The sequence below is a fragment of the Sphingomonas sp. EU05-FHT14C10 genome (assembly GCF_058790595.1).
Map to the genome: position 1 here is coordinate 57,256 of NZ_JBYTEN010000013.1, position 52,828 is coordinate 110,083.

Sequence of the window (52,828 nt, forward strand, 5' to 3'; positions counted from 1 at the left end):
TCCGGCCATCCGGCAAGCAGGAGGTCCCGCTTGCCGACGAGTTTTCCCTGTCGTTCGGCCAGGGCGAGAAGCACGTCCATTCCTCGCCCGCCGATATGGACCTCCTCGCCCCTACAGAGCAGCTTGCGATGCATCTTGTAGAGGCTGAACGGACCGAATCCGACGATCTGATCCTGATCGTCCGCCATCCTGTTACGAACTCCCCATGCGCCGAGGCGGAAATTCCTCTCCCTATTACACGATCCGCGCCGGTCATGCGGAAGGCTATGTGGTTTAAGCGATGCTGTCACATATGTCGCGGCATCGGCGGCCTGATATGATTTACCTGTTTCGGCGGGCAGGGGGTTACCGATCGTACCGAGCAGGCGGGGGTGATTGGGCCAATCCGCCGACAGACCGGCTCCATCGTCCCCGCCGGGTCGGCCCGCACCCGCGATGCGCACTAACCGGCGGATCGGGCGAGTGCGGCAACCAGCTCCCTGCCCACCGATGTCGCGGAAGCGGGATTCTGACCGGTGATGAGCCGGCCATCGACCACGACATGCGGCTGCCAGTTGGCTACGGACGAGTATTCGGCACCTTCGGCCGTCAGCGCGTCTTCGAGCTCGTAGGGCACATCCTCGCGCGCATAGTCATATTCCTCGCTCCTCGAAAAGGAGGTGAGTTTCTTGCCACGCACGAATGGGGTGCCGTCGCCGAGATCGACGCCGAGAAGCGCGCAGGGACCGTGGCAGACGGCTATAACGAGCTTGTCCGTGGTCCAGGCGCGAACGATCGCCTTCTGGACATCGGCATTGCGCTGGATGTCGGCCATCGGCCCGAGCCCGCCGGGCACCAGGATGGCGTCATAGTCCGCCGCATCGACTTCCGACAGCTTGCGACTGCGATTCAGACGGCGAAAGGCCTTGCTTTCGAAGAATGCCTTCTGGGCGGCATCGCTCTCATCATAGGCGTCGAAAGGCGTCCACCCGCCGGCAGGCGAAGCGAACTCCACCGCGATTCCCGCCTTGTCCAGCTCTTCGAAGGGATGTGCGACTTCGGGGAAGAAGAATCCGGTCTTGCGATTGTGCGGACCGATAACGGCCGCGTTGGTGACGATGAACAAGACATGTTTGGTCATGGTCTTCTCCTGCACGAATTGACCTTCGCTGTTGCCGGGACATTGCGAACGAGCGCCTGAAGCAGCGGAAGGCTGATGCGGTCGACGCCCTCCTGCTCGGGAACTGCAGTTTCGCTCTTCGCGGCCGCGGCAAGGCACTCCCGGGCGGCAGCGGCTCCGCAAACGGCTAATCCCGGGGAACCTGCTCCGATCGGCCCGAACCGCAGATGGCTCGCGGCTCAGCGGCTTTATAGCATCGCGACCGGCCATTTCAGGTTAAACGAGGTAAAATATCGACTGCACTCTCTTCGTCTCGCCCTGGTCTCCGAACCTGCTCGCGACGCTGTCGGGCGACCCAAGGTCTTTACCCCATTTAACCCGCGCACGTCCTTCAGGGGGGTTACGCAGGTGTCGCCGCGATGGAGCCGGTGTTTTGAGTCGTCCTCGCCAACAAGCCCGCACCCGTGTCAACCAAAGGGAGGAAGGACAATGGCCAAGGGCAAGGTGCTCGTGGTCGGATCGAACGCCACCCGGATCGAGATTCAAGGGGGCGGTACGGGACCGACGGGTCAATATCTGAACGAACTGGTCGTGCCGGTGATGGCCCTGATCGAGGCGGGCTACGCTATCGTGTTCGCGACGCCGGACGGCAGCAAGCCGTTTATCGACCCCGTCTCGGATCAGGCTGCGCATTTCGACAATGACCAAGCTGCGCACAGACGCGGGCAGGATTTTTTCGCCAACGATCCGGCGATGAACGATGTTTCCACGCTGCGCGACATCATCGATGGCGGCCTCGATCAGTATCTCGCCTTCTTCACGCCCGGCGGCCAGGCGCCGGTGGTCGATCTGATGCAGGACGGCGAGCTGGGCGAAATATTGCGCCACTTCCATGATCGGCGGAAAACCACGGCCTATCTCTGCCACGGTCCGATGGCATCACTCTCGGCTATGCCGCGCGCCCGGGAGTTTCGCAGCGCGCTGATCACCGGCGATTATGCGAAGGCAACCGAGCTCGCCAAAGGGTGGCAATATGCCGGCTACAGGATGACGGTTTACTCGGCGAGCGAGGAGCGGCCGATCGAGGACAATATCCTTCATGGCAAACTCTACTTTCATATGCCCGAGGCGCTGAATATCGCCGGGGCCGAGGTCGATACCGGTCCGGATTTCCAGCCGCACGTTATCGAGGATCGCGAGCTGATCACCGGCCAGAATCCGCGTTCAGACCATCCAATCGCCAAGGCGCTGATCGCCGCGCTCGAGCGTCGCAGCACCGCCTGACAGCCATCGAGATCTGGAGGTTATCGAATGAAACGTCTTTTTGCGGGATTGCTCATGGCGCTCACGCCCTCTTCCATGGTGGCTGCGGAGACCATGTCTCCGTCCAGGCCGGTCTCGATCGTGCTGGTTCATGGCGCGTTCGTCGACGCTTCGGGCTGGAAGGGCGTCTACGACATCCTGACGCGCGATGGCTATGAAGTGCTCGTCGTCCAGAACCCGACGATCACCCTTGCGGGCGATGTCGAGGCGACGAAGCGTGTCATCGCCACGGCGACGAAGCCGGTGCTGCTTGTCGGCCATTCCTATGGCGGTGCGGTGATTACGGAGGCCGGCAGCGACCCGAAGGTCAAGGGTCTGGCCTATATCGCCGCGTTCGCGCCCGATGTCGGCGAGTCAGTGTTCGAGCTCGCTACGCGTCCCGTGCCCGGTGAGAGCGGGCCGCCGCTGTTGCCCCCTCGCGACGGTTTCATCATCGTGGAGCCGGCCAAATTCCCAACGGCCTTCGCCGCCGATGTCGACCCGATGATCACGCGCTTCCTGGCCGTGGCCCAGGTGCCCTGGGGGCTCGGCGCGGTGCAGCCCAAGCTCTCCGTCGCGGCGTGGAAGAACAAGCCGGTCAGCTTCATGCTGACCACGGAGGACCACATGGTCTCGCCCACCACCCAGCGCTTCATGGCGACCCGAGCGAAGGCGAAGCTGGTCGAGATCAAGAGCAGTCACGCAGCGATGCTCTCACACCCGCAGGAAGTCGCCGCCTTCATCGAAAACGCCGCCGACGGGGTGCGATAGCGTCGACGGCAAGCAGGGAGATTGTCATGAAGAGAATTATGCTGGGGGCAGCGTCCGCCATTCTTGCCCTGTCCATCGCGATCCCGTCGACTGCCCAACCTGCCGCGCCGGCGACCGCCGCAGGCCTTGCCGCCGCGACGATCCATTATCGCTATGAAACGATCGACGGCGTGAAGGTCTTTTATCGCGAAGCGGGGCCGGCGAACGGACCAGTCGTCCTGCTGCTGCACGGCTTTCCAACCTCGTCGCACATGTTCCGCAATCTGATCCCGCTGCTGGCCGACAAATACCGGGTGATCGCGCCTGATTATCCAGGTTACGGGCAAAGCGACGCGCCCGATCACAGCCGGTTCACCTATTCGTTTGCGCATTATGCCGACATCGTCGACGCGCTCGTGCAGCAGCTGGGCGCGACGAGCTATGCGATGTATCTCATGGATTATGGCGCGCCGGTCGGCTACCGCCTTGCGCTGAAGCATCCCGAACGGGTTAGCGGCCTGATCATCCAGAACGGTAATGCCTACGAAGAAGGGCTGCGCGACTTCTGGGATCCGATCAAGGCCTATTGGGCCGATGGAAGCGCCGAGCATCGCAAGGCGCTGCTCAAGCTGGTCACGCCCGAGATCACCAAATTCCAATATACCGACGGCATGGGCGACCTGACGCGGATCAGCCCGGACAATTGGGTGATCGATCAGGCGTTGCTCGATCGACCGGGCAATAGCGAAATCCAGATGGATCTCTTCTACGACTATCGCACCAATGTACCTCTCTATCCGCAGTTCCAGCAATTCTTCCGGGATCGAAAACCGCCCGCGATCATCGTCTGGGGCAAGAACGACAAGATATTTCCGGCAGAAGGCGCATATCCCTATCGCCACGACCTGCCCGACGTCGAATTCCACCTGCTCGACAGCGGCCATTTCGCGCTCGAGGACCGGCTGGCGGAGATGGGGCCGCTGATCCGCGATTTCCTTGACCGCAAGGTGGCGGTGGAGCCGGCACGATGAAGCCGGACTATTCGGCCCGCTCCGCTGCGCTCTATGCCGACACGGCCACGCCCATGCTGCCGGCCACGCCTATGGCGCTGGACCTGAAGCGCACGGCGCTTGTCGTCATCGATCCGCAGGTCGACGCGATGAGTCCCACCGGGCGCGCATGGCCGGCGGTCGGGGAAAGCGTGACCGAGAACAACCTGGTGCCCAATCTCGTCGCGCTGTTTACCGCGGCAAAACAGGCGGGCATCGTCGTCGCGGTATCGCCACATTATTATTACCACTGGGACCATCTTTGGCAGTGGCAGGCGCCGCTGGAGAAGTTCCAGCACGATATCGGCGCCTTCGATCGCCGCGGCCCCTATGTAATCGATGGCTTTCGCGGCTCGGGCGCGGATTTCATGGACGAGTTCAAGCCGTTCATCGAGGACGGCAGGACCATCATCTGCGCCCCGCACAAGATTTATGGTCCGCAGACCAACGACCTGAAGCTCCAGCTCGGCAAGCAGGACGTAAGACAAGTGATCCTTGCGGGCATGTTGGCGAATATGTGCGTAGAATCGCACATGCGCGACCTGCTCGAGACCGGCTTTGAGGTCGCCGTGGTTCGCGACGCCGTCGCCGCGCCGAAGCTGCCGGACGGAGACGGATATCTCGCCGCGCTGATCAACTATCGCTTTATGGCCAACGCGATCTGGAGCACCGACGAGACGGTGGAGAAACTCCTCGCGGCCGGACAATAGGGCGCGATCGCCATGGTGATGCGTTTGAGCTTCCCCATCGTGCCGGCCGCCTTCTTCGGTATCGTGCTCGGTCTCGCCGGGCTCGCCAGCGCTTGGCGCGCCGCACATGCCGCCTGGGGCCTTCCAGGGGCGGTCGGAGAGATCATGATGGCGGCCGCACTGATCATATGGTTGGTCGTGGCGACGCTCTATGCGCTCAAATGGTCGTTCGCGCGCGAAGCCGCCCGCGCAGAGGTCGCGCATCCGATACAGTGCTGCTTCGTCGGGCTTGCCGGCGTCGCGACGATGCTTGTGGCGGGCGGTTTGGCGCCATGGTCGTCGACGCTCGCGCTTGTGCTCTATCTGCCCGGTGCGGCTTTCACGATCGGGTTCGCCGTGTGGCGGACAGGCGGGCTGTGGCGGGGCGGACGGGACCCCGCGCAGACGACCGCCGTGCTTTACTTGCCCAGCGTCGCGGGGAGTTTCGTCGCCGCCGCGGCGGGCAGCGCGCTCGGCTTTGCTGATGCCGGCACGTTTCTGTTCGGCATGGGCTTTTTCGGATGGCTGGCGATCGAGTCAGTATTGCTCCATCGCCTTCTGACCGCTCCCGCGCTTGCTGCCGTACTGCGGCCGACTTTGGGTATCCAGTTGGCCCCGCCGGTCGTCGGCGCGGTCGCGCTGATCGCGGTTGCGCCCACTTCGCCAGCCGTCCTTGTCCACGCCATGATCGGCTATGGCCTGCTTCAGGCGCTCATCCTGTTGAGGTTGTTGCCGTGGCTCATAGAGGAGCCGTTCGCGCCGTCCTGGTGGGCCTTCACGTTCGGCGCGACGGCGCTGGCGATAGCGCCGGTGCGCCTGGTCGTACTCGGCGACGCCGGGGTCGTGCGCTATCTTGCGCCGGTGCTGTTCGGCTTTGCGAATTTGGTCGTGCTGGGCGTTGCCGCAGGTTCGATCGTCCGCATCGTTCAAGGTCAATTCCTTCCGGCGCCGATTGTTGCGCCGGCGATGCGATAGCCGCAGAGGGAGGATGCCGCCGATGACAGGCGCAGTGAAGACCATCGCGGTTCTCAGTGCTCACCCGGGCAGGGTCGACGCATTGCGCCTGCTGCTCGAGGATCTGGTCGGGCCAAGCAGGGCGGAACCTGGCAATCTGCGCTATGATTTATGGGCCGATCCAACGGTGCCTGGGCGCTTCGTACTTGACGAGCTTTATGTCGACCAGGCTGCGGTCGCGGCGCATCGAGCCACCCGCCACTTCCAAAACTATCTCGTCCATATCGGCGACCTGGGGGAGCGCGTCGCCTGGACGCTCGATCCAATCGACGTCGGCTGATCGCAGCCGCCTCGCATGACTCTCAAGCTATTCCGCAGGGCGGCCTAGGGTTTCCGCCCGCCACCGCTCGGCAGTATGTGTCGCGCAATCCCCGACGAGAAACCGCAGGCCATAGGTAAGCGGCTCGGATCAAGCCGTTCACTTAGGTGGAGTCCGCACCCGGCGAGGGTCATGGTGCAATCTTGCGCAAATCGCTCCGGCTATGGACGAGGAGCAGTGATCGCAATCATCGTGATAGAATCGGCAAAGGAATCTATTTAATCCAATGTGGATCGTTTTAACATGCGCATCCAACAAATTTACAATTGGGAAATATGTGAGGGGTAATTTCGCAATAATATATAGTTCCTCTTACGTGTGAAATTAAAACGGGAGATGATATGTTTCGTCTTTCTGGAATCGCCCTTCTGATGTTGTCTTCTGCGATACCGCAGGCAATATCCGCGCAGATCACCGGTTCGATCGACGCAACGATCAATTTAACGACCGGATGCATCATCAACGGGCAGTCTGCCGATGACGGCGCTACGGGCGTCGACTTCGGGACCATCGATTTCGGTACACACAATACTTTGTTCGCGACCGCAGACGGCGAAGTATCCGGTGGGACGACCGGCATCGCGGTCCAATGCAGCCCGGGCGTGGTTCCGACGCTCAGCTTCGGCGCGGGGCAGCATGACGGGCAGGGCAGCGGCGCTGGAAATCGCGCCATGGCCCACACGAGCAGCGCGGGCCAATATGTCAATTACGGCCTCTATTCGGACGCCGGGCGCAATACGTTGATCGCCATCAACGGCAGCCTCGGTCTCGCCAGCGACGGGAGCGCGCAGACGGTGCGGGTCTATGGCCGCGCATTCGGCGCGACGGGGCTCGTCTCCGGCACTTATACCGACAGCGTCCTGGTGACGCTCGCCTTTTGAGGGGCAGGCGCGATGGGCCGCATTGGAGCGATCGGAATTCGGTTGGTGGCGGCAGGCGCGCTTGGCCTCGCGAATGTCGGAGCCAGGGCGGAGACGAGCGCCAATTTCCAGGTCGGCGCGACGGTGGAATCGGGATGCCTGATCGAGGGACCCGGCGCTTCCGGAGGCAATTTCGGTACGCTCGACTTCGGATCCGCATCGGCACTGTCCACCGAGACGCGGACGGCGACGCTGGCGAACGCCGCGACGCTCACCTTGCGCTGCACGCCGCAGACCATGCTGTCGATGACGATCGACGCCGGCCAGCACGTCGGCGGCGGCCTCCGCCATCTGCAGCGCGGCAGCGATGTGGCCAGCCGCATCGTCTATGCGCTGTGCAGCGACGCCGCATGCGTCCAGCCGATTCTGATTGCCCAGCCCGTCGCCATCGCCGTGACCACCGCGAATGCCGATGACGTGAGGCTGCCGATTTTCGGCCGTCTCACATTGCCCGGCAACCTCCCGGCGGGTCTCTACGCGGATACGCTTACGCTGGTCTTGAGCTGGTAGATGCGATGGCGCGCCTACGCATAATCTGCGCATTGTCCATCGCCGCGGCGATCGGCGACATGTCGGCAGCCCTTGGGCAATCGGGGCCGGTGCTCATCTGGCCGATCGATCCGCTGATCCCAAGCCAGGAGCGGGCGGCAGCCCTGTGGCTTGAAAACCCTGGAACCTCGCCGATCCAGTTCCAGATTCGTATCTTCTCGTGGACGCAGGCGGGATTTGACGAGCATCTGGCGACCCAGTCCGAAATCATCGCCACGCCGCCGGTCGTTCGGATCGCGCCGGGGCAGAGGCAGCTTGTCCGGCTGACCAAGGCATCCGGATTTTCGCCGCAGGGCGAGCGTGCCTACCGGGTGATCATCGACGAGCTCCCGCCAGCGACTGAGCAGGCCCAGGCGGGTCCCCGCATCCGGTTCCGCATGCGTTACGCCGTTCCGCTGTTCAGCTACGGGCCGGGGCTGTCGCCCCCGGGCGCGCCGGCCCCGGCCGCCGCAGCTCCCAGGCTCAGTTGCGCGATCGTCGCGAGCGATGGCCAGCGTTTCATTGAAATCCGTAACGATGGGACGGGGCATGCGCGCCTCGTCGACGCCGGCTTTTCAAATGACCGCGAAGCGATGGCGAGAGGATTGCTGGGTTATGTCCTCGCCGGCTCGTCGATGCGCTGGCCGCTGGCGCCGGCCGGTGGAGCGGGCGTCCTGCATTTTGCCGTGAACGGAGGGGCGCAACGGTCATGCGTGTCCCCGTCGGGGCGTGTGCCGTGACGCCCATGGTGAGGGGTGTCACGGGCGCAATCGGGTGCCGGAAGCGGTGATCGGGGATGCGGGGGATCAGGCTAGGGCAAGCGGCTGGCGCCTATCTGGCGCGGATCGTTCTGCTCGCGGGTGCGGCATGGTGCCCGGCGCATGCCGCACCCAATTGTCTCGCGGACATTGCGGTTCCCGATGTTTCGGACCGGGTCGCCCGGCATCTCGCGCTTCAACTCGAGCTCGTTGTCAACGGCGTAACCTCGGGCCAGGTGATCGCCGCAGAATTGGATGGCGGGCATTTTTCGGTCATGCGCTCAGACCTTGAAGCGGCAGGCATCGCGCTGCCGGCTGGCGTGAGCGACAGGGTCCCGCTCGATATGCTGGACGGGGTGCGGGTCGACTATGACGAGCCGGGCCAGCGGCTCAATGTCGATGTCCCGCCCGCCTGGCTTCCGCACCGCGCCATCAACGCAGCCGGCCTCGATCGCGGGCGCGCCGTCAGCAGCTTCGGGCTGCTGCTGAACTATGACGCAAACATCGTCGTCGAAAATGGCGATGCGCACGAATCGGCCTGGGGGGAGGCCCGCCTGTTCGGTGGCTTCGGCCGGATCTCGCTGACCGGGGCCGCACAGCGCGGGCGGCTGACGCGCTACGACCTGAGCTGGCTCCGTTCGGACGACGAGCATATGATCACCTATGAGGCGGGAGACTTCGTGACCCGCAGCCTCGTCGGCAACCGTGCCATCCGCATGGCCGGCGTTCAGATTTCGCGCGATTTTTCGGTTCGTCCGGATGTCGTCACCTATCCCTTGCCGGCTTTTGCCGGTCAGGCCGCCCTGCCTTCGGCCGTCGACCTGTTTATCGACGGCTATCGGGCGGTGGCCGGCAATGTCGGGCCGGGCAATTTCAGCGTCGGCGCGATTCCGGGGCTGAACGGGTCGGGGGAGGCGACGCTCGCGGTTACCGATATGCTCGGTCGCCGGCTGACGACGACCATGCCATTTTATGTCGCCAACGATCTGCTTCGACCCGGCCTTGCCGACTATTCGTTCGCCCTGGGGGCATTGCGGCGCGGCTATGGCCTGCGCAGCTTTTCCTATGGCGCGGCGGCGGGCATGGCGGCGGCCCGCTATGGCCTTACCTCCTACCTTACCGCAGAAGGCTCGCTGGAAGCTGGCGACGGGCGGGTGAATGCGAGCCTGGGCGGGCAGGTCCAGCTCGGCCTCCTCGGGGTCGCGAACACCAATCTCGCCGTCAGCAGCGCTCACGGGACTATGGGATGGCGACTTACCCTGGGATATCAATATCGCACGCGCCGCCTCGGGGTGGCGGCGTCTCATGTTCGCGAGAGCCGCGATTTTGCCGATCTTGCGGATTATCCGCTCGGGTAGAATGGGCGTCGCGTCACGACGGTGGCCGCGAGCCTTTCGACCGATGCGTTCGGATCTTTCGGGGCCAGCTATGTGGAAAGCCGCCGCTGGCGTGGCGAAAAGGATTCGCTCGCCAGCGCATCCTGGTCGCTGCCCGTCAAGCGCGGCGTGGCGCTCTATGGGTCGGGGACCTACGATGTGCGCCGATCGGGATGGACCGCCGCGCTCAACCTGGTCCTGCCCTTCGGCGGCCGGCGCGGGACCGCCGCCGTCGGCATCTCGCGCGACGCGGGCGGTGGGTATGTTGAGCGGCTTGACTATGGTCGCGCCGTTCCCGGCGAGGGCGGGCTGGGCGGTAGCCTGTCGCTTGCCCGATCGTCGACGGCGGGAATGTCCGGCTCCGGGGAAATCGACTGGCGGACGCGCTCGTTCGACGTGCGCAGCGGCATTTTCGGAGAGCGCGGACGCGTCACGCCATGGGGCGGGGTCAGCGGCGCGCTGGTGCTGATGGACGGCGCCTTCGTCGCCGCCAACCGGATCGCCGACGCCTTCGTGCTAGTCAGCACCGACGGACAGGAGGGCATTCCGGTCACCTATGAAAATCAGCGCGTGGGGAAGACCGATCGCAGCGGTCATCTCCTCATTCCGTGGGTGCCGTCCTATTATGCGGCGCGCTATGCGATCAATCCGCTGGTGCTTCCGGCGGAGGTCGTCGCGCCCAAGGTCGAGGACCGGCTGTCCGTGGCCCGGGGTAGCGGCGCAATTCTTCGCTTTCCCGTGAGCGCGCCGCGCACGGCGCGCGTGACGCTGGTCGATCGCACCGGCGCCTATGTGCCGGTGGGGGCGCTCGCCTCCATGAATGGCGGCGAACCGCAAGTGGTCGGCTGGGATGGGCTGCTGTTCCTCACCGACATGCAGGACCGCAACCTCCTATCCGTCAGCCTGCCCGACGGCGGGCATTGCACCGCGCCGGTGGCGGCGCCCCCGCAGGCCGGCGGGGCGGGCCTGATCGGACCGGTGACATGCCAATGACCCGCGCGCTCGGCCTGGCGCTTGCCGCATTGATCTGGCTGTTCGCCCCGTCAGCCAGGGCGCAGACCTATGGTTCGTGCACGATTGCGGCCGCGAGCCCCAATCTCGGCTCCATAACCTCTTTCGCCGCCGCGCAGACTCTGCAGCAAGGCAGCGGGTCGAGTGGGCTCGGGTGCAGCGCGCTCTCGATCGCCACCGTGTCCTATCTCAAGGTCAGGCTCGAAAGCTCGACCTTCACCATGACCGGGCCGAGCGGAAAAACCATTCCATTCACCGTTTCCTCGACCGCAGGCGGAGCTGCGATCAACGCCGGCGCCGAAGTGGACTTTTCGAGCTTCGATCTGCTCAACCTTTTCGTCGGGCCGGGCGGGACGGTTCCGCTCTATTTCCGCACGACGCCGACGGCCGGCCTTGTCGCCGGCACCTACACCGGCACGGTTTCGCTGCGCTGGTATTTCTCCATCTGCTCGATCGGGGTCGGCGTCTGCCTCGCCTATTCGCAAAGCCCGGGGTTTGTCCGGCCCATCGCCTTCACGCCGATAAACTGGGGGGCAGGCGTTCCGGTCACCATCACGGTCACGCTCAATATCGAGAATGACTGCATGATCACCGCGCCCGATGTCGACTTCGGAACCGCGCCACTGGCGTCACGATTCAATCCTGTCACTCGCACGGTATCGGTGCGCTGCAGCGCCGGCGCCAGCTATACGGTCGGTCTGGGCAATGGCGAAAATTATGGCGGCGGCGCGCGCCGTCTGCGGCTGGGCAGCAATTTTATGCGTTACGAACTCTACAAGGGCGCGAGCGGCGTCGATCGATGGGGTGCCACCGGCGGCGAGCGGCGCAGCAGCGCTTCGGCCGACGTCAATCCGGGGACATATGACGGCAGCACGACCCAGGGCTTCGTCTATCGCGCCAGGATCGATCCGGCTCAGCCCACGCCCCCGGCCGGTCGCTATGTCGATACCATCCTCGTGGACGTCGCCTTCTAGGCCGCCAGGCATCAAGGCCGGGGCGCTAGACGCGCTTTCCGCCCGCCATGCCCATCTGGTCCTGCGCCAGCTTGCGGACCCACGACGCGACCTCGGGCATCGCGGCGAGCGCGGCGATTTCCTCGATCGTCGCTTCGCTTCGGTGGATGATGGCAACCAGCCTTGAGAAACGGAACGCAGGCTGCGGGCGATCGACCAGCTGGATATCGTCTCCTGCACCAAAGGCGCCCGATTCGATTACACGATAATACCACCCCGCGCGCCCTGATCGCACCATCGCTTTGGGCAAGCGCCTGTCGCCGAAATGCAGCGCGAATTTATAGCAAGGCTGCCTTGGCTGGCAGATCTGCAGCAGCGCGCTTCCGATGCGGTGCATATCGCCGACGAAGATATCGTCCTCGGTCAGCCCGTCGATCGTCAGATTCTCGCCGAATGCACCGGGGATAAGTTTGTCGACATGTTCAGGATATTCGGATCGCCAGACGGGATAGTGGCGTAGCGCATAGCCGTAGACCGCTTTTTCCGGTCCGCCATGGACGGTGAGGTCGGCCTGTTCGTCTCCCGTCAGGCCGAGCGGCGCAACGTCGATGCGCTCCAGCACCGAATGTTTGACGAAGCCGCTCGGCACCCCGTCCGGCCCGAGCGGTGCGATCCTGCCGACCTGCAGCGAATGGAGCGTGATCGTCATCCCGCCACTTTAGGATCGGCTTCGCTGCGCATCCAGAACCAATATGGCCGGGGATCGCATTGCGCAGCGAAGCCGCTCCACCGCTTGCGCCTCAATCCTCCGCGGGTGGGGGGATGGCGGGCGGTTCCTTGGCAAGGGGCGCGCGGGCCGCCTGCGCGGCCTGCGCCGCCTGGACGGCTTCGGTCGCCTTGGTGCCGATCTGCTTGGCGGCGGTGCCCACCGACTGGCCGATCTTCGCAAACTGCGCGCGCAATATCTGGCCATCGTCGGTCGTGAACTGCGCCGACTGGTCGAGCCCCGCCTCGTCGGTCGAGAAATAGGCGGCTTCGGGGAAGCCGAGCTGGCCTGCGATCAGGACGGCGGGGAACTGGCCGCGATATTTGTTATAGGCCTCGACCTCGACATTCAGCTTCTCGCGCTTCGTCTGCAGCGATTCCTCGATCGCGTAGAGCTGCCCCATAAGCTGCTTGTAGGTTTCGTTGGCCTTCAGCTCCGGAAAGCGATCGGCGATCAGATTGACGCCGGTCATCACGTTGTTGGTCGCGCGGGCGAGACCCGCTGCGTCGGTATCGCTCTGCGTCGCGGCGGAGACCGTCAGATGTGTCAGCTTTTCATGGTCGCCATAGCCTTTGCAGACGTCGATGAGCTGATTGACCAGCGTCGCACGCTTGCGCAACTCGCCGACGAGGTTGGATTGCGCGCGCTTCACGGCCTCGGCATATTGGCGAAGGCCGTTGTAGAGGCGGATCATGAAAAAGCCTGCGACGAGCAGGATGAAAATCAGAAGATAGAGCATGTGCGTTACTCCCCAATGTGCCGGGAAGGCCGACCGGCCTATGGCGCGCCCACGACTTCAACAGTGGCGATCTTGGCGCCGTTGCCGTTGGGCATGATGTCGTAGCTCTGGACATCGGCCTCGATAACGCCGTTGCCCGAGCTTGGCCGTGCGGAGACGATCTTGAGCCGCGCGACGACGCTGGCCCCGCCGAAATTATAGCTGCCGCGCATCAGCGCCTCGGCGCGGTCGGCCGGCAGCTTCCAGATCGCAGCAGCCTCGGCGTTGCGGATCCGCAGCCGGACATCCTCGCCAAAGTCGCGGAACGGATAATAGGCGTCCGGGCTGAAGCTGCCGACGATCAGGCCGCCGCGCGCCGGATCATAGGCCCGAATACCGGCATCGGTGCGCAGTGTGATGCAGCGCGTCTGTGCGACGGCCGCATATTGCGCCTGGATCTGCTCATTCGCCTTCTTCCATGCGCCTTCGGGATCGATGCTGCGATCGAATTTGTAGAGGATCGATTCCGCCCATTTGTCGAAAGCGGGAGTGATGCCCGACACGGCGTGATAGATCATCACCATGTCGCCATTCTCGACATCGGACTGGTAGTCGCTGCATTTGACGTCGGGCGTGGCGGCAGTGGGCGCAGCGCCCTGCGCCGCAGCAGACGGAATCGCCTCCGCAGCCGCAGCGGACGCCCCGCCGGTCTGCGCGCCTTCGACAGCATTGCCGGATTCAGCGTTCTTTGAGGAGCATGCGGCGAGTGCAACGGCGAGAGCGGTCGCCGCGCAAAGGGAGTGCGTGCGCATCAGAAATCTCCTCCCTTCGCGTTCTTCGCAGCTTCCGATGTCTGCCCGGCAAGGACGGCGTCGCGTTCCTGCTCGAAGCGATGCTGCTGATAGTCCCAGAGCTTCGCTGGATCGAAGATCGCGACGGTGACGGAGCGCGCGAGCTGAAGGCTTTGCGTCGGGCTGATCGCGGCGACGATCGTTCGTCCGCAATCAGGCCCCCAGTTGAGGCTCTCGTTGGTGGCGCTGATCGCATATTTGCAGCGATTGATGCGGTCGCGGTCGAATGGCTGGACCGGTTTGCCGTCGGGGGTCTGCAGCCAATAGAGGTTCCGTCCGTCGCCATCGGTGGTGGTCGGCTGGCCATATTTGGCGGTCAGCGCCTCGACCTGGCTCTGGATCGTGGGCTGCTCGCCTTCCTTGAAAGGTTGCGTCCGCCACATGCCATAGACGATCTCCTTTCCCGGCATGCCGTCGGCGACGAATTTCCAGATCGACTGGACGTCGTCGAGGCCCTTCGAGGGATCGAAATCGAGCGGGTTGCGGTCGTAACGCGGCTTTTCCGGATGCGTGCCGATCGCAACCAGCGCCGAGGTCCTGATCTTCAGCCCGCGGACGTCGCGCGAGAAGCTGGGTCCGAAGCCTTCGGCGAGGATCGAATCCGCTTCGTCGCCGTCGGGACACTGGGCGTGGCGGATTGCGGTGTCATAGCTGACGCCGAGCCGCAGCCCCTTTATGTCGTCGGCGGGCGCGCCTTGCGGCAGCGCGGGTATGTCGAATTTGGACGGGCAGGAAATCTCGATCTTCTTGCCGCTATAGCTCATCGCGCCGTGACGGCCTTCGCCTTCCTTCAGCGTTCGGGTCTCGGCTTGCTGGACGTTCCCCGAACCGCTGCCGCAGGCGGCGAGAAGCAGAAAGGCCGGCCCATATATTGTCCCGATGGCTGCCTGGCCGATCATGCCCCCCAGCGCCTGCGGCACGCGGCGCCGCGGGCCGGTCGGCCCACGGCTCCCCCTGGAGCTCATTGATCCTGAACGCTTATTCTGACCCATATCCCCATCCCCGCTTGCGCGTGCCTTCGATGTCATCCATTCTGGGGGAACAGGGGTCGTGATGTCCTGACGGAGTTCTGAAGGATTTCTGAAGGCCCTGCTGTGGGGGTAGGGATGAGCGCAACGACGGCCGTCAGCCGCAGGCGCCGGCGGCTTTGGCGTTTCGCGACCGCGGCATTTGACGAGGGAAACTGGGCGCTCGACGTCGGCGGCGCGGCGGTGGCGGTGGAGACGAAGCCGCTCGAGCTACTGCATGAGCTGTTGCTGCGCGCGGGTGAAGTGGTCACCAAGGACGAACTGCTCGACGCCGTATGGCCGGGCATCTCCGTGGTCGAAGCCTCGCTGCCGACGGCGATCTCGAAGCTGCGGCGCGCGCTGGACGATCGCGACAGTAGAATCATCGAGACCGTGCCACGCATCGGCTATCGGCTGGGCGTGCCCGTGATCGTCGAGGCGCTGACCGGCCCGCTCGCGCCGCGTTTCGCTTTCGCGGCCGGCGACAAGGTTCCCGGGCGCACCCAGTGGCGGCTGGTTGAGGCGCTTGGCGACAGCGGGGCCGGCGACGTCTGGCGCGCCGAGCACGAAAAGACCGGCGCGCGCCGCGTCTTCAAGTTCGCTGACGCTCCCGATCGGCTGCGCGCGTTGAAGCGCGAGGCGGCGATCGCGCGGCTGCTCATGGCCTCGCTTGGCGCCGATGGCCCGTTCGTGCCTCTGCTCGAATGGAATTTCGATGTGGCACCCTATCGGCTCGAAAGCGTGGATGGCGGCGCGAGTCTGGTCGATTGGGCGCATGCGAGCGGCGGCCTCGGCGCTATTTCGTTGCCGCGCAGGCTTGCTGTCGCGCGCGCGATAGCGCGTGCGCTGGCGACCGTTCATGGCGTCGGCGTGCTGCACAAGGATCTGAAGCCCGCCAACATCCTGATCGAGGAGCGCGACGGCGCCTTTCGTGTGCGCCTTGCCGATTTCGGCAGCGGGCTGGTCGTCGACGACGATTTGCTCGCCGCCCATGCGATCACGCCGCCCGAGGCCGACGCGATTGAGGGGGGTGGGCGATCGGGCACCGCTCTCTATCGCGCGCCCGAACTGATCGGCGATACGCTCCCCACTGCCAAGTCCGACATCTACGCGCTCGCGCTCATCCTCTTTCAGCTCGTGGCCGGCGATTTCGGACGCAGCCTTGCGCCGGGGTGGGAGAATGCGATCGACGACCCCGTGCTGCGCGCGGACATCGCGGAAGCGGCCGCCGGGGATCCCGATCGTCGTATCGCCTCGGCCGCACTGCTCGCCGACAGGCTCGACCGGCTGGACGAACGGCATGCCGAAGCGGCGGCCGTGGCTGCCCATGAAAGACAGCTGGCGTCTCTGCGCCAGACCGAGGAGCGCCGCGCCGCGCGCCGGCCCTGGATTCGGGCCGCCGCCGCTGCCGCCTGCATCGGCATATTCGCGACTTCTGGCTTTGCGCTCGTCGCCAATCGCCAGAGGACAGAAGCACAGCGACAAGGCGAAATCGCCGAAGCGAGCTATGGCTTCCTCGCCGACGATCTGCTGGGGCGCACCGATCCGGCCAAGGGACAGGCGGTGGATGAAACGCTCGCCGACGCCGTCAAGCGGGCGGCGGGGGAAATCGACCGGCGCTTCGCGAACCAGCCGCTCGTCGCGGCGCGGCTTCACGCAACGCTGGGCCGGGCCTTTCAGGAGCGCGGCGACATCGAACAGATGCGTCGGCAATTCGATGCGGCGGAGCATGGCTTTCGCGCCGCCGGTCAGCGGGACGGCGAACAGGCGACGATCGCACGGCTGACCCGGGCGCAGGCCGAAGCCGCATCAGGGCAAGAAGATGCGCTGAAACGCGCCGGCGTCATCATCGCTGCCGAACGCGCGCGTCTCGGGGCGGCGGCCGATACCGGCGCTATCGGGTTCGCTTTGGCGAAGGCCGAAGGGACGGCCAATTATTTCGGGAACCTGGCCGCGTCGGAAGCAGCCTTTGCTCGCGCGGACGCTTATGCCCGCGCGAATCCGGGGGCGGTCAGCATGCGCGAAGGTTTCCGCCTGCGCACCACGCATGCGCTCGTGCTCATGCGCCTCGGCCGGGCGGCCGAGGCCGAACGCGAGATGCGGAGCGTCGTGGCGGCGGAGAGCGCGGCATTCGGACCCGACCATCCCGATACGCTCAATGCGCGCCAGAATCTGATCAACGCGATCGTGCTGCAACATCGCAGCGCCGAAGCCGTCGCCGAGGCCGATGCGCTGCTCCCGCTGTTCGAAAAGCGCTATGGTCCCAATCACCGTCTCACGCTGGCGTTGCGTTCGGCGCGCGGCGACAGCCTCGGCGAGCTGGGGCGCTATCAGGACGCCGCGATCGACGCACGGCGCGTCTGGGAAGGCGCAAGCATCACCTCCGGTCCGCTCTCGCATCAGGCGCTGGTGGGTCATATCGATCTGGCGCTGGACGAATGTCGCGGCGGCAAGGATCTGGCTGCCGGCCTCGCCAATGCGAAGGCTGCGCTCAAGGATGCCGAGGCGGCGTTCGGCCCGGACTATCCTCTCGTCCACGCGGCGCGATATTATACGGCGGAATGCCTGATCGCGAATGGCATGCCCGATCTGGCCGCGCCGCTGCTCGATTCCTGCGACGCAACCAAGGTGGCGCAGCTGGTCGGCGATCCGCGTTGGGGCGCCAACATCGATATGGCCCGCGCACAGATCGCGGCTTCGCGGGGCGATGTGGCCGGCGGGCGCAAATTGCTCGCAAAGTCGGCATCGGCGTTCCACGATGCCTCAAAGGCCAGCTTCGAATATAAGCGCATGCAGGCGGTAGCGGCCAGACTGGGCCAATTCTAGGCGGCCCCCCGCGCCGCCTTATGCTCAAACCGGAGCCGCCCTCATCACTTCGGCATGCCGCTGAGCCCGCTTGCCTGGCGCAGCGCCTGTCCGTCGAGGCGATAGCCGTCGAGGAAAACGGTTTCGACATGACGGAGATTGCCGATGTCCTTCGAGACATCGCCGTCGACGAGGATGATGTCGGCCGTCTTGCCCGGAGCGATCGATCCGACGCGATCGGCCACGCCCGTCATCCGCGCGGGAACGATCGTCGCGGTCTGCAGCGCCTCGGCATTGGTCAGGCCGGCGATCTGGTAGAGCTGGAGCTCGCGGACCAGTTCGAGCCCATAGCCGTCGGTGCCGGCGACGATCCGTACGCCAGCCTGGTGCAGCTTGCCGACCACGCCGACCATCTTGTCGAAGCTCTTGCGGAAATCGTCGCGGGTCAGTCCATCGAACAGCGGATAGCCGCCGATCCGCCAAGCGCGCGCGACGGCGGGCGGGGCGATATCGGCGAAGGGCGCATATTCGGGCGGGATACTGGTGCCGTCGGAGGTCATCAGCGGTTCCCAGACGGTCAGCGTCGGATCGATGATCGTCTGCCGCTTGGCGAGTTCGGCGTAGAAGGCCTTCATCTCGGGGGAGTCGAGATTGACGTCCTTGCCATATTTGGCCGGCCCCTCGAGCCGCGCGGCGGTATTGGCCTTGTCGACCACCGCCTGCGGCATGACCTGCATCATGATGAAGTTGATATGGGTGATCTCGTCATAGCCCGCGCGCACGGCGTCGAGCGGGCGCATCCCGGCGGGGATGTGGCCGTGGACGTGCAGACCCTGCTTGTGCGCCTCGGCGGCGGCGGGCGCGATCCACGCCGGGTCCATCGAGGTGTAGAATTTCGCACCCCACAGCCCGGCCGCCTTGATCTTGTCGACCGCCGCGACCGCCTCCGCCGCCGACGAGACGGTGAGCGCGCCCTGCGCCGCGAGCGGATCCTTGCGGTCGATGATCACCGAGATCTTGCCGTCGGGCGCGAGCAGATCGCCCGCCGCGCGGCGCTTGTAGATGCTCAGCGCCTCGTCGATCATCGATCCGGGGCTGCGATAGTTGGTCATGCCCGTCGCGAGGTTCTGGAGCAGGTTCCAGTCGTCGCCGACATGCTGGTGCGAATCCCAGAGGCCGGGGGTCAGCGTCTTGCCGCGCCCGTCGATCAGCGTAGCGCCGGCGGGCGCCTTGATCGATCCTGCCGCGCCCACCGCGGCGACCTTGCCGTCCGCAATCAGCACGGCGCGGTTGGGTAGGTAGCGACCGCTGACCGAATCGAACATCAGCACATTGTCGATCAGCGTCGGGGTGCGGTTGGCGGGGCTGAGGAAGCGGTGAGCGATGTCGCGGACCATCGCCGCAGTCGCCTCGTCCTGAATATCCTTCAGCTTTGGCCCTACGTTCTCATAGCCCTCGGGCAGGAGCGAGACGACGCCGGCATTGCCGAAATAGCGCTTGTTGCTGTCCAGCCAGACCGGGGAGGGCGAGAAGCCATAGCCCTTGATGAAGGCGAGGCTGACCGTCTTCGGGCCTTGCGGCCCCTGAATCTCGACCGCCTGGCCAATGCTGATGCTGGCATGGCCGGTCGGCAGCAGGTCGATTCCCTTGTCGCCGGCGGCGACTAACGCGTCGATATCCTGCTCGCTTGCCAGCCAGGGGCCGCCATAGCTGTTGTAGCGCTTGCCGGCGAAAGGCGCGGAGCCCGCGTCGATCTCGGTTTTCCAATGCGCCACGCCCTGCGTGTCGACGTTGAAATCCTCGGTCGCCTCGCCCTGATCGGTATAGCCGCGAATGGCGATCAGCGTCGGCCGGCTGTCGCCGCCGAGGGTCATCACTTCATCAGTCTCGGTCACCCAGCCGCGCAGCGACATCGACATGCGATAGGCGATGCGCCCGTCAGGCATGGTCCAAGACCAGACGTCGCCATGCTTTCCGGCGGTGGAACTGATCGTATAGTGGCGCGCGCCGGCGGCGGGCGTCATCAACTGCTCTTTCGGCGTCGGCGCGGCGGCGGCCATCGAGGCAGTGGCGGCAAGCAGCGATGCAAGCATCTTCAGGCGCATGGTTCTTGTCCCTCCCAGGAGAATGGCGCGGAGACTGGCAAGCTGCGCCGCCCGGCGCAACAGCGGCGTTGCGGAATCGGCAGGGGCGATGCAGGCGAGGGGCGCGGCCGCATTGTCATCTGCCGGCAACCTGATTGTTTATGAGGGGCTTCATGTCCAGACTTCACGGCGATCGCCGATCGTTCATCAGAGCCATGATCGCCGCCGGCGGGGTCGGGTCGGGATTGCTGCCGTCTATCGCGCGCGCGATAGACATTCCCGCGCACCGGCGCACGGGGACGATCGCCGATGTCGAGCATGTCGTGATCCTGACGCAGGAGAACCGTTCCTTCGATCATTATTTCGGCACGCTGAGCGGGGTGCGGGGTTTTGGCGATCGCTTCGTCCTGCCTGCCCGCGCGGAGGAGGGGGCAGCATCGCGCACCATATTCGTCCAGCCCGACGAAGCGCCGGGCACGGGCAGGGTGGTGATACCCTTCCACCTCGATACGGCCAGGGATTTCCGCCTCGTCAGGCTCGCGGGGACGCCGCATACCCTGCCCGATGCGCAGGCGGCGTGGGACGAAGGGAGAATGAGCGCCTGGCCGCAAGCCAAGCATAATCACGCAATGGGCTATTTCACGCGCGCGGACATTCCGTTCCAGTTCGCGCTCGCCGAGGCCTTTACGATCTGCGACGCCTATCATTGCTCATTCCACGGCGGAACCAACCCGAACCGGCTGTTCATCTGGACGGCGACCAACGATCCGTCGGGCCGCGCCAATGGGCCGGCGATCGACAACAGCTACGACAATTTCGTCGATCCCTTCGGCCATGGCGGCTATCGCTGGGGCACTTATCCCGAGCGTCTTCAGGCGGCCGGCATCAGCTTCCAGATCTATCAGGATATGGCTGACAATTTCGAGGACAACCCGCTTCCGGGTTTCCAGGCCTATCGCGCGGCGCGGTCGGCGACGGGGGGCAGGCTGCGCGATCTGGCCGACCGCACGATAGCGACGCGCGACCTCGATCGGCTGCGCGCCGATGTCGAGCAGGGCAAGCTGCCGCAGGTCTCGTGGATCATCGCGCCCGCGCGCTTCTCCGAACATCCCGGACCATCCTCGCCGCTGCAGGGCGCCGAATATACCGCGCGCGTGCTCGATGCGCTGACCGCCAATCCCGAGACATGGTCGAAGACGGTGCTGCTGCTGAACTTCGACGAGAATGACGGGCTGTTCGATCATGTCCCGCCGCCCGCCGCGCCGGCGCGGGACACCCGCGATCCGTCGATCCTGCTCGGGTCGAGCACGGTTCCGGTCGACGACGAATATCATGTCCATGCGCAGGACGATCGCGACCGGCCCTATCTGCATCGCCCCTATGGCCTCGGCCCGCGCGTGCCGCTCTATGTCATCTCCCCGTGGAGCCGCGGCGGCTACGTCTCGTCAGAGGTGTTCGATCATACGAGCATCATCCGTTTCATCGAGACACGCTTCGGCGTCGAGGAGCCCAATATCAGCGCGTGGCGACGCGCGGTATGCGGCGACCTCACCTCATGCTTCGATTTTGCGCGCCGCGACGACGAGGCGTTCGTGGCTGCGCTGCCGACGACGCAGCCGATGGCGGCGCGCGCGGCGACCCTGCCCGAATTTCATCCCGACATCCCCTTCGGCGCGACGGCGCCGGTGCAGGAGCAGGGACTGCGGCCACGGCGCGCGACGCCCTATGATCTCGAAGCCGAACTGGCGCGCGATGCGTGGGGCGGCCTTGCGCTGCGCCTCTCGAATCGCGGACGCGATCGGGCGGCGGTGTTCCAAGTCTATGATGTGGGCGATCTCTCCGCTGCGCCGCGCCGGCACACTGTGGGTGCGGGACGCATTGTCGACGTGCCGCTGCCGACGCGCGGTAACGGGCACTTCGATGTCTTCCTGCTCGGCCCCAACGGCTTCCACCGGCGCCTGACCGGCAAGGCTGGGGCGGTGACGGTGCGGCTCGATACGCGGCGCGGGCCAGGCGCGGCGCGACTCCGGATCGCGCGACTGGACGGCAAGGTGTCGCCCGTCGCGGTGCGCGATCTCGCCTATGGCGCGCCCGAGAAGCAGTTGCCGCTTTCGGCCGGCGGCAAGGCCGAGATCGTGCTCGACCTGATGGCGAGCCATGGCTGGTACGATCTGCTCGTCGATCATGGCGATGGCGAGACTCGTCTGGCGGGGCATATCGAGACGGGGGCTGCATCCTGTTCCGATCCCGCCGCTTTCGGGCCGGCCCGACTGGTTTTCGGCGCGCCCGCGTGACGCGCGACTTGAACATATAAAGATATCTTTATATTGGAGTGACGAGACCCAAGCACTGGGTCGTTCACGGACGATTCGACCATGCCCGCACCTTCCCCCGACCATGGCGCGCGCGCCGCGCTGATCGCAGCGGCCCAGCACCGCATCCTCATCACCGACGGCGCGTTCGGCACCGAGATCCAGAACTGGAAACTGTCCGAGGCGGACTATGCCGGCAGCCTGGGGCTCAGCCACGACCAGAAGGGCAACAACGACATATTGGCGCTGACCAAGCCCGAAGTGCCAGAGGCGATCCACCGCGCCTATTTCGAGGCCGGGGCCGACATTGCCGAGACCAATACCTTCTCGGCCAACCGCATCAGCCAGGCCGATTACGGCGCCGAGCATCTGGTCCGCGAGATCAACTATGAGAGCGCGGCGATGGCGCGGCGCATCGCCGACGAGTTCGCCGCGAAGGATGGCCGCCGCCGCTTCGTCGCGGGCGCGATCGGCCCGACCAACAAGACGCTGTCGTTGTCGCCCGACGTCAACGATCCCGGCTATCGCGAGATCGATTTCGACTATCTGAAGGGCGTGTATCGCGAGCAGGCCGACGCGCTGATCGAGGGCGGCGCGGATTTCATCCTTATCGAAACGGTGTTCGATACGCTGAACGCCAAGGCCGGGATCATGGCCGCGCAGGAAGCCGCCGAGGCGATCGGTCGCGACGTGCCGATCATGCTGTCGATGACGCTGACCGATCTTTCGGGGCGCAATCTTTCGGGCCACACGGTCGAGGCCTTCTGGCATGCCGTACGCCATGCCAAGCCGGTGACGATCGGGCTCAACTGCTCGTTCGGCGCGGAGCAGCTTCGCCCGCACGTCCGCACCCTGTCGGGCATCTGCGACACGCTGATCATGGTCTATCCCAATGCGGGCCTGCCCAACGAGTTGGGCGCCTATGACGAGGCGCCGGCTACCACGGCCGGCCTCGTCGGCGAATGGGCCGAACAGGGGCTGGTCAACATCCTCGGCGGCTGCTGCGGATCGACCCCCGCGCACATCAAGGCGATCGCCGACGGTGTCGCCGGGCTCCCCCCGCGCGTGCCGCCGGTGCTCAAGCCCCAGACCCGCCTTGCCGGCCTCGAACCGATGCTGATCCCCGCATGACCATGATCGAAGACACCGAGGATACCGCGCCGACCGCCATTTTCGTCAATGTGGGCGAGCGCACCAACGTCACCGGATCGGCGGCGTTCAAGAAGCTCATCATGGCCGGCGACTATGAGGCTGCGGTCAGCGTTGCGCTGAACCAGGTCGAAAATGGCGCGCAGGTTATCGACGTCAACATGGACGAAGGCCTGCTCGACGCCGAGCTGGCGATGACCACCTTCCTCAAGCGCATCGCGGCCGAGCCCGATATCGCGCGCGTGCCGGTGATGATCGACAGTTCGAAATGGTCGGTGATCGAGGCCGGGCTCAAATGCGTCTCAGGCAAGCCGATCGTCAATTCGATCAGCATGAAGGAAGGCGAGGAAGCCTTTCTCGACCATGCCCGCAAATGCATGGCCTATGGCGCCGCCGTCGTCGTCATGGCGTTCGACGAGACCGGCCAGGCCGACACGCAGGCGCGCAAGGTCGAGATTTGCGAACGCGCCTACAAGCTATTGATGACGGTCGACTTCCCGCCGGAAGATATCATCTTCGACCCGAACGTGTTCGCAGTCGCGACGGGTATCGACGAGCATAATAATTATGGCGTCGACTTCATCGAGGCGTGCCGTGAGATAAAGGCGCGCTGCCCACATTGCCATATCTCGGGCGGCCTGTCGAACCTCAGCTTCTCGTTCCGCGGCAACGAGCCGGTGCGGCGCGCGATGCACTCGATCTTCCTCTATCATGCCATTCCGGCGGGGATGGACATGGGGATCGTCAATGCCGGTCAGCTCGACGTCTATGACCAGATCGACCCGGTGCTGCGCGAGGCGTGCGAGGACGTCATCCTCAATCGCCCCCAGCGCGATCCGGATCAGACCCCGACCGAGCGGCTGATCGCTGTAGCCGAGACCTTCAAGGGCAAGGACGCGGCGGCCGAGAAGGCGGCGGAGGAATGGCGCGGATGGCCGGTCGCCAAGCGGCTTGAACATGCGCTGGTCAAGGGCATCGACCAATATGTGGTCGACGATACCGAGGAAGCGCGCCAGATCGCCACGCGCCCGATCGAAGTGATCGAAGGGCCGCTGATGGACGGCATGAACGTCGTCGGCGACCTGTTCGGATCGGGCAAGATGTTCCTGCCGCAGGTCGTGAAGTCCGCACGTGTGATGAAGAAGGCAGTGGCGCATCTCTTGCCCTTCATCGAGGCCGAGAAGGACGCGAACAGCAAGGGCAAGGGCCGCGTCGTGATGGCGACCGTGAAGGGCGACGTCCACGACATCGGCAAGAACATCGTCGGCGTGGTCCTGCAGTGCAACGGGTTCGAGATCATCGACCTCGGCGTGATGGTGCCCTGGCAGACCATATTGCAGGCGGCGAACGAGAATGAGGCCGACATGATCGGCCTGTCGGGCCTGATCACCCCCTCGCTCGACGAGATGGTGACGGTGGCCGAGGAGATGCAGCGCGCAAACATGACGATGCCGCTGCTGATCGGCGGTGCCACCACCAGCCGCGTCCATACCGCGCTGCGTATCGACCCCGCCTATAAGGGGCCAGTCGTCCATGTGCTCGACGCCAGCCGTGCCGTCGGCGTCTGCACTTCGCTCGTCTCCGAGAACCAGTCGAAGGATTTCGTCGCGCGGACCAAGGGCGAATATGAGGACGTCCGCATCAAGCGCGCCAATGCGAGCGGATCGAACCTCGTGTCGCTGGCGGACGCGCGCGCCAACGGCTTCGTCGCCGACATGGCGTTGAAGCCGGCCGCGCCGGCCAGCCCCGGTCTCCATCGCTTCGACGACTGGAGCCTCGAGGATCTGCGCCAGACGATCGACTGGACGCCCTTCTTCCGATCGTGGGAACTGGCCGGCAACTATCCCGGCATCCTCGAGGATGCGGTGGTCGGCGAAAGCGCCCGTTCGCTCTTCGCCGATGCGCAGGCGATGCTCGACCGGATCATCGCCGAGAAATGGCTGACGGCGCGGGGCGTGGTCGGGCTCTGGCCCTGTCGGCGCGACGGCGACGACGTCATTGTCGAGGAAAATGGCCGCGAACGCCGCATCAGTTTCCTGCGCCAGCAGGTCGCCAAACGCGAGGGGCGCGCCAATTATTGCCTGGCGGATTTCATCTCGCCCGACGGCGACTGGATCGGCGGCTTCGCGGTGACGGCGGGGCACGGGATTGAGCCGCATCTCGCGCGCTTCAAGGCTGACAGCGACGATTATTCGGACATATTGCTCAAGGCGCTGGCCGACCGCCTGGCGGAAAGTTTTGCCGAGCGGATGCACCAACATGTCCGCACCACCCTATGGGGCTATGCGGTCGGCGAGAATCTGTCGAACGAGGAACTGATCCGCGAGCATTATCGCGGCATCCGCCCCGCGCCGGGCTATCCGGCCTGTCCCGACCACACGCTGAAGCCCGAACTGTTCGAGATGCTGGCGGGCGGCGCAGGCGACGTTGCGGGCATCACGCTGACCGAGAGCATGGCGATGCTGCCGACGGCGGCGGTGTCGGGCTTCTATTTCGGGCACCCGCAGTCCGAATATTTCGGCGTTGCGCAGATCGGGCAGGATCAGGTGGCGGATTATGCCGCGCGGCGCGGCCGGCCCAAGGACGAAGTCGAGCGCTGGCTGCGTCCCAATCTGAGCTGAGGAAATGATGGCGGTGGGTGTTCAGCCCGCCGTCGCTGTCCAGCCCGCGACCAGCGCCCGCGCCTTTGCGCCGGCGACGTCCGCGTTGTCGCCGGGCTTGTAGATCGACGATCCGAAGCCGAAGCCCGAAGCGCCCGCCGCGCGCCATTCCGCCATCGACGCGGCATCGATGCCGCCGACGGGCAGGACCGGGACGGTGGCGGGGATGACGGCGCGCATCGCCTTCAACTGGGCCGGGCTGGCCCCCTCGGCGGGGAAGAGTTTGAGCGCGACCGCGCCAGCGCCGAGCGCGGCGAAGGCTTCGCTGGGGGTGAGGAAGCCGGGCAGCGAAACAAGCCCCAGTGCCGCCGTCGCGGCGATCACGGCCGTGTCGCTATTGGGCGAAACGATCAGCGCGCCGCCGGCGCGGGCGACATCATTGACCTGATCGACCGACAGCACGGTGCCCGCGCCAACCAGCGCGCGGCCAGCCAGCCGTTGCGACAGGCGTGCGATGCTGTCGAGCGGATCAGGCGAATTGAGCGGCACTTCGATCAGCGCGATGCCGGCGTCGACCAGCGCTTCGCCCACGGCCACGGCCTCGTCGGGACGGATGCCGCGCAGGATGGCGACGAGCGGGAGCCGGGCGAAGGCCGCGTCGAAGTCGCTGAGATGAGTCATGATCTGCTTGCTCCGTGGACGGGCTAGAGCCTTATTTCGAAAACGCCGCCGGGGGCAGGAAAATCAGCCAGGTCAGTGGAAGTCGCGCGATTTGGGGATGATCCGCACGTCGCGGGGATGGCGTGCGCGGGGCAGAACGGGGTGCGCGAACACATCGGCGGGTGAGAGGTCGACAGGCATGCGCTGCTCTTCGCCGAGCCGGTCGAGCAGGTCGCTGCGATCGACGATGCGGTCGGCCATCAGGTGGATCACGCCTTCCTCGCTGCGCTGCACCTGCCCGTGCGCTTCCATCAGGCGCGAGGCCATGAGCGGGCGGCGATAGCGCTCGAACATCCGTGCCCAGAGCAGGATGTTCACGATCCCCGTCTCGTCCTCCAGCGTGGCGAAGATGGCGTTGCCCTTGCCCGGCCGCTGGCGGACGAGCACCACCCCCGCCACCCTGGCGCGCCGTCCGTTGGGCGTCGCCGCCAGCTCCTCGCTCGACTTGATGCCTCCAGCCGCGAGCGTCGCGCGCAGGAAGTGCAGAGGGTGCCGGCGCAGCGAGAGGCGCGTCGTCTGATAATCGGTCGCTACTTCCTCGGCGAGCAGCATGGCGGGCAGCCGTGCGTCGGTCTCGTCAGCCAGTTCGCGTGCGCGGGCGGCGGCGAAGAGCGGCAATTCGGTCGAGGCAGGCAGGCGCCGTGCATCCCACGCCGCCTGCCGCCGCCCGAGGTCCAGCGATCCGCACGCATCGGCATCCGCCAGCAAGCGCAGCGCGCGGACGGGCAGGCCGACGCGCCGGGCGAGTTCCTCCACACTGGTGAAGGGGCCGCCGGTCGTGCGTTCGGCGGCGATGGCATAGCCCCATTCCGCGCGGAAGCCGTCGATCTGGCGGAAACCGAGGCGCAGCGCGAAGCCCTTGTCCGCGCGGTGCGCCGCGATGTCCCAGCTCCACCGGGCATGCGCCTCGCCATCGGATGCGCCAGTCTCCAGGCCATTGTCCCAGTCGCTGTGGTTGACGTCCGCGGCGCGCACTTCGACGCCATGTTCGCGCGCGTCGCGCACGATCTGGGCGGGCGCATAGAAGCCCATGGGCTGGGCGTTGAGCAGCGCGGCGGCGAAGACGGCAGGCCGCGTGCATTTGATCCACGCCGAGACATAGACGAGCAGCGCGAACGAGATGGCGTGGCTTTCGGGGAAGCCATAGCTGCCGAAGCCCTTGATCTGGTTGAAGCAGCGCTGGGCGAATTCGGGCGCATAGCCGCGCGCCGTCATCCCCTCGATCATCTTGCGTTCGAATTCGCCGATCGTGCCGAGATTGCGGAAGGTCGCCATTGCGCGGCGCAGCCGGTTCGCCTCGTCGGGCGTGAAGCCGGCGGCGATGATGGCGAGCTTCATCGCCTGTTCCTGGAACAGGGGCACGCCGAACGTGCCCCCCAGCACCTCGCGCAGCTCACCCGGATCGTGCGGCAGCGCGGGCGAGGGGAAATCGATGGGCTCCTTGCCCGCACGCCGCTTCAGATAGGGATGCACCATGTCGCCCTCGATTGGGCCGGGGCGGACGATCGCGACCTGCACGGCGAGATCGTAGAAGTAACGGGGTTTCAGGCGCGGGAGCATGTTGATCTGCGCGCGGCTTTCGACCTGGAAGACGCCGATGCTGTCGCCGGTGCAGAGCATGTCGTAGACCGCCGCCTGCTCCTGTGGCACGCCGGCCAGCGTCAGATCGCCGAGACCGTGCGTGCGCATCAGATCGAAGGCCTTGCGGATGCAGCTGAGCATGCCGAGCGCCAGCACATCGACCTTCATCAACCCGAGTGCGTCGATATCGTCCTTGTCCCATTCGATGAAGGTGCGGTCCTCCATCGCGGCATTGTGGATCGGCACCAGTTCGTCCAGCCGCCCCTGCGTCAGCACGAAGCCGCCGACATGCTGCGACAGATGGCGTGGCGCGTTGAGCAGCTGGCCGACGATCCAGTGCAGCCGGGCAAGCTCGGGCGCGTGCGGATCGAAGCCGGCATTGGCGATGCGCGCGGCCTCCATGCTTCCGGCATGGCTGCCCCAGACCGTGCTGGTCAGCCGTGCGGTCACCTCCTCGGAAAGCCCCAGCACCTTACCCACCTCGCGCACCGTGCTGCGCGGGCGATAGTGGATGACGGTGGCGGCGATGCCGGCGCGGCTGCGGCCATAGCGCTGGTAGATATGCTGGATCACTTCCTCGCGCCGCTCATGCTCGAAATCGACGTCGATGTCGGGCGGCTCGTTGCGCTCGGCCGACACGAAGCGCGAGAAGAGCAGGTTGAAGCGGTTGGGATCCACCGATGTGATGCCCAGGCAGTAACAGACCGCCGAATTGGCCGCCGATCCGCGGCCCTGGCACAGGATCGGCGGATCGAGCGAACGGGCGTAGCGCACCAGATCGTAGACGGTCAGGAAATAATGGGCGTAGTCGCGTGCGCGGATAATCGCGAATTCCGCGTCGAGCAGCGCCTGAACCTTGCCGGGTATGCCCTCGGGATAGCGCATCTCGCGCGCCAGCCGCAGCGTCTCGTGCTCCAGCCAGGCCTGCGGCTCCCAGCCCTCGGGCACGGGTTCGTGCGGGTATTCGTAGCGCAGCTCGTCGAGCGTGAAATCGATGCGCGACAGGATGTCGGTGGCGGCGTCGACGGCCTCGGGCGCGTCGCGGAACAGCCGCGCCATTTCCTTCGCCGGCTTCAGATGCCGTTCGGCATTGGCGAGCAGGCGCGTGCCGGCCTCGGCAATCGTCGTGCCTTCGCGGATGCAGCTGATGACGTCGTGGAGCGGGCGCTGCTCGGGCGTCGCATAAAGCGCGTCGCAGGTGGCGAGCAGCGGGATGCCGGTGCGCCGCGCCAGCGCCTGCTGCCGTGCGAGCCGGCGACGGTCGTCGCCCCGACACGCCATGGTCGCCGCGATCCACAAGGGAGCGTGGCGGGCAAGCCGGCGCAGCAGGAGTTCATGCTCGTCGTCGGCGACGGCGATCAGCAGCAGTTCCTGTGCATGTTCGATCAGGTCGGCGAGGTGGAGCAGGCACTCGCCCTTTTCGGCGCGGCGGTTGCCGAGCGTCAGCAGGCGGGTAAGTCGGCCCCAGCCGTGGCGCGTCATGGGATAGGCGACGATATCGGGCGTGCCGTCGGCAAAGACGAGGCGCGCGCCGACCACCAGCCGGAAGCCGAGATCGCCATGACCCTCGGCCGCAGCCTGCGCACGGGCATCCCTGAGCGCGACATGCGCGCGCACCACGCCTGCCACCGTGTTGCGATCGGCAATGCCGATGCCCCTGTGGCCGAGCGCGATCGCCTGCGCGACCATGTCGGCGGGGTGCGATGCGCCGCGCAGGAAGGAATAGCTGGTCGCGGCGAGCAGTTCGGCAAAGGGAGGCGGCGCGTTCATGCGAACAGGCCGTGGATGTACCAGGCCGGGCTCGTGGTCTCGCGTTCGTAAAGCCCGTGGCGGAACAGCCAGAAGCGGCGGCCGCGCGCATCCTCCACCCGGAAATAGTCGCGGGTGAGCAGCGGACGCCCCGCATGGGGCAGCGGCGGCAAGGGCTCGTCATCCTCCGCCGGGTCGTCGCGCCCGGGCCTGCGCCGGGCGTGCGTGGCGACGGGATCGGGCAGGCGATCGACATTCACCCGCCACCATTCGCCGGCGATGCGCTCGGGGCCTTCGAAGCGCTTCACCTCATGCACCGCGCGGCGCCAGCGGAAGCTGCGCGGCGGCCCGTCAGGCACTTCGGCCAGCACCTCGACCGGCTGGGGCGGATCGAAGAGGTGAAGCGGACGCAGCGGCGGTCCGCCGGCGGGCGGTGCGGGCCAGGATATGGATGCGCCGGCCTCGACGGCGGGCAGCGACAGGGTCTGTTGTTCGGGAATATGCGTGTCGCGCGGATGGAAGCGGCGGACGCGCCCGCGCCCCAGCCGCGCGCTCAGTCGGTCGACCAGCGCCGCCATCGCCTCGCTGCTCAGGCTGCCGCCTTCGAGCTGGAGCTGCGACGGCGCGAGCGGCTCGACCGCCGGCACCGCCAGCCGCACGAGATCGAAGCCGAAGCCCGGATCGATGGGGTCGGCGAGCGTGTCGATGCGTTCGCGGAACAGCCGCGCCGTCAATCCGGTGTCGCGCGTGGGCAGCCCGGTCTCGATCGCGATCTCGCGCACCGCGCCGTCGCTGCGGTAGAAGCGCCCGGCGAAGCGCCGGCCGCCGCCGCGCCGCTCCTCCAGTGCCAGAGCGGCCTCGCCGACGAGATCGTCGAGTATGGTCAGCGCATCCTCGGTCCGCGCGATCGGCTCGGGGAAGCGGCGCTCGAAAAGCAATGCGGGCAGCGCGCGACGTGGCGAGATGCGGCTGTCGGCATGGCCGAGCAGGCGATCGAGCGCCGCCACCGTTTCCGTGCCGAAACGCGCGGCGAGCGGCGCCGAGGGGCGGGCGGCGAGATCGCCGATGGTCTTCAGCCCCGCGCGGCGCAGCGCCGTTTCGGCTTCCTCGTCGAGCTGCAACGCGGCGACGGCGAGGCGCCGGATCGCCTGATCCTCGTCGGCGGCGGGCGCGGTCTGGAAGCGGGCAAGCGCCTGCGCGGCCTCGGGCGTCGCGGCAAGCGCGTGGCGCAGGCTGATCCCGGCCGCGCCGATCCGCTGCTCGATATCCGCCGCCAGCGCCGCCTCGCCGCCGAACAGATGGGCGCAGCCGCTAATGTCGAGCGTCACGCCGTCGGGCGGATCGAGCGCGACCATCGGTGTCCAGCGATCGCAGCCGTCGGCGACGCGTTCCAGCCAGATGCGATCGGCATGGGGATCATGATCGACCGCCGCGAGTTCGGGGACGCGTGCCCGCGCGTCGGCCAACGTCAGCCCCGGCGCGAGGCCAAGGCGCAGCGCCCGCGCGTCGAGCGCGACGACGCGCATCGCGCCGCGCTGCTTCTCGACGAAGGCGATCGGTGCATCAGGCGTGCCGCCGTGCGTCGCCAACCAGCGATTGGCCGGCAGCAGGGGAAACCACAGCGCTAGGAAGCGGCGCTTCGCGGAAGCAGGCACGGTCACGATCCCATTCCAGCAGCCAGCGTCCGCCATCGGGGCGGCCGCGCTGGCGCAACAGTTGAACGTCGAACGCCGGCAAGCCGGGCGCATCGGCATCCAGCGCGAGCGAAGGCGCGGCGGCGATGCTCCAGCGCGTCTGCGCGGCGCTGGGCGCGGGATCGGCCTCGACGCGCAGCAGCAGGGTGGTGACGCCCGATGCGTCCGCCGCCAGCGCCAGCCGCCGGCTTGCCGTCAGGTCGAGCGCGCGCGGGTTGCGCCACAGCTCGATCACCGCCGCGCCCAACTCGGTGCAGCGCACCGCATCGGCGGCGGCGCGCAGCAGCGCCACCGGATCGGGGAGCAGGATCAGCAGCAATCGTGTCGGATCGATCCCGATTTCGGCCAGCCCCGGTGCGTGCAATTGCCCGCCCTGCCGTTCCGCATCCTGCTGTCGCAGCCAGACCAGCGGCGCATCGTCCGGGGCGGCAAGGCGCGCCAGCATCGCCGCGAAACCCGCCGCGCTGCCGCCATCCCCGGGCGTCGCCGCGAACAGCTCGTGCAGCCGCCCACGCGCCAGCCCGCCGCCGATCGCAGCGTCGAGCGACGCATGGCCAAGCGGCGCGCCGCCAAAGTGCGGTCGCTCGGCGATCCGTGCGATTCTTCCCTGCAAGGCGCATGGCGCATTCACCGACTCAACCATCGATATGTTCACTATATGTTCTAGTCTGCCTGTCTGGTTACAGAGTCAAGCAGGCGAGTCGATGCCGGGCGTGCGTGCACGGCCTGGCAAGCTGCGTTCTCAGATGGGCTCTCAGCGTCTCAGCGCGCTGTCCCACGCCAGTGCCGAATTAGCCTCGCCGCGCGCGACGGAGACGCGGCGCGCGATCCAGCGGCGCAGATGCCCCTGATTGTCGCGGACCAGCGCCGGCACGCGGCGGACGACGACGCCCTCGCGCGGCACTTCTTCCTCGAACATGTCGAGCGGCAGCGGCGCGAGGATGCGGCCGCGCGCGGGGTCGTCGTCGGTGAAGCTGCCCTTGCGCAGGTGGAATCCGCCCTTGCCGCCATCGGGCACGGGCACCATCGGGATCCACCAGTCGGGCACGTCCTTCTCGAGCCGATAAGTCAGATCGGCCTCTAGGGGGGTGGTGAACTGTTCGGGCGGCTTGGCTTCGATCGCGCGCTCGCGCGGGTCGCCGGTCGGCCCCTGCACGCGCTTCTCGATCGCCCAGACCATGTTGGCCGTCTCGTCGCGCGCGAAGACGACTTCCTCCAGCGCCGGGCCTTCGACGGCATTGCGCCCGCCCGGCGGCACGAGCAAGGCGCGCAGCGTCCCGCCCGAAGCGGCGCTCAGCGTGAACAGCTCGAAATCGTCGGGGCCGCTATTGCCGTCCTTGACCTCGAACCGTTCGTTGAAGGTGGTGCGGTAGAAGACCGAGCCCATTTCCACCACTGCGCCGCGTGGCACGTCGAGCGGGGCGACGAGCCAGTCGTCGGCATGGACGGTCGCGAAATCGAGGAAGGCGACGCGCGTCAGATCCTGCGGCTGGACCTCGACCATCCCGAAATTGACCTGCCCGTCTTCGAAGCGCCACAGTCGGTTGGCGGGCATGCCGGCATAGCGCAGCCGCGTGGCGTGGACGGTCGCTTCGATCGCCTCTGCGCCAGCGCCCGCCGCGTCGCCATCGACCGCGATCTGTGCGGCATTGTCATGATCGAAGCTGTGCCAGTCGACCGGGCCGCCATCGTGCGCAGGGGCGCGGCAGACGCGCTGATCGGCCTTCGTCCCCGCGCGGACGGCGAAGCTATATTCCAGCCGGTCCTGCTGCCAGCAATCGCCGAGCGCATCGCGGGGCTCGATATTGGCGCGGAACCAGTCGAGCCAGTCGCGCGCCGCCTGCACCGCGCCGGCGCTCGCGCCCGACGCCCAGCTGCCGGTGAAGCTGCTGTCCTCGATCTGCGTCGCAGCGGCCGATCCGTCGACGCCGCCGCGCGCCAGCAGCTTCCACATCGGCGGCACGGGCGCGATCGGGCCGCCGTCGGCCGGCACAGGCAGCGGGCAGGCGGCTGACAGCGCGGCGCGCAGATCGGCCCCGGCATCGGCAAGCATCGCGACGAGCAGCGCGCCGGCCTCGGCCCGGTCGCGCAGCGTCGCGCCGGCGAAGGGCTCGGCTTCGGCCTCGGGCTCGATCAGGTCGCGCTCGACGATCGCGCGCGCGGCATGGCCCTCGGGCGCGAAGGCGGTCATCCGCCGGGCATTGGCGTTGAGCTCGACCGCGACGGGCGTGCCCGCATCCTCGCCGTCAAACTCGCCGAACTGCCACTGGCGCGCGAGCAGCCACAGCGGATCGTGCACGCGCGCGGCCAGCGCCTGCGCCGGCTCGCCGCTGAGGCTCTGCGGCTCCAGCCGCGTCCAGGCCGGCGGGGCGACGATGGGGAAGCGAACCGCCATGGCCGGCGAAAGCTCGACGAAGGCCGCGACGCCTTCCTTCACGATATCCGCGCACATGATCAGTTCTCCTCGACCATGGCGAAGGCGCGCAGCGGCGCCCCCACGAGCGAAGCCTTGAGGAAGGCATCACCGAACTTCGACCAGTCGATCGTCTTCTCGCCCTGCAGCGACCAGCTCTGCGTGTAGATGGCAGGCAGGATGCGCGCGGCGAGCGGAACGGTCTCGAGCGTCACCAGCCGCATCCGCGCCATCTCCATCGTCTCGGTGACCAGATCGAAGACGCGATCGTCGGTCCAGCGTGCGCCGTCGGGCGAGATGCCGAGCAGCATCGTCTGCGGCGGCTGGACGTTGGGCGCGTTGGCGTGGATCGCGACCCCCGCCGTGGTTTCCAGCACAATCCTGGCATCACCCGCCTCGCCCTTGAGCGCGCGGCGCGGAAAGGTCTCGGTCCAGTCGTCGATCACCAGCCCCGCAAAAGCCGCGGGCATCGCGGCGGGCGCATCGGCGACGATCGAGATGACCGCCGCATCGGGGGTCTTCGCATCGTCGGGCAGCGCTTCCGCCACCCAGCGCCCGGCGACGCCGCCCATCTGCATCACCGCCAGCCGGGGCGTGACGCCCAGGCTGTCGCTGAGCATCAGATGGTCGTAGAAGGTGCGCACCTGCGCGCGCACCGTGCCGATGTCGCCCAGATAACGGCGGATCGAAGCCGGCGCGACGGGATCGAGTATGACCTCGAAAGTCGGGTTGGCGTTGGCGATCTGGGGGATCGGCAGGATGAAGTCCGCGCCCATCAGCGCCTGCGCGCGCTGCGCCAGACCCTCGGCATCCAGCGGCGATCCGGCCAGCGCGCCATAGGCCGCCAGCCGGCGCTGCGCCTCGGCATCGGCCAGCAGCGCGGTCTCGCCCAGCTGCGCGCGCGAGACGCTGGGCGTCGCGATGCCGAAATCGGTCATCGCGACCAGCGCCGGGGACAGATCGGTGACGTTGACCGAGGACGAGACGATGAGCGCGGCGAGCGCCTCGCGCCGCTGCGACAACAGCAGGGCTGTCTCGTCGAGCCGCGTTGCAAGCGATGCCAGCGCCGCAGGATCGGGGCCGTAGGCGGGAGGCGCGCCGGGCAGGCAGAAATCGCTGCCGCCCGCCACGCGCGCGCTGGTCAGCACGCGGCGCACCCCGTCGGCGATGGTCAATATGTCGGCGAGCGCGATGTCGCCGGCGGCGAGGCGCGGGTCGGCGGACAGCGCAGGATCGAAGGAAGCGCTGCCGGCGGCGCGGCGCGCGGCCGAGGCGGGATCGTCGCTGAGCGCGACCAGATCGAGCGCGGCGATCGAGCCTGCGGGGATGCGGACGGCGTCGCCATTGTCGGCGAAGCCGATGACGATGCGCGCCGGATCGCCCAGCCGCTCGGCGGCCCAGCCTTCCAGCCCGGGCGCCAGCCGCGCGCGCGGCGCATCGGCATCCCAGGCCCCTTCGCGGCCGATGATCAGCAGGCGGTGCGATACGGGCTGCCCGCCGCGCATTGAGTTGACGAAATCGGGTTCGGGCGGGGCGACGTCGCCGCGGCCCGACGCGTCCATCGTCGCCGAGGCGCGCGCGAGATTGCCCTGCGCCACCTGATGCACGCTTTCGGCGAGCAGCAGATCGGCGACGGCGTCGACGCTCATATCGAGCTTGCGGATCTCGGCATCGACCTTGTTCCAGATCGCGTTGGTCATCGCAGGCCAGGTCGCGCCGGCGGGCATATAGGGGTTGTTCGCCGGCTTGGCGGCCAGCTTGGCCTTGATCGCATCGGGGCCGCCCGGGGCGCGCCACATCTCGACGAGGCGAAGCCCGTCGCAGACATTGGCCGCCGCGATCGCTTCCTGCGCTTCCTGGTCGATCGCTTCGCCGCGATCGCTCAGCTTGCCCTGCGTCAGCGGGGCGGCGGCGCGCAGGTTGAGCACCAGATAGCCCAGCTGCCCGTCCTGCAGCGCGCGCTCGATCCGGTAGCCGAGCAGCGCGCCGAGCGGCTGCCCCTGCCGGATGCCGTCGATCAGGTGCAGCGCGTCGCGGACGTCGGCCGACGGCAGGCCGATCGCATAGGGGTTGCGCTGGCCGGGGGCTGGCGTGTGGCTGAGATGCGCCGCGCGCAGGATGCCCGCCGTCGTCGCATGCGCGAGCGATGGCGCGAGGATATAGCCGCCGTCGGCCGATCCTGCCGCCTGCTTGGGGCGGAGATTCTCGACATAGGCGAAGGCGCCGATCGAAAGGCCGGCCGGCTTGGCTGCGCGCTGGGTCGCCATCCGCCGGGAGACCGCGCCGGTGATCCACGCGTCGAGCCGGTGCGATACGGTGTCGAGCGTCTCGCCGACCAGCAGGTGGCGTGCCTGATCGGCCGGGTCGCCGACATCCCTGGACAGATGATCGAGCGCGGCGCGGAACTCGGCCTTCACCGCTTCGACGCTGAGAAACTCGTCGGCGACGAGCACCGAAAGATAGTCGCGCGCCACCGTCGAGCTCACCGTGTCGAAATAGGCGGCGAAGCCCATTTCGTGCATCGCATCCATGGCGAAGCTGCGCGCGGCGGGGCGCGCAGCCGGATCGTCGGCGCCGGGCAGCTTGGCCTTGAGCGCATCAAGCGTCGCCGGATCGGCGTTGCCGGGCTCGTTCATCTGCCGGACAATCGCGTCGCGGACCGCCACGGGCAGTGTCGCCGATACGCGGAAATGGTCGATGAAATCGCGCCCCGGCCGCCGCTTCGCCGCGACGCGCGCCGCCGCGATAGCGACAAGCGCCTGGAACACGCTCGATATGTTGCCGCCATTGCCGCTGGCGAGCAGTGCGGCGAGGAAGCCCGCGTCGCGCGCGTCGTCGGCATAGGGCAGCAGTACCGGACGCGCCTTGTCGTCGAGCGACGCGCCCAGATTGGCGTAGCTGAAATTGCCGATCGCTTCCTGCAGCATCCGCGTCAGCAGCGCTTCGATGTCGGTCGCCGCCTTGGCGGTGGTCGTCACCTGCCCGACCGCGCCGATCATGCTGCCCGACAGGCAGCGCCGCGCGCGCACGCCATAGGACACGCCCGACTGGCCGAGCAGCCGGTCCATCGTCTCGCGCAGATCGTCGCCCGAACCGACATGGGCGAGATCGCTCGTCGCCGCCATCCAGTTGGGGCGCAGCTTGCGGAGGAAGCCGGTCAGCTGGCCGCCGAACTTGTCGGCCGCGTCGTCCTTCCACGCCTTGGCGAAATTGGAGACGGGCAGGATGCCGTAGGGCTGGCTGCCGATCCGCAACGCCGGAACGGGGCCGCGCCCGCGCACATGATCGCGGTGGAAGACGCGGATGCGCTCGATCACCGCAGGCGAGATCGCGTCATTGCCCTCGTCGACCGAGTCGAGGAACTGGCCGAGCGTCGCCGGCCACAACGCGCTGTTCATCGCCGCGGCATCAGCCTGCTCATGCTCCAGTGCATGATCGACCCCGCCCATCCACGGCGCATCGATCCCCAGCACGCGCATCAGCGTTGCGGCATTGCTGTCGGCGGGCGCGGCCGGCTGGCTGAGCGGCGGAGCCGATTGCGCGATCCGCCGCTGCCAGGCGGCGCGCGCGATCTCCGTATTGTTCGTCGGCGTGCCTTGCGGGAGGAAGGCGAGCCCGTCGCTTTCCCAATGCGCCTCGAGCAGCGTGGTCAGCTCGGCCGCGCTCTGCGCCGGATCGCGACTGCGCCGGACGCCGGCGACGATCAGCCGGTCGATCGCTCCCGCCTGCGACAGCGGCAGGGTGAGCGCCAGCCCCTTCGCGATTGCCGCGTCGAAATCGGCGACCCATTCGGTTCCCGACAGGATCTTCAGCCCGTCCTGCTCGACCATCGGGGTTTCTTCCTGCGTCAGCAGGCCGATGCGCACTTCGGGCGGGATCGCCGACCCCACGGCGCGCGAGCGCTTCGTGCCTTGCTCGGCGATCGCGACGAAGCGGTCGGGCAGCAGCCGGGCAAGCGCCGCGCCGCCGCCGCGTGCGGCGGGGCTTGGGAAGGCCGGCGCGCCGGTGCCGAGATCGGCGACATTGTCGGGCGTCATCGCGCGGACGACCCAATGCGCGCGGCCAGCGCCGATCGCGTTGACCAGGATGTTCCAGGCGTCGGCCTGCGCTTCGGCGCCCGTGGTCGACCAAAGCTGCATCCAATAGGCCTGGCCGGCCGCGACTTCCTTGTCGGACAATCCCCGGTCGAGCCGATCGACATGGATCTCGTCGGGATAGATGCGGATGCGCAGCGCGTTGGCCGCCGCGTTGAAGCGCGTCTCGATACGCACGGGGAGGAGAAGCAAAGGCACGTCCGCCGGCGCGTCGCAGCTTTCGCGCTGCTTGAGCCTGTCGATCAGCACGGCATGATCGCGGTCTAGGGTCAGCCGGTCGCGCCGCGCTTCCTCCACCTTGCCCGCCAGCGTCTCGATGCGGCGCTGGCTGCGCGTGGCGGCGGCGCGGTCGCCCGTGGCGTTCGCCGCAGCCAGCGTGTCGCGCGCGCTGCGCAGGTCGGCGCCCAGCTTGGCGATCTCGGCATCCTTGCCCTGGATCTGGTCGAGCAGCGATGCCGTCGATCGGTGGACTTCGCCGAACAGGCGATCGGTGGGATCAGGCATTCGGCCCTCCTGCGCTTTCGATATTCTCGAGAAGATCCTTGCCGGCGAACGCGGCGCGGACGGGGTCGCGCAGCAGCGTGCGCGCAACCACGGCCGACGATCCCGGCCAGCCCTGCACCTCCGGATCGCTGCCTTCGTCGCGGATGTTCACGCTGCGCGCGTGCGGCGCGAGGAACTGGCCGCGATCGAGCATCGGCACGCCGCCGACCAGCGCGGTCAGATCGTTCCAGTCGAGATCGCCCTGATCGATCGTCGCGGCGGCCGATCGCGGATTGCCCGATGGCGCCTCGGCCATGCCGAAGCGCGGCGCGGTGGGATGCTCGGCAAGCAGGAACCACCAGTTATCGGCTTTGACCTCGGCGGCGGAAAGCTTGAACCCGACCAGCAGATAATCGGGATCGAGCTGGGCGTGGAACAGTATCTCGGCCTCGCTGTCCTCGACGAAGGTCGGTGGGAAGTTGCCGTTGGTCGCCTTGACCGCCGCGATGATCGCATGGGGATAGCGGCGGACGATCGCGCCGCGCACGACGAGCACCACGGGCAGGAAGCCGGGGCCGCCCGTGCCGCCGATCGACATGTGCGTGCCCAGCGGCTGCGAGCCGAACTGGTGGATCGGCTTGGTCAGCTCGTCCTGCTCATTGTCCCAGAAGCGCTTGAAATAGGTGCCGCGCTGGTCGGTCGGATAATTGCGCCACAGAAGCTCGCGGCCCATCTCGTCCGACAGGCCGGTGAGGAAGGCCTCGCAGAAGGAGGCATTGGCCTCGAGCAGCGTGACGAAATCGGGCTGGGTGATCGTGCCCAGTCCGGGGACCAGCCAGTCGCGGTCATAGGCGTCGAGCGCTTCGTACATGGCGCGCGGAAAGGCGGGGGCGGCCATGACGGGGTCGATCCGCAGATCGTCGAACCAGCCGGGGCGGATCAAGGCGGGCCATTTGCGGATCCGGCCCTTGAGATAGTCGGTCATCCGTTTTGCCGGATCGAGCGTTTCGACGATCTGCTGCGTCGTCAGCGCCAGCGCGGGCACCGATTTGGTGTCGCGCACCGGGGGCAGCGCGACCTTGTTGATCGTCGCATCGAAGCCCTGGGCCAGCGTCGTCAGCTTGAGCGCCGAAATCTCGGCGAGGTTGCGCGTCAGATCGCGCGAGAATTGCGTTTCGAAACGCGTCGCGGGATCGGCTGCGGGGGTTACGGGGATGGTCGGCGTCGGCGTCGGCCGCACCACCACGGGGCCACGCCGGCCGAGGATATTGTCGGTGACGCGGTTGGCGGCGGCGGGCGTGGTGCGGATGGTGGTCGCCGCGATGTTCGTCGCGATGCCCGTCCTGATGCCCGGCTGCACCGGGGCCGCGACGTCGCGCCGCACGGTGGCGACGGGGAGCGCGGTGGCGAGCGCGGCGATCCGCGTGGTGCTGGCCGTCGCGAAGCCGGGGGCGGTGACGCGCGCCATCCCGGCGAGCGCCGCGCCCGCCAGTTCGGCGCGCAGCACGCCCGGCCCGTCGGCCGCGCCCGGCACCTGCTTGTCGATGCGCCCGGCGAAATAATCGGCGAACAGTCCGCCGACGGTGCGCCCGGCATCGACGCGCCACTCAGTCGCGCCGCCGGCCAGCTGCGCGATCGCCGTGCCGCGCGACAGCGGCTTCACCCGGTCCTTCAGCGTCTGGAAGGCGACGGTGGGCGCGACGCCCAGCACGCGCCCGATCAGATCGGGGCCAAGCACTTCCAGCCCCTTGTCGGCGATCGCGGTGATCCCGTCGGGATTGGCGTAGGTCAGCCGCTGGTCGCGGAAGCGCCCTGCGTCGGCGACGAAATCGGGTGCCTTGGCCAGCGCGCGCAGCGCCATGCCCTTGCGCATCGCGGGTGCCGACACGCTCGTCACGCGCTGCGCGGTCATGCTCAGCGTGCTGCCGGCGGTGCGACTGTCCTCGATCTGCTTCCACAGGCTGTCGGGGCGCGCGGCGACGCGGATGCGATCGTGCAGCGGGCGGGTGAGCCGCGTCATCGCGCCCAGATCGAGCGCCGCGATCCGCCGCTTCATGTGCGACTGGTTGATCAGCTTGGCGAACTGATGCTGCTGGATCTGGTGGTTGAGCTTGTTGATCTCGCTCACCTGCGCCCAGGCCGCCTGCATCAGCAGTTCCTGATCCTTCTGCACCACGCGCGTGCCCAGCCCGGCGACGATGCGCCACAGCGGATGGGTGTTGATCTGGCTGAACCAGTTGGCGTCGGCGGCGGCGTTGCTCGTCGGCGGATCGCCGAAGACGGGGCCGACCGCGTTGCGCGCGGCCTGATAGCGGGCGTAGAGGCGCGGCCCCACGCGCGGCAGCAGCGGCGTATTCTCATTGGCGGTATCGACACGGATGCGCAGCTTGTCGCGCAGCGGTGCGGGCCAGCCCGGATCATTGTCGCTCGGCCCGTTGGCGGGGGCGGTGGCGGGTGATCGCAGCGCGCAGCTCAGCACCTGCACCGCACCGTCGGCGCCCGGCGCGGCGCCATCGATCCCGCCGCCGGGCTGGGTCCCGTCGATCATCCGCCTGCCGATCTGCCAGGGCGCACCGATCGGCACCAGCCGCTCGGCCAGCGACTTGAAATCGCCCGCAGGCCCGGTCTCGAACTCCCAGGAGTCGAAGACGGGAAGCTGGATCAGGCTTTCGGCGTCGCTGCCGTCGGGCGCGCGGAACCATGCCCGGTCCAGCGTGCCGCCGGGGACGCCCAGCCCTGCCTTGGCGCCGCAATCGAAGGCCGGCACCAACGCCGCACGATAGGCCTTGCCGGGCTCCAGCTTGCGCGGGCAGATCAGCCGCGAGAGATTGGCGAGCGCATGTTCGTCCGACAGGCGATCAGCGATCGCGGGGCCGGTGCCGCCCACCACCTGCGCATGCGCGAAATAGGCATTGTCATCCAGCGACTGCAGCTCGCCATATCGCGTCGCCAGCACGCGCGGCAGGCCGGGCGACGAGGGGGGCAATATGGTCGACCGGTCCTGCAGGCAGACGACGAGGGCGAGCCAGGGCTCCAGCCGCTCGCCCGCCGGGGCCGAGGGGCTGAACATCCAGGGCAGGTCGGGCCGGTCGAACTCGATCTGCGCCATGAAGGTCTCTTCGGCGCTGCTCGTCCCCGGCGCCGGCTCGCGGCGGATGATCTGCCCCGGATCGAGGCCGACGACATCGCCCGGGCCGTAGAGCGTCAGGTCGCGCGAGACGGGAACCGAGGCGACCCCGGTCCCGCACACGTCGAACGCGACCTTGACGATCGCGCGCCAGGGCGCGGCGCCAGGCGATCCCGCGATCGCGCCGGCCAGCCCGTTGCGCACATAGGGCACGAAGTCATAGTCCTGGAGGACGATATCCTCCGGCTTGAACGGCGCGACGAGGTTGACCCGCGCGTCGGCGACGAAATTCTTCGCGATGCTGAGAGATTCGATCATGCCGCCAGTCCGCTTGCCAGAACGCCGAGGTCGTTCGACCCGGCCATGAATTCGGCCGCGTGCGTCGGGCCGATATTGGTCGTCGCCGCAGCAAGCGGCGCGAGCGTCGCGCGATTGACGACGGTCACCAGCCCCGGATCGGCGAGCACCGGTTCGGGCGGCGTGGGCGCAACCGCGAGATAGGGGTTGGCGCTGGTCTTGCGCGCCTTCGCCACCGCCGACGCGGCGAGCATGCCCTTGCTCGCGCCCGCGATCTTCCAGCGGACCGGGATATCGACCACCGGCTCGGGGCGGTTGGGATAGACGGTGTTCCAGGCATAGGCCGCATTGACCGCCGTGCCGTGGATCGGCTTCGACGATGCGGCGACGACCATACCCGCCGGCATCTGCTCGAAATCGGGCCGCGCCATCAGCTGATCGTCCTTGAGCGCCAGGAAATGCCCCGGCGAGAAGCGATCCTGCACCGTCGAGACGGCAGCGGCGTCGTCACCGCCGACCTTGGGCGGCGCCAGATAGACGCGCGATGCCGAAACCGGGCTCGATCCGATCCGGTCGATCTGCGTCTCCAGCGGGACGCGCGATTGCTTGACCTCGAGCCGGCCGAGCGGATGGAACAGCCGGTCGCTGCCCGTATCGGCGAAGCGGACGAGCTGGAGCGCGTCGGCCGGCAGGATCGGCGTCCAGGCCGCGTCGGCCTTGAGCGCCTCGGCCGCGGTCCCGACGCTGTCGACCATCGGCGCGTCGGCCGGGCGCGGCTCGCCCCAGGTGATCGGGCCGATATCGACATCGACGTCCCACCACAGGATTTCGGCCGTCGCCGTGCCCTCGAGCCGCCAGGGCTGGTCGCCCGAAAGCTCGCCGTGGAAATGGACGCCCGCGATCGTCGCGCCGAACGCCTTCACCTCGATGCCGACGTCGAGGATGACCATGAAGTGGAAATAGGGCGCCCACTGGAACAGCGCGTCGAGCTGGATCCACGCATGGGCCGAGGCGATGCCGACATCGGCGCTGAGATCGAGCTTGCCGCCGAACTGGATCGAGTTGGACGTGATCGCGACATAGGCCTCGGCGGTGATCTTCAGCCAGTCGACCGGCGGCTTGAAGCCGATCGACAGCCGGTCGAGCTTCCCGATTTCCTTGGGTGCGTCATATTTGGGGAAGAAACCGCCGACCGAGAGCGCGAACGCCCCTTCGCCCGCCCATTTGATGAACAGGGCGATGTCGCCCGACAGGCTGAGCGTGAACAGCTTCGACTTGGCGATCGAGACCTTGAGCAGGAAATAGTCGGGCGTGATCTCGCCCATCAGATTGGCGTGGATGTCGACGATGCGCTTGTCGGGTTTGATGTCGGCCGAAGGGACGCCGATCTCGAGCGCGCCGAGGATGACCAGCTTGGGATCGGGCAGGCTGAGCGCGATGCCCAGCCGCGCCTTGACGAAGCCCGCCTGCGATCCCCAGCCGATCTCGGCGATCGGCCCGACGACGAAACCGCCGTCGCGATAGGGAAAGACCTTGCCCAGCGAATCCAGTATCTGCGGCGCCGCCGCCACCGGATCGGAGGGGAAGAGCAGCTGGCCGACGATATCGGTCTTCAGCCCGTCGCGCAGCGCGATCGTGTCGATCGCGCGCTCGATCGCCAGGATGCCGCCCAGCCCGTTGAGCGTGAAGCCGAAGCCGAGGTCGATCTTGGGCGCAAAGCGCACGCCGATGACGATGACGAAGCTGAACGGATCGGTGCCGAGCAGGCCGATCGCGGTGATCCCGAACTTGGCGAACTGCAGGTCGAAGATGCCGCCATATTCCTTGGTATCCTCGGAATAGCGGAGATAGCCGCCGCCGGTGACGATGCCGGTGTTGATCCGCACGCCCATGCCGGTGGGGATTTTGGGCGCGGCGTCGGGCCCGCTGCCGTCGACCCAGCGGATCGAGACGCCGCCGCCCTCGACGACGATCGCGAAGGCGTCGCCCAACTTGCCGGCGATCGTCATCACCACGTCGATGCGGTTCTGGCTGTCCTTATTGTCCTTCGCCGGCTGGATGATCGCGAATTCGCGCAGCTCGACGCCGGGGAAGGCGAAGCGCACGGGCAGGATGATCTTCTTGTCCTTGCCCGCGCCGAAGGTCAGCCCGTCGGAACTGTCGAGCGTGATCGCCACCTGGTCGGTCTCGGCGGTCTTGCCCTGTCCGGGCATGATCTTCTCGAGCATCTTGTCCGAACGCAGCCCGGCCTGCAGCTTGGTGTGCAGCTCGATCCCGACCTTGGCCTTGGTCTTGTAGTCGAAGAAGGCTTCCAGATAGGCGCCGTCGAAGCTGATCGCGCCCAGCGTCTTCGGCCCGGCGCTCAGGAATTTCAGCCCCAGCTTCTTGTCGGGGCGGCTCCAGACGAGCGCGTTGGCGACGTCGTTATGGGCGTTGTCGACGTCGAGCACCGCCTTGCACACATCGTCGAATGCCTTGACCGTGCTCGCGCCCAGCGACTTGAACGGCGCCTTCCACGGATCGGTGATCCCGCCGATCGCGTCGAGCACCTGCTGCTTGCTCGCCGGGTTGTTCTCGCGCTCGGCAATCTTCTCCGCCAATATGTCGAGCGCCTCGTCAAAGGCGATCAGCACATAGGCAAGCTCGGTCGCGGCGCGCCCGGCCGCCTCGATGGTGAAGGGATCGGTGCCGATCTCGGTCGCCATGTTCGTCACCGCGGTCTTCGCGGCCTCGAACTTGGGCTTCAGCGCCTCGCCCAGCGCCTTGCCGATCGGGGTCAGATTGTCGACGTCGGTCTTGATCCGGTCGATCGCGTCCTTGGTCGTCCCGCTCGTCCCGTCGAACAGCGATTTGAGGAAGGAGCCGGTGTCTTTGAAGGTAGTGCCGACCATGTCGCCGGCGCGGCTGTTGGCGAAGCCGAGGACGCCCTTGACCAGCGCGGTCCAGACATCGTCGCTCATGCGCGCCTCCGCACGTCATGCGCGGCGATGGATCGCGGAAGCGGGGAAGGGGCGCGGACGATATGCGCCGCGGAATCGAGCCGGACCATGCAACGCCTCCCGACAAGGGAGCGCAAAGCCAATGCGCGTGGGCGACTCGAAGCTGTTGTGATTGCGGTTGTGAGGCGCAGGAAGCGCTTCGGGTCGTTTCGCCGCAAGCTGGTTGCGACCAAACGTTGCTGGAGTGCGATCGGGATAATTTGTTGATTTAAAACATATTAACTATAATTGCATTCGCGCCGATGGTTGCGGGATGGTCAAAACGCCGCCGCGCCGCGGGTCGTTACACAAGCGTCAAATAGAGTGCTGCCCGCCGCGCGCTTTCAGTGTAGGAGGCGCGCGCAGTGGCTTGCGGGCGAATCGGCGGCAGGCCATAATTCGGAGCGGATCGGCAGCCATGAACTCACTTCGCCTCCTCGCGCGTCACCTGTTCCTCCTGCTCGGTCTCGCGCTTGTGGGCGTCGTCGCTGCGTCGCCGGCATTGGCCGAGATGCCGCCCTTCTACACTGTCGCCGACAGCGACGTCCCCGGCGCGCCCGGATCGATCATCCGCGTCGAAAGCCTCGACGGCGCGCCGGCCGGGGCGAGCGCGTGGCGCATCATCTATCGCTCGACCGATCCCGACGGCAGGCCGATCGCGGTGTCGGGCATGGTCTTCATCCCCGCGCGGCCCGCGCCGGCCGGCGGGCGTCCGATCGTCGCCTGGGCGCACCCGACCAGCGGCGTGGTCGCGCCCTGCGCGCCGTCGCAATCGCCGCTGCGTATGCTGATGATCCCGGGTCTCGGCGACTTGCTGGCGCGCGGCTATATCGTCACGGCCAGCGACTATGCCGGCCTCGGCGTCGGCGGCCCGCACCCGTTTCTGATCGGCGAGAGCGAGGTGCGCGCCGTGCTCGACTCCGTCCGCGCGGCGATCAACCTGCCTGATGCGGCGGCCTCGCGCCGCTTCGCCTTGTGGGGCCATTCGCAGGGCGGCCAGTCCGCGCTGTTCAGCGCGATCCGCAGCGGCGGCTATGCGCCCGAGCTCAGCCTGCTCGGCGTCGCCGTCGCGTCGCCCGCGACCGATCTCGCGACGCTGTTCATGGACAGCCTGTCGGGTCCGGGCGGCAAGAATGTCGCGTCGATGGCGCTGTGGGCGTGGTCGAAGATCTACAATGTCCCGCTCGATCGCGTCGTGCTGCCCGAGGCGCTACCGAAGGTCGACATGCTCGCGCAGCAGTGCATCGGCGCCATACGCGGCAGGGGCGAGCGCCGCGCCGCCGACAAGTTCCTCGCCGACACTTTTCTCTCGGTGCCCAATCTGACAGCGGTCGAGCCGTGGAAATCGATCGCCGCGCGCAACACGCCGGGCGAGACGCCGACGGGCGTCCCCGTGTTCATCGCGCAGGGCATGGCGGACGAGCTGGTCCGTCCCTCGGTGACGATCGCTTATGCCCGGTCGCTCTGCGCCGCAGGGCGCAACGTGACGATCGATGCGCTGCCCGGCGTCAAGCACGCCTTCGCGGCATTCAAGAGCGCCGGCGAAGTCATCAAGTGGATCGACGATCGCTTCGCGGGCACCGCGCCGGCCGGCGACTGCGCGACGCTGGCGGCGCAAGGCGAGTAAGCCCGGCGCCTGGCGGCGCGGCTCAGGGGTCGCGCCGCACGCCTATGTCGGCGAAGCGCTTGGGTTCGTCGGGGGTGCCGTTGGGCTCGGCAAGGCTCGCCTGCCAGATGCCGACATCGTGCCAGCGCCCCTGCTTCCAGCCGACCTCGCGATAGACGCCGGCGCGGCGGAAGCCGACGGATTCGTGCAGCGCTATCGATGCTTCGTTGGGCAGCGTGATCACTGCGATCGCCTGCGTGAAATCCTGCGCGCGCAGCGTATCGATCAGCGCTTCGTAGAGCAGTCGGCCGACGCCCTGCCGCTCGAGCCCGCCCGCGATATAGATCGATGTCTCCACACAGAAGCGATAGGCCTCGCGCTCGCGGAAGCGCGCGGCATAGGCGAAGCCCAGGATCGTGTCGCGATCCTCGCTGGTCGCGACGATCCACGGATAGAGCCCCTTGGACGATTCCATGCGCGTCCGCATCGTCCGCGTCGTCGGCACCTCGGTCTCGAACGAAACTGCGCTGGCGGCGACGTGCGGCGTGTAGATGGCGGTGATCTGCGCCGCATCGCCCGCTTCGGCGGGGCGTATCAGGATCATCGCGCGAACCTCGCGAGCAGCCACTGCATCATCGTTTCCCCTTCTTTCTCCGAAACCGGACGCGCCACGGCATAGTTGGCGCATTCAAGGCAGCGCACCTGCATCGCCGGCCCGCGCAGCAAAGCCTGTGCGTCGGCCAGCGCGCCGAACAGCAGCGCCTGATTCTGCCGGGCGAGTTGGGTCATCAGATCGGTATCGCCTTCGCTGCCTTGATCGTCGTCCTTCTTGCGCGCCCAGCTGCGTGCGAGCGCGGCCCAGCTATCGGCGCGCTTTTCCAGATAGACGGGCCTGGCGGTCGCGGGGTCGATCTTCGCGCGCCGCGCTGCTTCGGCGATCGCATCGTCGATCGACCCGAACGCATCGACCAGCCCGATCTGGCGCGCGGTGCCGCCGTCCCACACCCGGCCCTGCGCAATCTCGTTCACGCGTTCGACGGGCATGTGTCGCGCTTGCGACACCAATGTGAGGAAGCGGCCGTAGATGTCTTCGACCCCGGCCTGCACCAGCTTGTCGAATTCGGGCGTGGTGCCGGCGAACAGGTCGGGCTGGCCGCTGAGCGGCGTCGTCTTCACGCCGTCGCTGGTCACGCCGATCTTGGCGAGCGCATTCTCGGCGGTGGGCAGGATGCCGAAAACGCCGATCGATCCGGTGATCGTCGTCGGCTCGGCGAAGATGCGATCAGCGACGGTCGTCACCCAATAGCCGCCCGAAGCCGCGACCGATCCCATCGAGACGACGATGGGCAGCCCCTTCTTCTTCGCGTCGAGCAATGCGGAACGGATCTGTTCGGCGGCCAATGCCGATCCGCCCGGCGAATCGACGCGCAGCACGATGGCCTTCAGCGGCTTTTCGGCGATACCCTTGTGGATCAGCCGCGCGATCGTCGCGCCGCCTGCGGTGCCGGGATCGGCATCGCCGTCGACGATATCGCCGGCGACGGTGACGACGCCGATCTGCCCGCCGCCGGGCGCGGGATTGGCGGCGACCCAGTCGTCATAGGCAATGCGGCGGAACCAGCCGGCGGGCTTGGCGTCGTCGCCCCCGGCGATCGCGGCGACGCGCGCGCCGAATGCGGTGCGGTCGCCCAGCTTGTCGACGATGCCATTGGCGACGGCCGCCTCGGCCATCTGGCCGTGCGCGGCGGCCAGCGCGCCCGTCGGGTCGGCGATATAGGGGGCGAGCTTCGCCTTGGGGCGGGCGCCGGCGACATGGCGCTGCCAGCCTTCCCATAGTGCGGCGGCAAGCTGCTTGCTCGCCTCGCGTGCCTCGGGCGACTGATCGGCGCGCATATAAGGCTCGACTGCCGACTTGTAGGTGCCGACGCGGTAGATGTGCGCGGTCACCCCCAGCTTGTCGATCAGGCCCTTATAATAGAGCCGCGATCCACCCGGCCCGGCGAAGACCGTCGCGCCCATGGGGTTCATCCAGATTTCGGAGGCATGGGCGGCGAGCAGATAGGCGGCGTCGCTATAGCCCGTGGCATAGGCCAGCACCGGCTTGCCTGCCTTGCGGACTCTGCCCAGCGCGTCGCCGACGCTGATCAGCGCGACTTGCCCGCCGCCCTGGAATCCGTCGAGATCGAGCACCACAGCCTTCACCCGCGCGTCGGTCGCGGCGGCATCGAGCGCGCGCACCACGTCGCGCAGCCGATATTCGCGCGTCTCGGGCGCGCGGCTGGACAGGCTGGAAACCAGATCGGCATCGGTCGGCTGTTCGACGATCGATCCCTTGAGATTGAGGAGCAGCGCGCCGTCGCCGATGCTCGCGGGCATCGGCCGCGCCGACAGCGCGACATAGATCAGCCCGAAGAACAAAAGCAGGAACAGCAGGACCAGCGCGTCCTTGACCCCCACCAATATGCGCCAGGCGCCGCGCAGCAATCCCATGTTCAACGTCTCCGATCCTCGCGCCATTTAACGCGGCCCATCGCTTATGGAATAGAGCCCGTCGCGTTAAAATCCGCTCACCCTGTCGGTGCGCTTGACATTAACTTTGTCCGTTTACAGGGGTTTTGGGCGAAATCCGTCGTTGGCATAGGGTTTGCGAGGCGGCGGATATCTTTTGAAGGGGTCATCTATGTCGCGTAAACTTCTGCTCGCTTCGATCCTCGCCGGCGCTGCCATGGCAGCGCCTGCCTCGGCCGCCGATTTCTCGTTCACCGGGAACCTTGCCGACGCGAACGACGTAGCCTTCTTCGATTTCACCATCGACTCGCTTTCGACGGTCACCCTGCGCACCTATTCCTATGCCGGCGGCGTCAACGCGGCGGGCGATACGATCGCGCGCGGCGGCTTCGACCCTATTCTCGCGCTGTTCGACAAGAGCAGCGGCGCGCTGATCGGCCAGAATGACGACGGCGGCTCGTTCGTGCCGGCCGATCCGAATACCGGCAATCACTACGACACCTATTTCTCGCAGGCGCTGGCTGCCGGCACCTACACCGTGTCGATCAGCGCGTTCAGCAACTTCGCGATGGGTCCGAACCTCTCGAACGGCTTCTCGGGCGGCGGCAACTTCATCGGCCGCGAAAGCCGCTGGGCGTTCGATGTGCTGGGCGCCAATGTCGCGACCGGCCCCGGCGGCGTGCCCGAGCCGGCGACCTGGGCGCTGCTGATCGGCGGCTTCGGCCTCGCGGGCTTCGCGGTCCGCCGGCGTAAGGCTGCTGTCACGTTCGCCTGATAGGCGCTTAAACCAACCCACCGGAAAAGCCCCGGCGCCCGGTGCGCCGGGGCTTTTTCTCATTCCGGCGCGAAAAGCGAAAAACTCGTCGCCTCCGCGTTGACTCGGGGCGGGGGCGCACACATATGGCCGCCGTTGGCACTCGCCTTGTGTGAGTGCTAATCATGTTCCACGAAGGCAGGGGTGGGCCCTGCTACAAGCATAAGGGATGGCCGAAATGAACTTTCGTCCGCTTCACGACCGGGTGCTCGTGCGCCGCGTCGAGGCCGAAGAGAAGACTGCGGGCGGGATCATCATCCCCGACACCGCCAAGGAAAAGCCGCAGGAAGGCGAAGTCGTCGCCGCCGGCACCGGTATCAAGGCCGAAGACGGCAAGGTGACGCCGCTGGACGTCAAGACCGGCGACCGCATCCTGTTCGGCAAGTGGTCGGGCACCGAGGTCCGCGTCAACGGCGAAGACCTGCTGATCATGAAGGAAAGCGACATCCTCGGTATCGTCGGCTGAAGCCGACGCCCCGATTGCGCTGACCCCAATCGAAATTTCTAGGAAGGAACAGGATAATGGCTGCGAAAGACGTCAAGTTTTCGCGTGACGCGCGTGAGCGCATCCTGCGCGGCGTGGACATCCTCGCCGACGCGGTGAAAGTGACGCTTGGCCCCAAGGGCCGCAATGTCGTGATCGACAAGTCGTTCGGTGCCCCGCGCATCACCAAGGACGGCGTGACTGTCGCCAAGGAAATCGAACTCAAGGACAAGTTCGAGAACATGGGCGCGCAGATGATCCGCGAAGTCGCGTCGAAGACCAACGACCTCGCCGGTGACGGCACCACCACCGCGACCGTTCTCGCCCAGGCGATCGTTCGCGAGGGTATGAAGTCGGTGGCTGCCGGCATGAACCCGATGGACCTGAAGCGCGGCATCGATCTCGCCGTCTCGAAGGTCGTCGAGGACATCAAGTCGCGCTCGAAGCCGGTCGCCGGTTCGAACGAAGTCGCCCAGGTCGGCATCATCTCGGCCAACGGCGATGCCGAAGTCGGCCAGAAGATCGCCGAGGCGATGGAGAAGGTCGGCAAGGAAGGCGTGATCACCGTCGAGGAAGCCAAGGGCCTCGAGTTCGAGCTCGACGTCGTCGAAGGCATGCAGTTCGACCGTGGCTACCTCTCGCCCTACTTCATCACCAACCCCGAGAAGATGACGGTCGAGCTCAACGACCCGTTCATCCTCATCCACGAGAAGAAGCTGTCGAACCTCCAGTCGATGCTTCCGATCCTCGAGGCGGTTGTGCAGTCGGGCCGTCCGCTCCTCATCATCGCCGAGGACATCGAGGGCGAGGCTCTGGCCACGCTCGTCGTCAACAAGCTGCGCGGCGGCCTGAAGGTCGCGGCCGTGAAGGCTCCGGGCTTCGGCGATCGTCGCAAGGCGATGCTCGAGGACATCGCGATCCTGACCAATGGCGAACTGATCTCGGAAGATCTCGGCATCAAGCTCGAGACCGTCACGGTCGGCATGCTCGGCACCGCCAAGCGCGTCACCATCGACAAGGAAAACACCACCATCGTCGATGGCGCCGGTGACGAGACCGCGATCAAGGCCCGCGTCGAGGCGATCCGCGCCCAGATCGAGAACACCACCAGCGATTACGACCGTGAGAAGCTCCAGGAGCGTCTCGCCAAGCTCGCCGGCGGCGTTGCCGTGATCAAGGTCGGCGGTTCGACCGAGGTCGAGGTGAAGGAGCGCAAGGATCGCGTCGATGACGCGCTTCACGCCACCCGCGCCGCGGTCGAGGAAGGCATCGTCCCCGGCGGCGGTACGGCCCTGCTGTACGCCACCAAGGCGATCGAAGGCCTCAAGGGCGCCAATGACGACCAGACCCGCGGTGTCGACATCATCCGTCGCGCGCTGCAGGCCCCGGTTCGCCAGATCGCGCAGAATGCCGGTCATGACGGCGCCGTGATCTCGGGCAAGCTGCTCGAGGGCAACGACACCTCGCTGGGCTTCAACGCCCAGACCGACACCTACGAGAACCTCGTCGCCGCCGGCGTGATCGACCCGACCAAGGTCGTGCGCACCGCGCTGCAGGATGCGGCCTCGGTCGCCGGTCTGCTCATCACGACGGAAGCCGCCGTGTCCGAGCTGCCGGAAGACAAGCCGGCTGCCCCGATGGGCGGCGGCATGGGCGGCATGGGCGGGATGGACTTCTAAGTCCCCTCCACGCCCGGCCGACAAGCCGGACCAATGCGAAGGGCCGGGGAGCGATCCCCGGCCCTTTTGCTTTGCGGATGTTTGCGCCAGTTTCCACTGCGGCTGCGCCAAGTGGCTACTGCTTTCGATATGTTGGTCGAGATCGTGAATCTTGCGCTAGCGAAACTGGCGTGGGAGTCGATCGTAGTGACCATAGGAAAGTGGCGAGGCAACGTGAACTGCCTCGCCAGGTTTTTTGGTCGCTTACGCGATCTGGATCAGCACCCAGATAACGGCCTGATTGTTATAAGGGGGCATACGATTGCCCTTCGCAATCGGGGCGGTGGTTGAAGGCGTCCCTTCCACCCTCCATACGCCACTTTCGGGACAAATTTCTCCCGTGCGCGCACGAGTTCCGATGGAGCGTTTAGCCGTAGTATTCATTTCATTTACCTCAGCAGCAGATTGATTTTCTGCAAACCCAGAGGTAAGTCGCACGACGGTCGGGCCGAGGCTTACCCCT

38 protein-coding genes (1 of these 38 cut by a window edge) are annotated in these 52,828 nt (G+C 66.9%); 20 read left to right on the forward strand and 18 right to left on the reverse strand.

What is annotated here, in order from left to right; translation table 11 throughout:
• Positions 1-188, reverse strand: partial view of an ATP-binding protein gene (locus AC3WT0_RS13500; RefSeq protein ID WP_492753918.1) — the start only. 2,635 nt of this gene lie to the left of the window's left edge; the window shows 188 of its 2,823 coding nt (coding positions 1-188); it begins with the start codon at positions 186-188; its stop codon lies off the left edge, out of view.
• A gap of 254 nt (positions 189-442) precedes the next feature.
• On the reverse strand, positions 443-1,120 hold the full coding sequence (locus AC3WT0_RS13505) for a type 1 glutamine amidotransferase domain-containing protein (RefSeq protein ID WP_492753919.1): 678 nt from the start codon (positions 1,118-1,120) through the stop codon (positions 443-445).
• Positions 1,121-1,507: 387 nt separating this feature from the next.
• On the opposite strand from AC3WT0_RS13505, the gene AC3WT0_RS13510 reads away from it, so the two are divergent.
• From AC3WT0_RS13510 to AC3WT0_RS13565, 12 genes are all read left to right on the forward strand, one after another.
• On the forward strand, positions 1,508-2,383 hold the full coding sequence (locus AC3WT0_RS13510) for a type 1 glutamine amidotransferase domain-containing protein (RefSeq protein ID WP_492753920.1): 876 nt from the start codon (positions 1,508-1,510) through the stop codon (positions 2,381-2,383).
• A gap of 27 nt (positions 2,384-2,410) precedes the next feature.
• A complete protein-coding gene (locus AC3WT0_RS13515; protein ID WP_492753921.1) occupies positions 2,411-3,172 on the forward strand; it encodes an alpha/beta hydrolase in 762 nt (253 codons plus the stop codon).
• 26 nt (positions 3,173-3,198) lie between these two features.
• Positions 3,199-4,182: an alpha/beta fold hydrolase gene (locus AC3WT0_RS13520; RefSeq protein ID WP_492753922.1), complete on the forward strand. Its 984-nt coding sequence runs from the start codon at positions 3,199-3,201 to the stop codon at positions 4,180-4,182.
• 53 nt (positions 4,183-4,235) lie between these two features.
• Positions 4,236-4,910, forward strand: a complete 675-nt coding sequence (locus AC3WT0_RS13525; RefSeq protein WP_492753923.1) for an isochorismatase family protein — start codon at positions 4,236-4,238, stop codon at positions 4,908-4,910.
• A gap of 12 nt (positions 4,911-4,922) precedes the next feature.
• On the forward strand, positions 4,923-5,903 hold the full coding sequence (gene tehA / locus AC3WT0_RS13530; protein WP_492753924.1) for a dicarboxylate transporter/tellurite-resistance protein TehA: 981 nt from the start codon (positions 4,923-4,925) through the stop codon (positions 5,901-5,903).
• Between the two features lie 22 nt (positions 5,904-5,925).
• Complete coding sequence (locus AC3WT0_RS13535; RefSeq protein ID WP_492753925.1) at positions 5,926-6,222, forward strand: putative quinol monooxygenase; 297 nt, start codon at positions 5,926-5,928, stop codon at positions 6,220-6,222.
• A 410-nt stretch (positions 6,223-6,632) separates the two neighbouring features.
• On the forward strand, positions 6,633-7,142 hold the full coding sequence (locus AC3WT0_RS13540; protein WP_492753926.1) for a Csu type fimbrial protein: 510 nt from the start codon (positions 6,633-6,635) through the stop codon (positions 7,140-7,142).
• A gap of 12 nt (positions 7,143-7,154) precedes the next feature.
• Complete coding sequence (locus AC3WT0_RS13545; RefSeq protein ID WP_492753927.1) at positions 7,155-7,691, forward strand: Csu type fimbrial protein; 537 nt, start codon at positions 7,155-7,157, stop codon at positions 7,689-7,691.
• Between the two features lie 32 nt (positions 7,692-7,723).
• Positions 7,724-8,449 carry a fimbrial biogenesis chaperone gene (locus AC3WT0_RS13550; protein WP_492753928.1) on the forward strand — a complete coding sequence of 242 codons (726 nt, stop codon included), beginning with the start codon at positions 7,724-7,726 and terminating at the stop codon, positions 8,447-8,449.
• 56 nt (positions 8,450-8,505) lie between these two features.
• Positions 8,506-9,825 carry a fimbria/pilus outer membrane usher protein gene (locus AC3WT0_RS13555; RefSeq protein WP_492753929.1) on the forward strand — a complete coding sequence of 440 codons (1,320 nt, stop codon included), beginning with the start codon at positions 8,506-8,508 and terminating at the stop codon, positions 9,823-9,825.
• A 21-nt stretch (positions 9,826-9,846) separates the two neighbouring features.
• A complete protein-coding gene (locus AC3WT0_RS13560; RefSeq protein ID WP_492753930.1) occupies positions 9,847-10,836 on the forward strand; it encodes a fimbria/pilus outer membrane usher protein in 990 nt (329 codons plus the stop codon).
• Positions 10,827-11,828 carry a Csu type fimbrial protein gene (locus tag AC3WT0_RS13565; RefSeq protein ID WP_492753931.1) on the forward strand — a complete coding sequence of 334 codons (1,002 nt, stop codon included), beginning with the start codon at positions 10,827-10,829 and terminating at the stop codon, positions 11,826-11,828. The genes AC3WT0_RS13560 and AC3WT0_RS13565 overlap by 10 nt, the downstream gene beginning before the upstream one ends.
• A 25-nt stretch (positions 11,829-11,853) precedes the next feature.
• On the opposite strand, the gene AC3WT0_RS13570 is transcribed toward AC3WT0_RS13565, so the two are convergent.
• The 4 genes from AC3WT0_RS13570 to AC3WT0_RS13585 all read right to left on the reverse strand — a co-directional run bounded on the left by AC3WT0_RS13570 (position 11,854) and on the right by AC3WT0_RS13585 (position 15,041).
• The gene (locus AC3WT0_RS13570) at positions 11,854-12,516 is read right to left on the reverse strand and encodes an MOSC domain-containing protein (protein WP_492753932.1); all 663 of its coding nucleotides are present in this window, start codon (positions 12,514-12,516) and stop codon (positions 11,854-11,856) included.
• A 91-nt stretch (positions 12,517-12,607) separates the two neighbouring features.
• On the reverse strand, positions 12,608-13,312 hold the full coding sequence (locus AC3WT0_RS13575; protein WP_492753933.1) for a LemA family protein: 705 nt from the start codon (positions 13,310-13,312) through the stop codon (positions 12,608-12,610).
• A gap of 38 nt (positions 13,313-13,350) precedes the next feature.
• A complete protein-coding gene (locus tag AC3WT0_RS13580) occupies positions 13,351-14,103 on the reverse strand; it encodes a hypothetical protein (protein ID WP_492753934.1) in 753 nt (250 codons plus the stop codon).
• Positions 14,103-15,041: a hypothetical protein gene (locus AC3WT0_RS13585; RefSeq protein ID WP_492753935.1), complete on the reverse strand. Its 939-nt coding sequence runs from the start codon at positions 15,039-15,041 to the stop codon at positions 14,103-14,105. The genes AC3WT0_RS13580 and AC3WT0_RS13585 overlap by 1 nt, the downstream gene beginning before the upstream one ends.
• Positions 15,042-15,248: 207 nt before the next feature.
• Here AC3WT0_RS13585 and AC3WT0_RS13590 point away from each other — a divergent pair, with 207 nt between their 5' ends.
• Positions 15,249-17,975: a protein kinase domain-containing protein gene (locus AC3WT0_RS13590; protein ID WP_492753936.1), complete on the forward strand. Its 2,727-nt coding sequence runs from the start codon at positions 15,249-15,251 to the stop codon at positions 17,973-17,975.
• A 44-nt stretch (positions 17,976-18,019) separates the two neighbouring features.
• Here AC3WT0_RS13590 and AC3WT0_RS13595 read toward each other — a convergent pair whose 3' ends face one another.
• Positions 18,020-20,059, reverse strand: a complete 2,040-nt coding sequence (locus AC3WT0_RS13595; RefSeq protein WP_492753937.1) for an amidohydrolase family protein — start codon at positions 20,057-20,059, stop codon at positions 18,020-18,022.
• Between the two features lie 152 nt (positions 20,060-20,211).
• Between AC3WT0_RS13595 and AC3WT0_RS13600 the strand changes: the two genes are divergently transcribed.
• From AC3WT0_RS13600 to metH, 3 genes are all read left to right on the forward strand, one after another.
• Positions 20,212-22,332: a phosphocholine-specific phospholipase C gene (locus tag AC3WT0_RS13600; RefSeq protein WP_492753938.1), complete on the forward strand. Its 2,121-nt coding sequence runs from the start codon at positions 20,212-20,214 to the stop codon at positions 22,330-22,332.
• A gap of 81 nt (positions 22,333-22,413) precedes the next feature.
• A complete protein-coding gene (locus AC3WT0_RS13605) occupies positions 22,414-23,481 on the forward strand; it encodes a homocysteine S-methyltransferase family protein (RefSeq protein WP_492753939.1) in 1,068 nt (355 codons plus the stop codon).
• Positions 23,478-26,120 carry a methionine synthase gene (gene metH / locus AC3WT0_RS13610; protein WP_492753940.1) on the forward strand — a complete coding sequence of 881 codons (2,643 nt, stop codon included), beginning with the start codon at positions 23,478-23,480 and terminating at the stop codon, positions 26,118-26,120. The genes AC3WT0_RS13605 and metH overlap by 4 nt, the downstream gene beginning before the upstream one ends.
• 21 nt (positions 26,121-26,141) lie before the next feature.
• On the opposite strand, the gene AC3WT0_RS13615 is transcribed toward metH, so the two are convergent.
• From AC3WT0_RS13615 to AC3WT0_RS13650, 8 genes are all read right to left on the reverse strand, one after another.
• Positions 26,142-26,780 (reverse strand): 2-dehydro-3-deoxy-6-phosphogalactonate aldolase, encoded by a 639-nt coding sequence (locus AC3WT0_RS13615; protein ID WP_492753941.1) that lies wholly within the window; start codon positions 26,778-26,780, stop codon positions 26,142-26,144.
• A gap of 72 nt (positions 26,781-26,852) precedes the next feature.
• Positions 26,853-30,170 carry an error-prone DNA polymerase gene (locus tag AC3WT0_RS13620; RefSeq protein ID WP_492753942.1) on the reverse strand — a complete coding sequence of 1,106 codons (3,318 nt, stop codon included), beginning with the start codon at positions 30,168-30,170 and terminating at the stop codon, positions 26,853-26,855.
• Positions 30,167-31,810, reverse strand: coding sequence for a Y-family DNA polymerase (locus tag AC3WT0_RS13625; protein ID WP_492753943.1), 1,644 nt, complete (start codon positions 31,808-31,810; stop codon positions 30,167-30,169). Before AC3WT0_RS13625 ends, AC3WT0_RS13620 begins: the two co-directional genes overlap by 4 nt.
• Positions 31,713-32,486, reverse strand: coding sequence for an ImuA family protein (locus tag AC3WT0_RS13630; RefSeq protein WP_492753944.1), 774 nt, complete (start codon positions 32,484-32,486; stop codon positions 31,713-31,715). Before AC3WT0_RS13630 ends, AC3WT0_RS13625 begins: the two co-directional genes overlap by 98 nt.
• 111 nt (positions 32,487-32,597) lie before the next feature.
• On the reverse strand, positions 32,598-34,295 hold the full coding sequence (locus AC3WT0_RS13635) for a hypothetical protein (RefSeq protein WP_492753945.1): 1,698 nt from the start codon (positions 34,293-34,295) through the stop codon (positions 32,598-32,600).
• A 2-nt stretch (positions 34,296-34,297) separates the two neighbouring features.
• Positions 34,298-38,854, reverse strand: coding sequence for a hypothetical protein (locus AC3WT0_RS13640; RefSeq protein ID WP_492753946.1), 4,557 nt, complete (start codon positions 38,852-38,854; stop codon positions 34,298-34,300).
• Positions 38,847-42,278 (reverse strand): hypothetical protein, encoded by a 3,432-nt coding sequence (locus AC3WT0_RS13645; protein WP_492753947.1) that lies wholly within the window; start codon positions 42,276-42,278, stop codon positions 38,847-38,849. Before AC3WT0_RS13645 ends, AC3WT0_RS13640 begins: the two co-directional genes overlap by 8 nt.
• Positions 42,275-45,217, reverse strand: coding sequence for a DUF6603 domain-containing protein (locus AC3WT0_RS13650; RefSeq protein WP_492753948.1), 2,943 nt, complete (start codon positions 45,215-45,217; stop codon positions 42,275-42,277). The genes AC3WT0_RS13645 and AC3WT0_RS13650 overlap by 4 nt, the downstream gene beginning before the upstream one ends.
• Before the next feature lie 436 nt (positions 45,218-45,653).
• On the opposite strand from AC3WT0_RS13650, the gene AC3WT0_RS13655 reads away from it, so the two are divergent.
• On the forward strand, positions 45,654-46,862 hold the full coding sequence (locus AC3WT0_RS13655; RefSeq protein ID WP_492753949.1) for a lipase family protein: 1,209 nt from the start codon (positions 45,654-45,656) through the stop codon (positions 46,860-46,862).
• A 22-nt stretch (positions 46,863-46,884) separates the two neighbouring features.
• Here the strand turns inward: AC3WT0_RS13655 and AC3WT0_RS13660 are convergent, their stop codons facing one another.
• Positions 46,885-47,445, reverse strand: a complete 561-nt coding sequence (locus tag AC3WT0_RS13660) for a GNAT family N-acetyltransferase (protein ID WP_492753950.1) — start codon at positions 47,443-47,445, stop codon at positions 46,885-46,887.
• The gene (gene sppA / locus AC3WT0_RS13665; RefSeq protein ID WP_492753955.1) at positions 47,442-49,331 is read right to left on the reverse strand and encodes a signal peptide peptidase SppA; all 1,890 of its coding nucleotides are present in this window, start codon (positions 49,329-49,331) and stop codon (positions 47,442-47,444) included. The genes AC3WT0_RS13660 and sppA overlap by 4 nt, the downstream gene beginning before the upstream one ends.
• A 190-nt stretch (positions 49,332-49,521) precedes the next feature.
• Between sppA and AC3WT0_RS13670 the strand changes: the two genes are divergently transcribed.
• The 3 genes from AC3WT0_RS13670 (at position 49,522) to groL (ending at position 52,326) form a co-directional block, all read left to right on the forward strand.
• The gene (locus AC3WT0_RS13670) at positions 49,522-50,124 is read left to right on the forward strand and encodes a DVUA0089 family protein (protein WP_492753951.1); all 603 of its coding nucleotides are present in this window, start codon (positions 49,522-49,524) and stop codon (positions 50,122-50,124) included.
• 217 nt (positions 50,125-50,341) lie between these two features.
• Positions 50,342-50,629 (forward strand): co-chaperone GroES, encoded by a 288-nt coding sequence (gene groES / locus AC3WT0_RS13675; RefSeq protein ID WP_492753952.1) that lies wholly within the window; start codon positions 50,342-50,344, stop codon positions 50,627-50,629.
• Between the two features lie 56 nt (positions 50,630-50,685).
• Positions 50,686-52,326 (forward strand): chaperonin GroEL, encoded by a 1,641-nt coding sequence (groL, locus tag AC3WT0_RS13680; RefSeq protein WP_492753953.1) that lies wholly within the window; start codon positions 50,686-50,688, stop codon positions 52,324-52,326.
• A 243-nt stretch (positions 52,327-52,569) separates the two neighbouring features.
• On the opposite strand, the gene AC3WT0_RS13685 is transcribed toward groL, so the two are convergent.
• Positions 52,570-52,828: hypothetical protein (locus tag AC3WT0_RS13685; protein WP_492753954.1), on the reverse strand; the 259-nt coding region annotated here is incomplete at its 5' end.

Excerpts from the sequence above, each read along its gene's own strand:
- AC3WT0_RS13505 (WP_492753919.1), bottom strand. The coding sequence starts at position 1,120 with ATGACCAAACATGTCTTGTTCATCGTCACCAACGCGGCCGTTATCGGT.
- AC3WT0_RS13515 (WP_492753921.1), top strand. The coding sequence starts at position 2,411 with ATGAAACGTCTTTTTGCGGGATTGCTCATGGCGCTCACGCCCTCTTCC.
- AC3WT0_RS13520 (WP_492753922.1), top strand. The coding sequence starts at position 3,199 with ATGAAGAGAATTATGCTGGGGGCAGCGTCCGCCATTCTTGCCCTGTCC.
- AC3WT0_RS13525 (WP_492753923.1), top strand. The coding sequence starts at position 4,236 with ATGCTGCCGGCCACGCCTATGGCGCTGGACCTGAAGCGCACGGCGCTT.
- tehA (WP_492753924.1), top strand. The coding sequence starts at position 4,923 with ATGGTGATGCGTTTGAGCTTCCCCATCGTGCCGGCCGCCTTCTTCGGT.
- AC3WT0_RS13535 (WP_492753925.1), top strand. The coding sequence starts at position 5,926 with ATGACAGGCGCAGTGAAGACCATCGCGGTTCTCAGTGCTCACCCGGGC.
- AC3WT0_RS13540 (WP_492753926.1), top strand. The coding sequence starts at position 6,633 with ATGTTGTCTTCTGCGATACCGCAGGCAATATCCGCGCAGATCACCGGT.
- AC3WT0_RS13545 (WP_492753927.1), top strand. The coding sequence starts at position 7,155 with ATGGGCCGCATTGGAGCGATCGGAATTCGGTTGGTGGCGGCAGGCGCG.
- AC3WT0_RS13555 (WP_492753929.1), top strand. The coding sequence starts at position 8,506 with ATGCGGGGGATCAGGCTAGGGCAAGCGGCTGGCGCCTATCTGGCGCGG.
- AC3WT0_RS13565 (WP_492753931.1), top strand. The coding sequence starts at position 10,827 with ATGCCAATGACCCGCGCGCTCGGCCTGGCGCTTGCCGCATTGATCTGG.
- AC3WT0_RS13570 (WP_492753932.1), bottom strand. The coding sequence starts at position 12,516 with ATGACGATCACGCTCCATTCGCTGCAGGTCGGCAGGATCGCACCGCTC.
- AC3WT0_RS13575 (WP_492753933.1), bottom strand. The coding sequence starts at position 13,312 with ATGCTCTATCTTCTGATTTTCATCCTGCTCGTCGCAGGCTTTTTCATG.
- AC3WT0_RS13580 (WP_492753934.1), bottom strand. The coding sequence starts at position 14,103 with ATGCGCACGCACTCCCTTTGCGCGGCGACCGCTCTCGCCGTTGCACTC.
- AC3WT0_RS13585 (WP_492753935.1), bottom strand. The coding sequence starts at position 15,041 with ATGATCGGCCAGGCAGCCATCGGGACAATATATGGGCCGGCCTTTCTG.
- AC3WT0_RS13590 (WP_492753936.1), top strand. The coding sequence starts at position 15,249 with ATGAGCGCAACGACGGCCGTCAGCCGCAGGCGCCGGCGGCTTTGGCGT.
- AC3WT0_RS13595 (WP_492753937.1), bottom strand. The coding sequence starts at position 20,059 with ATGCGCCTGAAGATGCTTGCATCGCTGCTTGCCGCCACTGCCTCGATG.
- AC3WT0_RS13600 (WP_492753938.1), top strand. The coding sequence starts at position 20,212 with ATGTCCAGACTTCACGGCGATCGCCGATCGTTCATCAGAGCCATGATC.
- AC3WT0_RS13605 (WP_492753939.1), top strand. The coding sequence starts at position 22,414 with ATGCCCGCACCTTCCCCCGACCATGGCGCGCGCGCCGCGCTGATCGCA.
- metH (WP_492753940.1), top strand. The coding sequence starts at position 23,478 with ATGACCATGATCGAAGACACCGAGGATACCGCGCCGACCGCCATTTTC.
- AC3WT0_RS13615 (WP_492753941.1), bottom strand. The coding sequence starts at position 26,780 with ATGACTCATCTCAGCGACTTCGACGCGGCCTTCGCCCGGCTCCCGCTC.
- AC3WT0_RS13620 (WP_492753942.1), bottom strand. The coding sequence starts at position 30,170 with ATGAACGCGCCGCCTCCCTTTGCCGAACTGCTCGCCGCGACCAGCTAT.
- AC3WT0_RS13630 (WP_492753944.1), bottom strand. The coding sequence starts at position 32,486 with ATGGTTGAGTCGGTGAATGCGCCATGCGCCTTGCAGGGAAGAATCGCA.
- AC3WT0_RS13635 (WP_492753945.1), bottom strand. The coding sequence starts at position 34,295 with ATGTGCGCGGATATCGTGAAGGAAGGCGTCGCGGCCTTCGTCGAGCTT.
- AC3WT0_RS13640 (WP_492753946.1), bottom strand. The coding sequence starts at position 38,854 with ATGCCTGATCCCACCGATCGCCTGTTCGGCGAAGTCCACCGATCGACG.
- AC3WT0_RS13645 (WP_492753947.1), bottom strand. The coding sequence starts at position 42,278 with ATGATCGAATCTCTCAGCATCGCGAAGAATTTCGTCGCCGACGCGCGG.
- AC3WT0_RS13650 (WP_492753948.1), bottom strand. The coding sequence starts at position 45,217 with ATGAGCGACGATGTCTGGACCGCGCTGGTCAAGGGCGTCCTCGGCTTC.
- AC3WT0_RS13655 (WP_492753949.1), top strand. The coding sequence starts at position 45,654 with ATGAACTCACTTCGCCTCCTCGCGCGTCACCTGTTCCTCCTGCTCGGT.
- AC3WT0_RS13660 (WP_492753950.1), bottom strand. The coding sequence starts at position 47,445 with ATGATCCTGATACGCCCCGCCGAAGCGGGCGATGCGGCGCAGATCACC.
- sppA (WP_492753955.1), bottom strand. The coding sequence starts at position 49,331 with ATGGGATTGCTGCGCGGCGCCTGGCGCATATTGGTGGGGGTCAAGGAC.
- AC3WT0_RS13670 (WP_492753951.1), top strand. The coding sequence starts at position 49,522 with ATGTCGCGTAAACTTCTGCTCGCTTCGATCCTCGCCGGCGCTGCCATG.
- groES (WP_492753952.1), top strand. The coding sequence starts at position 50,342 with ATGAACTTTCGTCCGCTTCACGACCGGGTGCTCGTGCGCCGCGTCGAG.
- groL (WP_492753953.1), top strand. The coding sequence starts at position 50,686 with ATGGCTGCGAAAGACGTCAAGTTTTCGCGTGACGCGCGTGAGCGCATC.